The following is a 57,671-nucleotide window of genomic DNA, read 5'->3' on the forward strand; positions in this document are numbered from 1 at the left end:
GAATCCTTAATAAGTTAAGTAAGTATATGGGCTATATGGATTCATGGAGAGGATTAGCTAACAGAACAGTAAAGACTCGGATTTTAGTGGATAATGAAAATTTACAGTCTAGAAATGTTTTATCAGATGATGAATTACCAATTTTAGAATATTATGAGAACGAATTTAATTTTTTAATATTTACAACAAGTTCGATATACTATAAGCATGGATCAATTAATATTAGCTTTAAATATAATGATATAAAATTAATTGATAGTAATAATGATTTTATAAGATTAAAAGAAGCCCCTGATTTTATTGATTTTAAACTAATTTTGTCCGATAATAGTAGAATTAATTTTAAAGTAGAGACTGGAGCTCCATTTAAAGCAATGATTTTGCTTATAAGTTGGCATAAAAATTTATAATATCTTAAATTTCTTTGACTCAATTGACATACCTGTAGTACGGACTTATAATCCCAGCAATAATAAAGAGATTTAGTTTTTAATATTCATAATAGCTCGGAAATTATTTCCGAGCTATCTTTTTTCCATTAAGTATAAACTATACTTATCAACTACACAGAATTCAAAGATTCCTTCCCCGCTCCCGCTAGTTTGTAACTAGTGGCGGGTATGAGTAAGCAGAAGATACTACATCAAAACCACAACAAAAAGGTTTTATGGAGTAAATACTAATTCAAGAAGATGTACTTAGGTACATCTTTTTGTTTTTAGTGGAGATGTTATACGAGTTTTGTATAATGATGTTTGTTAATCCGTGGAATAACAAAGAGAATTAGTTTATTATCTATTTATAATAGCCCCCGCTACCGCCAGTTTGTAACTGGTGGCGAGTATGAGTAAGAAGAGTAATGATTAATTTAAAATACAACCACGTTATTTTAAAAGTAGCGTGGTTTTTTTTGTTTTTTATACCCGATACCCGATAGCGCGGATTTGTAATCCGTGCAAGAACATACTTACAATTATTTACTATTTATAATAGCTCGGAAATCATTTCCGAGCTATCTTTTTTTTAATTATGTTGTTATTTCCGAGTAATCGGTGATTTTTTTAAGGTAAGTGTTAATTAGCTTTAGCATCGAGTACGTATTTTAGTTTTGAACTGAGGGATTCCTTCGTCGTTTCACTCCTCGCAATGACGTTTGTTTTTTTGTCATTGCGAGTATAACGAAGCAATCTCTTTAAGTTTAACCTCTTTTTCATCAATAATTGAAGAGATTTTGTATCATATACATAATCATATATAGAAACGAAAGATTCCTTCATCGTTTCACTCCTCGGAATGACGTTTGTTTTAGTTCGTCATTGCGAGTCTAGCGAAGCAATCTTTCAAAATGTGCTCTGTTTTTACAAATAATTTTGAGTTCATTGAATAGGTTAATTATCAAGTACATAATCATAAATTGAAACAAAAGATTCCTTCGTCGTTTCACTTCTCGAAATGACGTTTATTTTTCCGTCATTGCGAGTATAACGGAGCAATCTCTTTATATTTAGCCTATTTTTCATCAATAATTGAAGAAATTCTGTATCATATACATAATCATATATTGAAACGAAAGATTCCTTTCCTCATTTCACTCCTCGGAATGACGTTTATTTTTTTCGTCATTGCGAACCTAATGAAGCAATCTCTTTATATTTAGCCTCTGTTTCATCAATAATTGAAGAAATTCTGTATCATATACATAATCCCCCCGCTCCCGCTAGTTTGTAACTAGTGGCGGGTATGAGTAAGCAAAACATACTACATAAAAACCACAACAAAAAGGTTTTATGGAGTAAATACTAATTCAAGAAGATGTACTTAGGTGCATCTTTTTGTTTTTAGTGTAAAAAGTACTTTAAGGCTCTTTATATTTAGTCTCTGTTTCATCAATAATTGAAGAGATTCTGTATTATATACATAATCATATATTGAAACGAAAGATTCCTTCGTCGTTTCACTCCTCGCAATGACGTTTGTTTTAGTTCGTCATTGCGAGTCTAGCGAAGCAATCTTTCAAAATGTGCTCTGTTTTTACAAATAATTTTGAGTTCATTGAATAGGTTAATTATCAAGTACATAATCATAAATTGAAACAAAAGATTCCTTCGTCGTTTCACTCCTCGGAATGACGCTTATTTTTGTTCGTCATTGCGATCCTAGCGAAGCAATCTTTTCAATAGTACCGTAATTTTCCAAGCTTTTGCATAATAGCGTTAGATGTAATATGATGAAATAGCAAAATTGTATTTTCTAACTTTTATACAAAATCACCCTTTTCGGGTGAATAAACCCGATAGCGCGGATTTTTAATCCGTGTAATAACATATCTTAAAGTTAATTACTACTTACAATAGCTCGGAAATCATTTCCGAGCTATCTTTTTTTAATTAAGTTATCATTACTGAGTAGTCGAGAATCTTATTTAAGTAAGTGTTAATTAGCTTTCGCATTAAGTATGTATCTTAGTATTGAACTGAAGGATTCCTTTGTTGTATCACTCCTCGGAATGATGTTTTTTTTAGTTCGTCATTGCGAGCTTAGCGAAGCAATCTTTTAAAATGTACCGTAATGTTTAACTTTTTTATAAAATCACCCTTTTCGGGTGAATAAGGCCATGTTTTTAGCATTTATATTTGTTGGAGTATTAATCAATTATTAAAAATTTAAATACAAAAAGAAATGGAATTTTTAAAAAACATGAACGCTAAAGCGTTATCAAAAAATCAGTTAAAAACTATTGTTGGAGGTGCTAGCTATAGCTGTAGATGTGCAAACGGAAGTAAATCTTGGACGAAAGATTACAATTCAGATTTATCAGCTGCTATTGATGCAACAAATCAATGTGGAGGAGCTGTAGCTTATTGTGATACAGTTTCTGGTTCATTAGCTGGCGGGCCTGCTCCAGGACCAGGTGGTAATATGCAGTAGTAGTCCCCTCTGTTAATTTATCATGTGTATCAACATATAATCCTCAGTAAGGATAAATAGATTGATGTTAACGGCACAAAAGCTCATCTTTTAAAAAGATGTAGCTACAATTTAAGCACTATCAATAAGATGATAGTGCTTTTTCTTTATACAAAGTAAAATTAGAATTTACTAAAATTTAATTGATAGTATTAGTCATGAAAACCACATTCAAAAGATACTTTGGTACTTTTTTGTCATTTTATGATAGTATAAAAACTAAGTAAATCCTTAATAATCAGTAAATCAATAGTTTCTTACTTTTTTTATATATTTACACCATGGGTCTATCCTATGTTTTAAGGGAAAGTAATATTTGGGGGAATGATACTGAACTTAAACTAAAAGACCAAAAAAGCCTTTCTGAAAAGAAAGGCTTTATATTTTATGGTAATAGGTGTATTTATTACTCAGTTTCGTTATCTTCTGTTTCTTTAATTTTAGAAACAAAGTTGCTTAATCTTTTTCCGTATTCAGAGTTTTTAACTCTATCGGTTAAACTGTTATTGATAGTATCTAATAAGTAAAGATTTGCATCATATAGTTCAGTTAAAGCAATATAAGGAGCCGCTTCACTATCTTTATTTGAAATAGCAAAGTTTGTTGTAAATAAAAAACGACGACGAACTAATTTTTTATAATCAGCAGCTAAACTGTCAGCTTTTATACTATCGTTTTTTGAGCGCGCTTCCAAATCCTGAGCTAAGTAATCTAATCTCTTTGATTTAAATTGTTGATCAATTTCGTTGAATTTATCCATTACTTCTTGGTTTTTAGAACCAGAAATTACAGGTTTAAAACCAAAATTTTCAACATCATCTTGTATTGTAATAGTTCCTTCTTCACCAAAGAACATAATTTTCTTAGGAGTTGTATTTCCGTCAAAAGTTAAATAATACATTACAGGAGACTCAACATTATCGGTAAGAGAAAACTTATCATCACCTAATAACTGAATAGAATCTACAGAAACAATAGCGGTATCTTTCAATTTTTGAAGATATAATGTTCCTTTTTTCAAACCTTTAATCTGACCAGTTACAACCATATTTCCCATTTTCTTTTCAGAAGAACAAGAAAAAGCAAGTAACGAAACCAATGCTAATGCGATAATATTTCTCATGTGTTTTTTAAATTTTCGATTGCAAATATGCAGAATTCTAGGCAACTTTTGAGGCGATTTCCATTAAAATTGTACACAAAATAGCACCATAGGTTCCTACAACATATCCAAATACAGCTAATAGCACTCCAACTGTAGCTAAAGAAGGATGGAAAGCTGCAGCAACAACAGGCGCACTTGCTGCACCACCAACATTAGCCTGACTTCCAACAGCCAAGAAAAAGTAAGGAGCTCTAATTAATTTTGCTACTAAAATCAATAACCCAGCATGTATTGCCATCCAAACTAAACCAATAGCTATTAAACCTGGATTTTCAATTATTTTTGATAAATCCATCTTCATACCGATAGTCGCAACTAAGATGTAAATAAATACACTTCCTAGTTTACTAGCACCAGCTCCTTCATAATTTTTTGCTTTGGTAAATGATAATAAAATTCCAATAGCAGTAGCAATGGTAATCATCCAGAAGAATTTTGAAGAGAAAGAAGATAGGGCAGAACTTTTATCGGCAATAGCGCTAACATTTTCTGTTAAAAATGATGAAATAGCTTCAGCTCCCCAATGTGCAATTCCCACTGCACCAAAAGCTAGCGCTAAAAGAATCATTAAATCTGTAAGTGTTGGATTTCTCTTTACGCTTTCGGTAAACGAGCTTACTTTTTTCTTTAATTCTTCAATTGCTGAATTATCAGCCTTTAACCAGTTGTCAATTTTCTCTGATTTTCCAATACCAATTAATAAAACAGCCATCCAGATGTTAGCAACCACTATATCTACTAAGACCATTCCTCCATATTTTTCCGGATTGTATTGATAAATTTCTAGCATAGCAGCTTGGTTTGCTCCACCACCAATCCAGCTACCTGCTAAAGTAGATAAACCTCTCCAAACAGCATCAAAACCAACACCGCCAACAGTATCAGGAGAAACTAAACTAATTAATAAAATAGCTAAAGGCCCACCAATAATAATTCCTAATGTTCCAGTAAAGAACATAATTAATGCTTTGGGTCCTAAATTAAAAATGGCTTTTAAGTCAATACTTATCGTCATTAGCACTAAAGAGGCAGGTAATAAAAATCTACTAGCAATATAGTACGTTTTAGAGGTGTCTGCAGAAATTATTCCAAGTGAGTTAAAAATTGCAGGGATTAAATAACACATTAATAATCCTGGGACAATTTTGTAAAATTTTAACCAGAATCCCTTTTTTATGCTTTCAGTATAAAAAACAAATCCAAGTGATATCATTAAAATTCCAAATACAATTGCATCGTTTGTAAAGAACGGTTGATTTTCCATTAGTAGTTAAGTTTTTGCTAAGGTATCAAAAAAATTTATTGCTGCTTCTTCGTGTGATTTGTACTTATGGCAACCCCAAGTTGAATTCTGTCTAAGTTTTGATTGTTAATATTGATATTCATATACCCTAATTGTAGTTTTACTACTTTAGATAGTTGGTATTTGAAACCAAAGCCTAGCCAGTTCTGATTGTATGCATCAGCGCCATCAAAATCTAAGAAAACTTCATCATAGATATAACTCGACCATTTTTTGGAGATTGGATATCCTAATGCTAATTGATAGCGTAAAAAATGACCTGTTTGTGAATTGAAAAATCGATGTTCTCCACGTAAACGATGAGAGAAATTTAAAACGGAAATTTTATGGTTGGCCAATAAATCTTCATAGATTCGATGTTCATTAAAAGTGCCTCCATCAATTCCAAAAGAAGTATCTGTAGTAAGAAAAGCATATCCTAATGTAGCACTTAATGTGTTGTCTATTTTATAGTTTGCTCCAAAACGTCCAATAAATTGCTGCATATCTTCACCAATTTCAAAAAAGCGAAAATGTGCCATAGATTTAATACTAAACTTATTTGATATTGTGTGCGATCCATTATACATGTACCAAATTCCTAATTCTTTTTCAGGGTTTTGTTGAGATGTTAGATGAATTGAAAATGTTAATAATGCTAAAACAAGTATTATTTTTTTCATTTTGTAAAGGTTGATTTATAAACATAAGAAATCCTTGTTCAAGTTAATTAAACAAGGATTTTCTTTGCTTTATGTGTTTTTAATTCAGACTAAAAATTTTAGTTTCTTTAAAAGGAGAAATTGTAATTTTTTCTAATGCAGCTTTATAAGCAGGCCAATCTTTATTAAAGAATGTATTGGTTTGTCCTAATGCGTCTTTTAATGAGGTTTTAAATTGATTTATTAAACGTGTTTCAGTTTCAGTTAAATTACCAAATCTACTATTCACATACCAATTTGCTGTTCCTAAACGTGAACTTACATTAGGGTCAGGACTTCTAACAATTCCTTGACGTTTATCAACTTTTCCTAAGTATACATTTAAAATAGTATCAATTTTTTTGATGATATCTTTTGAAGACTTAATTTGATCCTTGTATAGCTTTTTGTCTTTTTCAGATAATTCCTTTTCGTAATCTTCAGCTATTTTTTTGCTTTCAACCAATTGTTTTACGGCGTTAGCCATAACTTCTTGATGTTTTTCAAGTTCTTTAGCAGCATTATACTTTTGGTTGATAGCCTCATTAGATATCTTCAATCTAGGATCGAAGGCTACGATTATATTCTGCTCTGATGTTTGATCTCCAAAACTAGCTTTTATTGAATAGGTTCCTGGTTTTACCGTCACACCAGAAGGCTCAGATTTTGATTTTCTGATATTTCTAGAAGCGCGGGCAACGCCTTTTTCATCCATATTCCAAACAAAAGTATGTATACCATTTTCTTTTGGAGCTTTTCTTTTTAAGGTTCTAATCAAACGAGTTCCATCGTAAATTTCAACTTTAATAGAATCCCATTTTACGGCGTTATCTTCTTTTTCTTCTGCTTTCTTAGAAGGTTTTCCCTCTTTGTTTTTAGAATCCATTTTTGGTGCATTCAAGTAATACTTTATTAAAGCACCACCTTGTCTGTTTTCACCATTATACAAAGCGTCTGCTCCAAATCTACTTCCAGTTGGTTGCTGGTAACTTGCTTGGTATGCAGTAGGAGGAGTGAATAACTCAAAGTTTTTAGAGAGCACATTTTTATTTGAGGCAATAGCTCTTAGTGGACGAATATCATCTAGCACCCAAGCAGCTCTACCAAAAGTTCCTATAACTAAATCGTGTTCTCTTGGATGAATTACTAAGTCTTTTACAGATACTGTAGGGAAACCTTGAGTCCACTTTGTCCATTTATTACCGGCATCAAAAGAAATATATAAACCATCATCAGTACCTAAGAACAATAAATTAGCTTCAATTGGATCTTCAACAATACACAAAGCATAGCTTTTTACGTCATTTTCATCAACTATGCGCTCCCAAGTTTTTCCATAATCTTTAGTACGGTAAGCGTAAGGTGTGTAGTTAAAACGACGATAGTCATTTGCAATTAACAAGGCTTCTCCTTTATTTTTGTTAGAAGCTTTTACCTGAACAATCCAACTATTTTCTGGTAAACCTTTGATGTTTTTAGAAACATTTGTCCAATTTGCACCACCATTTTTAGTTACATGAACTTGTCCATCATCCGTTGCTGCCCAAAGCATATCTTTTTCTAAAGGAGAAGGTTCAATTACTAATACTGTACAGTGGTTTTCTGCTCCAGTAGCATCCATTGTTAAACCACCACTTTCATGTTGTTTTAATTTAGATTGATCATTGGTTGTTAAATCTGGTGAAATTATTTCCCAAGTTAAGCCTTTATCTGTTGATTTATGAACAAACTGACTTCCGAAGTAAATTGTAGCATTGTCAAAAGGATCAATGTTGATGGCAGCATTCCAGTTGAAACGAAGTTTCACTTCTGGATTAGGGTGTGTTGGTCGAACTGTGTAATTATTTCCGGTTTTATAATCGTATCTTGATACAAAACCTTGTTGACTCATAGACCATCCATAACGAGAATCGTCTTTGTCTGGCACAACATCAAAACCATCTCCGAAACTAATTTCTTGCCAATAAGAATTTCTAATTCCTTGTGCTTTCCATACATAAGCAGGACCTCTCCAAGAACCATTGTCTTGCATACCTCCATAAACGTTATATGGGTATTCATTATCTACATTGATATGATAAAACTGAGCAACAGGTAAATTTCCAATAAAGCGCCAAGTTTTACCACCATCTTTTGTAATATTCATTCCACCATCATTTCCATCAATCATAAATTTTCCGTTTTCAGGATGAATCCACCAGGCATGATGATCAGGGTGCACACCATTATTAGCTCCGTAAGCTGGCATTAACATTTTAAAACTTTTTCCTCCATCTTGAGAAACGTTTACATACGTGTAAATACTGTAAACTCTGTTTTCATTTTGCGGATCTGTATAAATTTCAGAATAATAAAAAGGACGATTTCCAATACCGTTAGTTCCAGATTTATTATTTACCATTTTCCATTTAAATCCTCCGTCATCACTTCTATACAAAGCATTCTTTTTTGCTTCAACCAATGCATAAACTAGATCTGGATTGCTTCTAGAAATGGATACACCAATTCTACCTAAATCTCCCTTAGGGAATCCATCTTCATCAGTAACTTTTCTCCAATTGTCTCCGCCATCGTAAGTAATGTATAATCCACTTCCTTTTCCTCCTGAATTAAAGTACCAAGGATCGCGTTTATGCTCCCACATTGCTGCTATTAATTTATTCGGATTTGAAGGATCCATTACTAAATCGGCAGCACCAGTTTTATTATTGTTGAATAAAATTTGTTTCCAAGTTTTACCTCCATCAGTAGTTTTATAAACACCTCTCTCTGGGTGTTCTCCCCAAGGTGATCCGATAGCCGCTACATAAACAACATCTGGATTGTCTGGATGAACTATAACACGATGAATATGTCGCGTTTTTTCTAATCCCATAGATTTCCAGCTTTTACCTCCGTCTAGCGATTTATAAATTCCGTAACCTCCATTTAAACTGTTACGTGGATTACCTTCACCAGTTCCAACCCATATTACGCTAGGATTTGATTGTTGAACTGCTATAGCACCAATGGAAGCAGTAACTTCTTTATCAAAAATAGGTTCCCATTTAATACCGCCAGAAGTAGATTTCCATAAACCTCCAGAGGCAGTTCCAACATACATTATATCTGGGTTTTTTAGTACAACATCAATAGCGGTAACTCTTCCGCTCATTCCACCTGGGCCAATATTTCTTGGTTTCATGTTTTTTACCAAGTCCATTGAAAATTCTTGACCAAATACAATTGATGATACTAATAAAAGTAGTAGTGAGAAAGATTTTTTCATGAAAAAATGAATTAGTTGATTTAAGAGATCTTAAAAATACAGCTAATTCATTGCAGGAGTTCTTAAAAAAATGTTAACGAAAAATAGATTTAGAATTTTAAGGAAGTGGTTTTGAACTTTAATACTAATGTTTAGATGACTAGTTTAACTATTTAAGAACAGATTCTGAACTGTCTGTCCTATTCATCATTGTTCTTTTTAGGTTCTCTTTTAGCATCTTTCAAAGCCTGCATAAGCATCCATTCAATCTGTCCATTGGTAGATCGAAATTCATCAGAAGCCCATTTTTCAATTGCTTTGAGCATGTCTTCGTTAATACGTAATGCAAATGCTTTTTTTTTAGCCATAATACTGTCTAAATCAATTTAAATTAATGAAATCACCCAGTAAGTGATATACATAAAACAATAGAGTAGTAGTTTAATCATTGGTTTCTTTCGTTTTGTAATAGTGGTTAATACATTGATTTACCTTATTTATTTGTTGTGTTCCAATTAAAATTTTTTTTCCTTCTTTCGTGATAATTTGTAAGCCTTCATCACCAGAAACATTGTAAGCAACGCCATTTTCTTTTTTCCAGAAAATTCCGCCTTTACAACCCCAACCACCATATTCACTTAAAGCGTCGTACTTCCTAGTATATACTTTTTCCATTTCATTCCATTTAATAAGCTTGAAAGAAAAATGCATAGGAGAGAATTTATAATGGACTCCTTTTTCATCAATTTTTGTAGTGAGTTTAAAAACAAATATGAATAAAAAACTGAGTAGAATAATTGATGAAGCAGATATGATAACCTCTTTTAGAGACATTTCATTATTGTTATAAGCTCTAATAGAAAGAACTAATGGAACAATTGAACTCATCACTAAAACAACAATAATCCATAGTTGTGTAAATCGTTGCTCTTCTTTAAATATTCTCATTTCTTAATTTCTTAGTAAAACTATTATCTGTTTTTATCTCTTTCAAAAACAATATTCGTCCAACTTTCACCAATATGCTTTAAGGTCCAGCCTTCACGTGCATATTGATTTAATAATTCTTCCAATTTATGATACCTATTTTTAAATCCTAGTTTAGGCATAATCACTTTATATTCTTTCATAGTTTATATCTGTTTAATTACAATTCTTGAATTTCCTCTTTTTAAAGCTTCGATAAAAGGTTCTACTTGATTCTCTAATGTTCTAAATACAATGGTTTTTTCCCTTTTATTTGAAGTTATAATAGTCAACTCAGTTTCATTATTATTTTGTTCAATTTCTATAGCTTCTACAGAGTTAATTTTAATAGTGTTATACCAGTTGTACCTTAACAGATAATAGAAAACTAAAGCAACAATAATAATAACGACAGTTAATCTTAAAGAAAATCTAACATAATCCATAGTAGATTCAAAATTGTTTGTAAATACACTTTGCTGTATTCTGTATATTAGTAGTATAGCTATTATAAGAATCCATCCTTTTTCTTTTATTTCTTTTAGCAATCCACCGTCTTTATAAATCTGCAACGTTTCGCTCTTTACTACTATTTTTCCATCTACTAAAATGAAACTGAATTGATGTTTGTTCATTAGTTAAAGGAGTATTAATTATTTAAAGTCCCTGTATTTAATACTGGAGATGCATCTTTATCACCACAAAGAATCACCATTAAATTACTTACCATGGCAGCTTTGCGCTCTTCATCCAACTCAACGATATCCTTTTTATTTAATTCTTCCAAAGCCATTTCTACCATGCTAACGGCTCCTTCTACTATTTTATGTCTTGCAGCTACAATAGCAGTTGCTTGTTGTCTTTTTAACATTGCGTTAGCAATCTCTTGCGCATATGCTAAATATCCAATTCTAGCTTCTAAAACCTCAATACCAGCAATAGCTAATCTTTCTTCCAATTCTTTTTCTAACGTTTCACTAACTTCATTTACACTCGAGCGTAATGTAATATCTTCTTCATGTCCTTCATCAGCAAAATTATCATAAGGATACATACTAGCTAGTTTTCTAACAGCTGCATCAGTTTGAACACGGACAAAATTTTCATAATTGTCAACATCAAAAGCCGCTTTATAAGTGTCTGTTACTCTCCATACTAAAATCGTACTTATCATAACAGGATTACCAAGTTTATCATTCACCTTTAATCGCTCACTATCAAAATTACTCGCTCTTAATGATATTTTTCTTTTTGTGTAAAATGGGTTAGCCCAATACAGTCCATTATTTTTGATGGTTCCTATATACTTTCCAAATAACAATATAACTTTTGAAGTATTTGGGTTTACTAGAATAAATCCAAAAGATAAAACGAATGCTATGAATGTTATAATTAAATAAGCCGGATTTTCAAATTTGATTGCTGCAATAATACTTCCAAAGAAAGAAAGGAAGAAAATGGTTAACATTAAATATCCGTTAGCTGGTTTGATGATTTTTTCTGATTCCATAAACTAAAATTTTAATATGATATTATTTTGATATCACAAATATATTATTTTTTTTTTGGATTTAACAAATTTTTGAAATAAATAATTCCTACTTTAGCATCGAAAATAGATACAAAATGAGAATAAAAATTGTTGCAATAATTGCAATTATACTGGTTTCACAAGCTGTTTATTCAATAACAGATACATGGGGGCCAACAGGTCATAGAGCTACCGGAAAAATTGCTGAAAAACATTTAAGTAGAAGAGCGAAAAAGAAGATTGCTAAATTATTACAAGGAGAAAGTTTAGCCTTTGTTTCTACCTATGGTGATGAAATTAAGTCTGATAGAAACTATAGAAAGTATTACAGTTGGCATTATGTAAACATGCCATTAGATGGTAATTACGAAACTTCTGAAAAAAATCCTGAAGGTGATTTAGTTACTGGGGTAAACTTTTGTATTAACGTGTTAAAAGATGATAAGGCAAGTGTTGAAGACAAAAGATTCCATTTGAAAATGTTGGTTCATTTAATTGGTGATTTACACCAGCCACTTCACATAGGAAGAAAGGAGGATAAAGGCGGAAACACAATTCAAGTTCAATGGCATGGTAGAGGTTCAAATTTACATAGAGTTTGGGATGGTGACATGATAGATCAATGGGGAATGAGTTATATTGAATTAGCAAATAATGCTAAAGATTTATCAAAACATCAAATAAAGGCTATTCAAAACGGAACATTGTTAGATTGGTTAAAAGAATCACATGAGCTTGCTAAAAAAGTTTATGTTTCGGCTGAGATAGGAGAGAAATTGAGATATCAGTATTCGTATGTACATTTCCCTATTGTTAGAGATCAACTACAAAAAGGAGGTTTACGTTTGGCTAAACTTCTCAACGAAATTTTTGACTAGAAAATAATTATACTATTTAAAAGGTCTCTTATATAACTAAGAGACCTTTTTTAGTTAAAAAAAGTTAATATTTATTCCGTAATTATTTCATTCATTAATTTTAACAATATGAAAATAAAAATAATACCCCTAATTCTTCTAACAGTTGGTTTGGTGTTTTCTTGTAAAAAAGAGACCAAAAAAGAATCAAATGTCAATTCAGAAAAAAAAGAAATTACAAAAGATAGTATAACGACTGAAAAAAAATATGGTGACTTAAAAGTGTTAAACTTTGAAGAGTTAAAACCGTATTTAACAAAAGAAGATAACAAAACTCATGTGGTGAATTTTTGGGCAACATGGTGTAAGCCTTGCGTTGAAGAATTACCTGCTTTTGAAAAAATTCATAGAGAAAACAAAGCCAATAATGTAGAGGTGTTATTGGTTAGTTTAGATTTTCCAAATGAAATAGAAAGCCACTTAATTCCTTTTATTAAAAACAACGGATTAGAGCCAGAGGTAATTATGCTGGATGACCCTGATCAGAATAAATGGATTAACGGTGTAGATAAAAGTTGGTCTGGAGCAATTCCTGCGACTATTATTTATAATAAAAATAAAAGAACTTTTTTCGAAAGATCTTTTACATATGATGAACTTACTCAAGAATTACAACAATTTATAAATTAATTAAAATATGAAAGCTTTAAAATCAATATTCGTTTTGGCTATAGTAGCCGTAACAGTTGCTTTTACAACTAAAGCAAAAGACGCTTATCAAATAGGAGATAAGGTTGATAATTTTACCTTAAAAAATATTGATGGTAAAATGGTTTCTTTAAATGATTATAAAGATCAACAAGGAGTAATAGTAGTTTTTACTTGTAACCATTGTCCATATTCTAAGATGTATGAAGATAGAATTATTGCTTTAGACAAAAAATATAAATCGAAAGGTTACCCAGTAGTTGCCATTAATCCAAATGATCCTGCAGTATCTCAAGGAGATGATTTTGATTCAATGAAAGAAAGAGCAAAATCTAAAGGATTTACATTTCCTTATCTTTTTGATGACGGACAAAAAGTATTTCCAAAGTTTGGAGCTACACGCACACCACATGTATTCATTTTAAAGAATGAAAAAAAGAACTTTGTTTTATCTTACATTGGCGCTATTGATGACAATGCAAGAGACGCTTCAAGTGCAAATGAGTTGTATGTAGAAAATGCTGTTGATGATTTATTAGCAGGAAAGTCACCTAGAAAAACAGAGACTAAAGCGATTGGTTGTTCTATTAAAGTAGCTAAATAACAAAATTGTACATAAAAAAAAAGAGCGAATTTTAAAATTCGCTCTTTTTTTATTCCGTAACTTTTAATCTCGCTTTTGCGGCTATACCAATATCAGCATAATCCTTATTTAAAAATTTCAAATACCCTGCAATGGCTATCATGGCAGCATTATCAGTTGTGTACTGAAATTTAGGAATATAGGTGTTCCATCCCCAATGTTTATCTGCTTCTTGTAAACGTTTTCTAATTTCAGAATTAGCAGAAACACCACCAGCTATAGCAATTTCTTTAATTCCCGTTTGTTTTACAGCATTCTTAATTTTTTTCATTAAAATTTCAACAATAGTATGTTGAATAGAAGCACAAATATCATAAAGGTTTTCTTCAATGAAATTCGGATTTTCTTTTGTATTTTTTTGAATGAAATATAGAATCTGAGTTTTTAGTCCACTAAAACTAAATTCTAAATCACCCACTTTTGGTTGTGTAAAAGAAAATGCTTTTGCATTTCCTTGCTGTGCATACTTATCTACTAAAGGACCACCAGGATAAGGAAGTCCCAATATTTTTGCTGATTTGTCATAAGCTTCACCAACAGCATCATCAATGGTTTCACCTAAAATTTCCATTTCAAAATGATTGGTGATTTTTACAATCTGCGTATGTCCTCCACTAATAGTTAAGCAGATAAAAGGAAAAGGAGGAATGTTACATCCTTCTTCTTTAATAAAGTGAGCCAATATGTGCGCTTGCATATGATTGACGTCTATTAGAGGAATGTTTAATCCTAATGCTAATGATTTAGCAAACGATGTTCCTACTAGTAGAGAACCCATTAAGCCTGGTCCACGAGTAAATGCAATAGCACTTAATTGTTCTTTAGTAATTCCAGCACGTTCTATAGCTTGTTGTACAACAGGTACAATATTTTGCTGATGTGCTCTAGAAGCAAGTTCAGGAACAACGCCTCCATATTTTGTGTGAACATCTTGATTTGCGATAACATTACTTAGTACTTCATTGTTTCGTAAAACAGCAGCACTAGTGTCATCACACGAACTTTCAATACCTAAAATGTATACCTCTTTTTTCTCCAATTCTATAAGATTTTGAAATGCAAAAATATCCATAATACGTTAGATATTCGTTAAAATTGCAGTTTCTTTGTACTAAGGCAAAATTTTTGTAGTTTTTTGTAGTCTAACATTCTTACTAAAAATCATTAAAAAAGCAGGTAAAATAGTGTTCCGTTTCCTTAGAGTCGTACTGATTCTAATACTACTATTGGTGCTAATTTTATCTACTCCATATGTTCAAAGTAAACTAGCAGAGGTTGTTACAGATAAGATTAATGAAGAGTTTGATACCAACATTGTTGTTAAAAAAATTGATTTATCATTACTTGGAAATGTGAACCTTAAAGGAATTGAAATTCGAGATCATCATAACGATACACTCATCTTTGTTAGTAGCTTAAGAACTTCTCTAAAAAATGTACGACAAGTTGTTAATAATGAAGTCAATTTGGGAGATATAACCCTTAGTGGTGTAAACTTTCATATGAAACAATACAAAGGTGAAAAAGACGATAATTTATCGGTTTTTATAGCTGCTTTTGATGATGATTCAGGTAAAAAGAGTGAAAATCCATTTATACTTAAAACTAAAAACATCTATGTAGATGATTTAACTTTTAAAGTATACGATTTTGAAAAAGATGATTCTTTACAATATGCTGCATATAATGCCGGTGGTAATATTCAAGACTTCTCAGTTATTGGTCCCGATGTAAATGCAAATATTAGAGGTTTGTATTTGAAAGATAATAGGGATGTTTATATAACGAATTTAACCACTAACTTTTCCTATACTAGATCTCAAATGCTATTTAAAGACTTGTCTTTGAATACCGATAATGAAACCAACATTAAGGGTGAACTAGTCTTTGATTATAAAAGAGAAGATTTCGCAAACTTTTCAGATAAAGTTCGTTTAAAAGCGGAATTTCAAAAAAGTAAGTTAGCTGTAAAAGATCTACATAAACTGTACGGAGAAATTCAAGGAAATGACATGGTTTTCTTAACAGGTAATTTCAGAGGAACCTTGAATAATTTTAGTACTCCTAATCTAAATATGTATTCTAAAAACGGATTGGTAATTCGTGGAGATATGGGGTTTGTAAATGCCTTTAATAGTAAAAGAGGTTTTATTTTTGATGCGGATATTTCCAAAGTTTCTTCAAATTACAATCAGTTAAAAAGTTTACTACCTAACGTATTAGGAAAAACATTACCAACAAGTTTTAAACGTTTAGGAAAATTTTCGGCTTCAGGTTTAATTAAATTAACACCTGAGTTAATGGAGGCAACATTATCCGTTTCATCTGAAGTCGGTACCACAGTATCAGATCTTCAATTAACCAACATTGAAAATATAGACAATGCAGCTTATATTGGGGAAATTGAGTTTATAGATTTAGATCTAGGTAAAATGACAGACGATAAAGATTTAGGAAAAATATCTTTAAAGGCTGATGTAAGAGGAACTGGTTTTAAAATAGATAACATTAATTCTATTATAATAGGTAATGTTTCTAAGGTTGATTTTAAAGGTTATACGTATAAAAACCTTATTGTTAATGGTCAGTTTCAAAAGAAAAAATTTGATGGTTATTTAAAATCTAATGATGAAAATTTTAAACTAGAGTTTAAAGGTTTAGCCGATTTTTCTGAAGAAATCAATAAGTTTGATTTTACTGCCGATATTGATAAACTTGATTTAAGAGAAACAAATCTTTTTAAAAGAGACAGTATTTCAGAGATAGCAGGAAAAGTACGACTAGATATTGTAGGAAATACACTTGACAATATAATAGGGAAAGCTGATTTTAATAACTTGACGTACAAAAATGAGTATAAAACATTTTTGTTTAAAGATTTTCAAGTCAATTCTTCGTTAAAAGATAGTATCAAAACCATTGAAATTAATTCTAAAGATATTGTTCAAGGTAAACTAGAAGGAAAGTTTGTGTTCAAAGATTTATTTCCAGTTTTTAGAAATGCTTTGGGAAGTGTTTACACTAACTATAAACCACTACCCGTTGGCTCTAATCAATTTATTAAGTTCGATTTTACAATTTATAATCAAATCGTAAGCGTTTTCTTGCCTCAAATTACTATTGATAAAGATACTCGTGTCAGAGGTAGAGTAGATTCTAATGATAATGAGGTTAAGCTTACATTTAGCTCGCCCAATGTAAAAGCTTATGATAATATTATTGACGAAATCGTGTTAAGGGTAGATAATAAAAACAAGTTATATAATACACACTTAACGGCCGATCAAATTAAAACGAAATACTACGATTTAGGTTCGTTAAATTTAATCAACAGAACAGAGAACGATACCTTGTTTTTTAAATCAACATTTAAAGGAGGAAAGAAGTTAACTGAAAATTTCAATTTAGATTTTTACTACACCATTAATAAAGACCATAAATCGGTAGTAGGAATTCAAAAGTCTACTTTTAATCATAATACCTATAATTGGGCAATAAATCCTTTGAATGATAAGAACAATAAAGTAACCTTTGATTTAAACAAAAACGATTATGTATTTAGTCCTTTTAAATTAGTTTCTGATGAACAAAAAATTGAATTTGAAGGAAGTTTATTAGGTGAGAATAAAAAGGATTTAAAAGCTAATTTCACGAATGTTGAATTGTTAGGAATTTTACCTGAAATGGAAAGTTTAACGATGTCGGGATTACTAAATGGTAACGTTTCGCTAAAAGAAGATGAAGGCCTCATAGCTCCAATTGCAGATATAACAGTTAATGATGTAATAGTAAATGATTTCTCTCAAGGTACCTTAAAGGTAAATATAGAAGGAGAGAATTCATTCAACAAATACAAAGTAGATATTTCACTAAGAGATTATAAGTTTGATAACGTTAACATAGTAGGAGGACTAGACTTTTCTAAGAAAGAAGCTGAAGTTGATTTAGATATTAAGTTTAAAGAATACGAGTTAAATGGTTTTAGTGAGTTTGGTGGAGATGTGATTTCGAATATTAGAGGAAGATTATCAGGAGATTTTACAGCAAAAGGACCTGCCGTAAATCCTGTTTTTAAAGGAGGTATTTCTTTGGCAGAGGCCGGATTGACATTTCCGTATTTAAATGTTGATTTCGATTTTATTGAGAACACAACCATACAGCTTTTCAATCAGTCATTTATTATAAATGATATGATTTTAGAGGACACGAAGTACGATACCAAAGGTTCTTTATCAGGAAGTATTACACACCAAGATTTTGAAAAATGGTATATGAAACTCGATATCGATTCACCAAATTTATTGGTGTTAGATACAAAAGAGGCAGAAGAAATTCCGTATTATGGTAAAGGATTGATTCGAGGAAATGCACAAATAAGAGGATTGACGAGTAATTTAAGCATTAATGTAAATGCAAGAACACAGCCAGGTACACTGTTTGTAATTCCTTTAAATGATGTTTCTACCGTTAACAATTATAAGTTAATACGTTTTAAAACAGATGAAAAAGAAGGAAGTTTTGAAGCGCTTAATATCGAGAAGGTAAAAGGATTAAATCTTAATTTTAATCTTGCTGTTACAAAAGATGCGGTAGCTCAAGTTGTAATAGATAAGGTTTCAGGAAGTGATTTAAAAGGTAGTGGAAATGGAAATCTAAACATAGAGATTGATACTAGAGGAAAGTTTATCATGGATGGAGGAATCACTATTGAAAATGGAGTTTATAATTTTAAATATGGAGGAATTATAAGTAAACCATTTAAGGTTCAGCGTGGTGGGACAATCTCATGGACAGGAGATCCATTAAACGCTCAGCTAGATCTTACAGCCATTTATCAAACAAAAGCGAATCCAGCGCAACTATTAGACAATATAAATTCTACTAGAAAAATATCTATTGATTTATACACTAAAATTACGGGGGGACTTTTCGATTCTAAACAAGAGTTCGATATTAAAATTCCTAATGCAAACTCAACCGTTGCTTCTGAGTTGGAGTTTAAATTGAATGAGAACGATTTAAATACTAAAATGCAACATTTTACTTTCTTAATGGCTTTTGGAACTTTTTATGATGAAGAGGCTATCGGAAGTAGTGCCTCTCAGGGTTTAACGGGAACAGCAGCGCAAGTAGCAACAAGTATACTTTCAAGTGTTATAAATAAGGAAGATGGTAAGTTTCAAGTAGGTTTAGGATATGTTCAAGGAGATAGAACTAATGTAGATCAACTTCAAAATGCAATCGACGATCAAGTTGATGTATCTGTTTCTACACAAATTTCTGATAGAGTGCTGGTAAATGGTAGAGTAGGAGTTCCTGTAGGTGGAAATACACAAACAAGTGTTGTTGGAGAGGTAAAAGTAGAAGTGTTGTTAAATGAAGAAGGTACGTTGAGAGGTACGTTCTTTAATAAACCAAATGATGTTCAGTTCGATATTGATAATGAAGGATATACACAAGGCTTAGGATTGTCGTATCAAGTTAACTTTAACAATATTTCCGAGTTAGGTGAAAAACTAGGTTTTAAAAAGAAAAAGAAGGAAAAAGAGAAAAAAGATAGTATTATTGTAAAGAAAAGAAAGCTTGTAAGCTTTAAAACCAAATCAGATACTACAAAGACTAAAAATGAATAGAAAAATTAAAGACTACCTTTTTGTCTCTTTAAAAGGAATTGCTATGGGTGCAGCAGATGTTGTTCCGGGAGTTTCAGGAGGTACTATTGCTTTTATATCGGGTATATACGAAGAACTTCTTCAGTCAATAAGTAACATAAATATAGATCTTTTTAAAACCTTGAAGAATGAAGGTTTTAAAGCTGCTTGGAAACAATTGAATGGCAATTTTTTATTGGCTTTATTTTTAGGAATTGCGGTTAGTTTTATTTCTTTAGCGAAGTTAATCTCTTGGTTGTTAGATACACACCCAATCTTATTATGGTCTTTTTTCTTTGGTCTAGTGGTTGCAAGTATTATTTATGTTGCTAAACAAATTGAAAAGTGGAATGTTTTATCAATAATATTATTAATAGGGACTACTTTTTTGGCGTATATAATAACAACATTACCTCCGTTAGTTTCTGAAGATTCTTCTTTATTATTTATATTTCTAGCTGGTGCAATTGCAATTTGTGCTATGATTCTACCTGGAATTTCTGGATCATTTATTTTAGTATTATTAGGAGCCTATAAGCCAGTATTAAGTGCTTTAACTAATAAAAATATTCCTGTAATTGTCGTTTTCATGTTAGGTGCTATACTAGGATTATTGTCTTTTTCTAGAGTGCTAAAATGGTTATTCGCACATTATAAAAATTTAACATTAGCAGCGTTAACAGGTTTTATTATTGGTTCATTAAATAAAATTTGGCCATGGAAAAAAGTACTTACTTATAGAACTAATTCTCATGGAGAGAAAGTTCCTTTTAATGAAGAATCTATTTTACCTTCTTCATTTGATGGTGATCCACAAATAGTATACGCTTTTTTACTAGCTCTTGTAGGTTTTGGATTAATATTACTCTTAGAAAAACTAGCGCAAAAAAATATATAGTCTTCATTTTTCATGTATAAAGAAAGAACATTCGGCCAAAAAGTAAGTCTTTTTTTAAAAGGCTTAGCAATGGGAGGAGCTAATAAAGTTCCTGGTGTATCTGGCGGAATGGTTGCTTTTGTAATGGGGTTTTATGAAGAACTTATTTATACTTTTAGAAGAATCAATTTAAACGCTTTTAAACTCCTTTTTAATGGAAGATTTAGAAGTTTTGCCCGATATACTAATTTTCAGTTTTTAGTATGGGTGATGTTGGGAAGTATGTTTAGTTACTTCAGTGTTTCCCTAGTGCTAGATTATTTTTTAAAAAACTATCAATTGTATGTTTGGGCTTGGTTTTTTGGAATGATAATCGGTTCTATTTATTACATTTCAAAAGATTTTGGCGATTGGCGATTAAAGAATATAGTTTGGCTGTTAGTTGGTGCTTCTATTGGAATTGCTATTAGCTTTATGTCTCCTGCAAAAGAAAATGACAACTTGTTCTTTGTTTTTATTTGCGGAATTATTGGTGTTTCAGGAATGACCTTGCCTGGTCTTTCAGGCTCGTTTATTTTAATTTTATTAGGAAATTATGTGCTTCTCTTGGTTGACAGCGTAAATGTTTTGGGAGGAGTAATTACATCAGTTTTTTCTGGAGATTTTTCGGTGTTAAGTGATCCTGTTAAGATTCGATATTTAAAAATAATAGCCACATTTACGTTGGGTTCTGCATTCGGATTAGTTTCTATTTCTCATTTTTTAGGTTTTGTTTTTAAAAAATGGAAACAGCAAGTAACAGCTGTAATTATTGGTTTTATAACGGGTTCTTTGGGAATAGTTTGGCCATGGAAAGAAACTATTTATAAATCAAATGAAGGAATTTTTCTGCTTGATTCTAAGGGAAATAAAATAATAGAAAACTACAAACGATATTTGCCAGATTTGCAAGAAAGTGAAACCTTAATTTCTATTGGTTTTATTGTACTTGGAATAGCGCTTATTCTTGCTATAGATTATTATGGACATAAAAGAAAACGATAAACTATTTGGTTTATTAGGAAGAAATATCTCTTACTCTTTTTCAAGAGGTTACTTTGCTGAAAAGTTTGATTTATTGGAGTTGGAAGATCATAAATATGTAAATTTTGATATTGAAGATATCAATCATCTTTTTCCTCTAATTGAAAAATATAAAAACCAATTAAAAGGATTTAACGTTACCATTCCTTATAAAAAAGAGGTAATTCCTTTTTTAGATAAAATGGATAAAAAAGCAGCGAAAATTGGAGCTGTCAACACAATCCGTGTAACCAAAAAAGGAAAATTAAAAGGATATAATACAGATTTTTATGGATTTAAAAAATCTTTGAAGCCCTTAGTAAATCCATCTCATAAAAAAGCATTGATTTTAGGTACAGGAGGTGCTTCAAAAGCAGTTGCTTTTGCCTTAAAAGAAATGAATATCGAGGTTAGTTTTGTGTCTAGAAAAAAAGAAAAAGAGAATTCTTTTACTTACGAAGAACTCAACGAATCTGTAATTAATACTTACCAAATAATCATAAACTGTACTCCTTTAGGAACGCATCCGAATGTTGATGTTTGTCCAAATATTCCTTATCAATATCTTGGTTCATCCCATATTTTGTATGATTTAATATACAATCCGTCAAAAACTCTTTTTCTTAAAAAGGGAGAAGATCAAGGAGCTATTATAAAAAACGGTCTAGAAATGTTAGAGCTACAAGCTGAAAAAGCATGGAGAATTTGGCAAAAAAGTTAAGTCAATTTTATCAAATTCGTAACTCTTTTAAAGTTATTCAAATAAAACGAAGAGCTAATAAATATTCATTATCTTTATCGTAATTAAACTGGAACTTTAAACATCATCGACATGTTAGAAAATAATGATAACAGCTTAGACGAAACAACTAAAGGAGAAATTCAAAATCAAATTACTAACGAAACCGAACAGGCAGATGAAGCAATTAGTGAAGTAGAAAATGTAGTTGCTGAAAATTCTGAAAAGGAGGAAAACTTCGAAATACCGATGAAAGAATATAGCGGTATGGAGTTGGAAGTGCTTGTTTCTGAATTGCAAAGTCTTTTAAAAAACAATCCTGTTCATCTTATCAAAAAAAATGCAGATGCTATTAAAAATGCATTTAATCTTAAGTTTGGTAAGTTGTTGTCTGAAAAAAAAGCTGAGTTTTTAGCTGAAGGAGGAAACTCTATTGATTTTCAGTTTTCTAGTCCAATTAAAACAGAATACAATAAATTATTAAAGGAGTATAAAGAAAAAAGAGATGGTTACTATAAACAATTAGATGATCAGCTTAAAAATAATTTAGAAAAAAGGAATGCATTAATTGAAGAACTAAAGAATTTAATTGAAAATGCAGATCCTAAAACAATGTATAACGATTTCCAACAGATTCAAGAGCAATGGAAATCGGTAGGTCCAGTTCCTAGAACACGTTATAATGATACTTGGAAAACATACCATCATCATGTAGAGCGTTTCTATGATTTATTACATTTAAATCAAGACTTCAGAGAACTTGATTTTAAACATAATTTAGAGGAAAAATTAAAGCTAATAGATAGAGCAGAAGCATTACATGAAATGGAAGATGTTAATGCTGCTTTTAAAGAGCTGCAAGAATTACATCGTTTGTGGAAAGAGGAGGTAGGACCTGTTAGTAGAGAGTTTAGAGAAGATGTTTGGAATAAATTTAGTAATGCTACAAAGAAACTTCATGATAAAAGACATGATTTTTTCCGTGATCTAAAATCAAAACATCAAGAAATTATTAATGAAAAATTAGAAATAGTTGAAAAAATTAGCAACTACGATTTTTCTAAGAATAAAACACACAAAGACTGGCAAAAGAGTATAAAAGATATTGAAGCTCTTAGAAAAAAATACTTTGATGTAGGAAAACTTCCTTTTAATAAAAGCGAAACAGTTTGGCAAAAGTTGAAAGAAGCTACAAAGAAATTCAACGCAGCTAAAAATGTTTTTTATAAGCAAGAGAAATCTTCTCAAACCGATAACTTGAGAAAGAAAATGGAATTGGTTGAATTAGCAGAAAGTCTTAAGGATAGTGAAGATTGGGATGCAACAACAAACACCATGAAACGAATTCAATCAGAATGGAAAAAAATTGGTCATGTGCCGAGAAAGTTTTCTGATGAAATATGGAACCGATTTAAAAATGCTTGTAACCATTTCTTTGATCGTTTTAATGCACATAGAGACGGCGTTTCTCAAGAACAAGAAGCTGTTGTTGTAGAAAAGAAAAAATTTATCGAGGATTTTAAAAATAACAACTCTTTAACCTTAGAGGATGTAAAAGAGGCAATTGTTAGTTGGAGAGAACTTGGTGCTCTGCCAAGAAATGCTAGGCATTTAGATGGTAAATTCAATAAAGAAGTTGATGCTAAATTATCTAGTCTTAATTTGGGTAGAGAAGAAATTGAAATGATGAAATTCAAAAACATAATCGATAATTTATTAGCTCAAGAAGATTATAGAAAATTAGATAGTGAGCAGTTTTTTGTACGAAAAAAGATAACAGAAACCGTCAGAGAAATGCAGCAGTTAGAGAATAATTTGAGCTTTATTTCTAACGCAACAGAGGACAATCCTTTGGTTAAAAATGTTAGAAATGGTATTGAGGACTTTAAAGAGCAACTTGATATTTGGCAAGCTAAATTAGAGTATCTTAAGAAATTAGATTATTAATATAATCATCAAATATGAAAAATAAAATGCCCACAATAACGTGGGCATTTTTTATGATTTATAAGGAATTTTAATTTTATATTCTTTTCCGCTTCTATTGTTAAGCTTTGTTTCTCTTAGCCAAGGATTAACCAATTTTAATTCTTTGTAAGTGATGTCATACTGCTTCGCAAAATCAGCGATATCTTCTATAGGTTTGTCTATTATTATTTCTTTTACTTTAGGATAAGTGTACAAGTCATCTTTCTCAAAAATAAATCCATACTTTTCAGGATGAGACATAATTTCCTTTAAAGCTAAAATTCTAAATAGATAACGACCAGTTTCAACATTGAGTAGTAAATCATAGTAATTGGTTACTTTTTGTTCTTTTAAACGTTGTGAAATTCTTCCATTTCCAGCATTGTAAGCAGCAGCAGCTAATGTCCAACTACCAAATAAATCCTTAGATTTTTTTAAATATTCAGCAGCAACTTTGGTAGAAAGTTCTAAATTATATCGTTCATCTACATTGTCATTAACCTCTAAACCATATTCTCTACCTGTTGAAGGTAAAAAATGCCAATATCCAGCAGCTCCTTTATAAGAAGGTACTTGAATCAAAGCACTTTCAGCGACACATAAATATTTAAAATCATCTGGAAGATTATGTTTTTTTAATAAAGGCTCAATCAAAGGAAAAAATTTATTAGCCCTTTTAATTAAAAGTAATGCATTCGATTGCCAATAAGTATTCACCAATAATTCTCTATCTAATCGTTCAAAAATATCTGATTTTTCTAGAGGAACTCTTTCTCCTGCAAATTCTAAATATTCAGGAACTTTTACTGCTTTTACCTGATAGGTGTCGCTTACACTTTTAGATACAATTAATGTATCTTTTTTTACAGTGTTTTCTTTGCTTGAAACTGTTTTTACTCTTGTTAAATTCAAAAGTAAGAATCCAACAATAAGTGTAACAGATAAAAATAGTATACGTAAAAAATTTGATCTCATAATTGTATTATTTTAAAAAAGAAATTAGCAGGCACATTGCTTTTCAAGAATTTTAGAAATTATTCTTGCTTTATTTAAAATCATAATATGTGTGCCGTTATCAATTTCAATATAGTTTTTTATATGCTTAGATGGAAAAATTTCATCTTTATTTCCATGTATATGAATAACGCCTTCTAATTCATAATCTTGTTTCCAGTTTAGAACATTGTGAATTGCCCATTCTAAATAAGTGGCATTACGAATTGATAAATACATTTTGTACAATTCGGCTCTTTTTTTTAGATAGTCACCTAAAAATAGATGTTCATAATTTTCTATGTTCTCTACAATTTTGGTCGGAAATAATTTGTAAGCCTTCGTCTTTTGAGCAATTTTTAGTCTGTTTGGTAATTCTTTATTGCTCTTAATACTTGAAATAATGATTGTTTTCTTACAATCAATAATTTTACTCATTTCCTGTACCATAACACCTCCAAAAGATACACCCACTAAAACTGGGTTCGGATGTGTAATACATTCACACATTCTAGAAGCATAACTTTCGATACTTTCCTCTGTTGAAAGCGGAATAATCCAATCTAAAAAATGAGCTTCAAATAAATTATCATCAAAGGTTAAATACTCAAATATTTTTGTGTTAGCTGCAAGTCCTGGTACAAAGTATATATGAGTCTTTTGATTCATTTTTTATTCAAATAATTTTTTCTCTAAAAGAATACCTTCAATGTATTCGTTTAATTCCATTAATTCTTCTGGTACGTCATCATTCCATAAGCGAACTTGAACTTGCTTTCCATCATGTACTAAAAAAGTACTTGGCAAATCCATTATTCTAGGATTGTCGTAAATATCTTTGTAGGAAGAGAAGTCTTTTTTATTTAACAACTCTGTTATAGTACTCAATTCTTTATCAGATAATTTAAATTCTTTAGGACCTTTTTCTAGAACAAATTCTTTTCCCTCATAAGAAACATTCCCTTTTTTGTCTATATATACATCATAAGAAGGGCAGTCTCCCATACATTTAGTTTTGCGAATTGCTACCAATGTGTTTTGCTCTCTTTCAATTAATTCTTTTGCAGTTGATGTTGAATTTACTTTAATAGTTCTAAATTCTTGTGAATTTTGTAATCGTTCAGTCCAGAAATCAAGTTTTCCATCAGGCGTTACAATAACTGCAATTTTAGAAGCTTCGTTATCCAATACCATCTTTTTCCATTTCAATCCGCTATTTGTAACCAAAGCTTTAACATTATCAATGCTTTTTGGGTTACTTAAAACAACAATAAGTTGGTTTGTTGGTTCTTCCGAAACTGTTTCTTTAGGGCTATTTTGCTCTGTTTTAGTTTCTGTGTCAGAAGACTTTTCTTTAGAAGTGCCGCAGCTTAAAGCTAACAATAAAATGGTCATGTATACTAACTTCATATAGTTTTTTTTAGAGGTGAATTAATATTGATGTTAATTTAAGCAATTACTTTCGTATCAACAAAGTTGAAACGAACCAATCCGTCTTCGTCTATTTCTGTAAGGGTTACTTTATGTAAGGTATTGACCAATTCTGGATTCCATGGAGTCTTAACTTTTACATAATTTTCTGTAAATCCATGAATATATCCTTCTTTATTTTCGCCTTCAAATAAAACAGTAAGAGTGTTTCCTAGCTGACTTACATAAAAGGCTCTTCTTTTCTTTACAGATAAACCTCTTAACATTTTGCTACGTTTAGCACGAACATTTTTAGAAACCACACCATCCATTAAAACAGCTTCAGTATTTGGTCTTTCTGAGTAGGTGAAAACATGCAAATAAGAGATGTCCAATTCAGATAAATAATTGTAGGTTTCCAAGAATAATTCATCGGTTTCACCAGGAAACCCAACAATAACATCAACACCAATACAAGCATTTGGCATCACTTCTTTGATTTTTGCCACTCTATCTGTATACACTTTTCTTAAATAACGACGTTTCATTTTTTTAAGAAGCGTATCACTACCAGATTGAAGTGGAATATGAAAATGAGGTACAAAAGTTTCTGAATTTGCAACAAAATCTATCGTTTCATCTTTCAATAAATTAGGTTCTATTGAAGAAATTCGAAGCCTATGAATACCTTCAACCGTATCTAAGTTTTGAACTAACTCTAAAAAAGTATGCTCATGTTTTTTATTTCCAAATTCACCTTTTCCGTAATCACCAATATTTACACCAGTTAATACAATTTCTTTTATTCCTTTTTCAGAAATTTCCTTAGCATTTTGTAGAACATTTTCTAATGTATCACTTCTTGAAATACCTCTTGCTAAAGGAATTGTACAATACGTACACTTGTAATCACATCCATCTTGTACTTTTAAGAAAGCTCTAGTTCTATCTCCAATAGAATATGAACCTACATAAAAATCAGCATCTTCAATTTCACAAGAATGTACTTCTCCAATATCATTTTTTGTTAAGTCGTTAATATAACTAGTGACATTAAACTTTTCTGTAGCTCCCAATACTAAGTCAACACCATCAACTGCTGCTAACTCTTCTGGTTTTAATTGAGCATAACAACCTACGGCTATAAGAAAAGCCTCTGGATTTTGTTTTAAAGCCGATTTAACAATTGACTTAAATCGTTTATCAGCATTATCAGTAACAGAGCAAGTGTTAATAACATAAACATCTGCTTTTTCTTCAAACTCAACTCTACTAAATCCTTCGTTAACAAAATTACGAGTGATAGTTGAAGTTTCCGAAAAGTTTAATTTGCATCCTAATGTGTAAAAAGCTACTTTTTTTTCCGCATTCATTCTTGTACATTTAACCGACTGCAAAAGTACGATATTGAAAATGATTTTTGAAACAGAAAGATTAGTAATTAGAAAACTGTTAACTAGTGATTTAACTTCGTTTTTTGAGTTAGAAAGTAATCCTAAAGTCTTACAATATGCTACAGGTGAGGTGAAAACATTACCAGAATGTGAAAGAGAACTGCTAGAGCTTATTGAGAAATATGATGTAAAGGACAACGATTTTTGGATTTATGCAATTGTAAGAAAGTCTGACAAACAATTTATTGGAACCTTAGCGTTGGTTAAAGATGAAGAAGGAGATGATGAAATAGGATACCGATTTATTGAACGATTTTGGGGGAACAAATATGCAAGTGAAGTATGTGAAGGATTGATTTCTTATTGTAAAAAAACAGGAATGAAAAAGCTTATCGGAAATGTAGTAAATGAAAATCTAGCATCGGAAAAAATTTTATTACGATTTGGCTTTAAAAAAGTAAAGGAATTTATAAGTGATGATATTGGCTTGCTCGAAACTAAATACCAATTAATTTTATGATTGCAAGAACACCTGCACCTCCTTATTATGCAGTAATTTTTACGAGTATTCGTACAGAAGGAGATAATGATTATACTATTACTGCAGATAAAATGGTTGAATTGGCACAATTACAAGAAGGGTATTTGGGTATTGAAAGTGCCAGAAATGACATTGGTATAACGGTTTCTTACTGGAAAGATCTAGAAGCCATTAAACAATGGAAAATGCAACTTGATCATACAGAAGCAAGAGAAAAGGGAAGGATTACATGGTATCAGCAATTTAAAGTTAGAATTAGTAAAGTAGAACGAGATTATGGTTTTGAGAAGTAGTGTTTTATTATTCATTATTTGTGTTTTAGTATCGTGTAATCAGAGGAAAAAACAGTTTGATGATAGTCAGGTTTTTAGATACAATGAACATTCGAATATTACATCATTAGATCCTGCTTTTTCAAAAGATCAACGAAATATTTGGGCTGTAAATCAGTTGTTTAATGGCTTGGTTCAGTTAGATGATTCTTTACATGTAAAGCCAGATATTGCCAAACGATGGGAAATAAGTAATGATGGAGCTGAATATACTTTTTTCTTGAGAGATGATGTGTATTTTCATAAACATGAACAGTTTGGAGAAACTAAAACAAGAAAAGTCAAAGCACAAGATTTTACGTATTCTTTTAATCGACTACTAGATGACAATGTTGCATCTCCAGGAAGATGGGTATTACAAAACGTAAAAGCATTTGAGGCTTTGAACGATTCTGTATTTCAAATACAACTAAACAAGCCTTTTCCACCTTTTTTAGGATTATTAAGTATGAAATATTGTTCTGTAGTTCCTAAAGAAATTGTGTCGTTTTATGGAAAAGAGTTTAGATCAAATCCAATTGGAACCGGTCCTTTTAAATTTAAGTTGTGGGTAGAAAACACCAAATTGGTTTTAAGAAAGAATAATAATTATTTCGAAAAAGATGCAAAAGGAAATCAGTTACCATACTTAGAAGCCGTTGCTATTACTTTTCTTCCAGATAAGCAAAGTGAGTTTCTACAATTCGTACAAGGAAATTTAGATTTTATGAAAAGTTTAGATGCATCTTATAAAGATGAAATTTTATCAACATCAGGTTCTTTAGTAGATAGTTATAAGGATAAAATCAACATGCAAAAAGCTTCTTATTTAAATACTGAATATCTTGGTTTCTTTCTGGAAGGAAAAGATGATAATCCAGTGCAATCAAAATTAATTAGACAAGCTATGAATTACGGGTTTGATCGTCGAAAAATGATGACTTTCCTAAGGAATAATATTGGAACACCAGCAAATCATGGCTTCATACCAAAAGGGTTACCTTCTTTTAATGCACAAGTTGGTTACAATTATTCACCCGAAAAAGCTAAGAGTTTGGTTAAAGAATATAAAACCAATACTGGAAAATCAGAGGTAAATATTACAATAACAACAAATAGTAGTTATTTAGATTTATGTGAATTTATTCAAAGAGAACTTCAAAATATTGGGTTAACTGTAACTGTAAATGTAATTCCACCTTCTACATTAAGACAAGGAAAGGCTAATGGTAAATTGTCTATTTTCAGAGCAAGTTGGATTGCAGATTATCCAGATGCCGAGAATTACTTATCGCTATTTTATAGCAAAAATTTTACACCCAACGGGCCTAATTACACACATTTTTCAAATTCAACGTATGATACTTTATATGAAGAATCTATTAGTGAAGTGGATAATTTGAAAAGGTATAAATTATATCAAAAAATGGATAGTATTTTGATTAGTGAGGCTCCTGTAATTCCATTATACTACGATGAAGTTGTTCGATTTTCTCAAAAAAACGTCAAAGGATTAGGGGTTAATCCTATAGATATGCTAAGTTTAAAGAGGGTTTACAAACAGTAAACTGAGTTTTTATAAAATTTTTATAATAATTTTATAAAAATTTTGATGTTTTGTTATAAAAAATAACATAGAGGTTATTTTTGTTTATTTTTTAAGTTAAATATTTTGTGATTTAATAATTTTTTAACTTTATAAAAACCTTTCAAAAATCAATCAATTATGAAAAAAACTTACCTGTTGGTAGCAGTATTCCTGCTATCTCAAACAATTTTTTCTCAAACGTCAACGCCTAAAGATATCGGCGTTATTCAACAACATTTTAATGGTTTAAAGAAGAAAAGTGAAAATTCTTCTGATGACTTTTCAGAATGGAAAGTAACGAGTACAGCTTCATCCTTAAAAAAAGGACTTACTCATTACTACATTACTCAGTATCATAATAATATTCCTATTATTAATGGTACATACAACATGTCTGTTTTAAACGGCAAAGTAAATTATAAGTTAGATCAATTTGTTCCAGAAATTAAATCTAAACTTACTTCTTCAAAAACATCTGGCATTACACCAGAGTCAGCAATTCAATCAGTAGTTACTAAACACCGTTTACGATCTTCTGCAAATCTTGTTAGAATTTCTAAAAGATCAAGTAGTGGTGATGATGTAATTCATTTCGTAAATTCTGGAATTACGGAAGATAATGAGCCAATTACAGCTCAAAAGGTATATGTTTTTCAAGACAATCAATTAAAGTTGTGTTGGAATATTAACTTATACGAAGAAGGTGGACAAAACTGGTGGAACAGTTTTGTAGATATTTCTTCTGGTAAAGTTATAGCGGAAGATAACTGGGTAATTTCTTGTAATTTCGGAGAAGTAGAGCATGCGCATTTAAAAGGAGAAGCTTATGCTAGCAAATCAGAAGTAAATTATGTAGAAAAAAATTCAGGAGTTCCGTATGCAAAAGAATCTATGATGTTTGCACCAGATTCTTATAACGTTTATGCAATGCCTTTATCTGATCCAGATGATGGAGGAAGAACAATTGCAACAAATCCTGCTAATTTAACTGCATCGCCTTTTGGTTGGCACGATACAAATGGAGCTTCAGGAGCAGAGTTTACTATTACAAGAGGAAACAATGTTTGGGCTCAAGAGGATGCTAATGGGAATAATGGAACAGGAGCTTCTCCAGATGGAGGTTCAGGTTTAGATTTTGATTTTCCTGTAAATTTAGGATTGTCTCCTGCTAATTACAGAGATGCATCTACAACAAACTTATTTTACTGGAATAATATAATGCATGATGTTTGGTATCAATATGGTTTTGATGAAGCTAGTGGTAACTTCCAAGAAAACAACTACGGAAAAGGTGGTGCTGGAAGTGATTCTGTAAATGCCGATTCTCAAGACGGAAGTGGTACAAACAATGCAAATTTCGCAACTCCAACTGATGGAGGAAACCCTCGAATGCAAATGTTTTTATGGAATCAAACGAATCCAGGAAGGGATGGTTCTTTTGATAACGTAATTATTGCACATGAATATGGACACGGAATTTCTACTCGTTTAGTTGGAGGTCCAAATAGCAATGCTCTTGGAGGTTCAGAACAAATGGGTGAAGGTTGGTCTGATTGGTTCGGATTAATGCTTACAATGAAAGCAGGTGATCAAGGTACTGATAGTAGAGGAGTTGGAAATTATGTGTTAGGTCAAGATAAAAACGGACCAGGAATTCGTCCGACGCCTTATTCTACTGACAGAGGAATTAATAATACTGATTATGCAGATATTAATGGTTTAAGAGTTCCGCATGGAGTAGGATATGCTTTTGCTACCATTCTTTGGGATATGACTTGGTTAATTATCGATCAAGAAGGTTTTGACCCTGATTTCTATAATGGAACAGGAGGAAACAATATTGCTATGGCTTTAGTAATAGAAGGATTAAAAAATACGGCAAGTAATCCAGGATTCGTTTCTGGTCGTGATGGTATTTTACAAGCAGATCAAGATTTATACGGTGGTCAATACAGATGTTTAATTTGGAAAGCATTTGCTGAAAGAGGAGTTGGAGAAGGAGCTAATGAAAATAATAATGGTGGCTCTAATTCAAATACTGATCAAACAGTATCTTTTGTAAATCCTTGTGATGGAGGTGGTCCAGATCCAGATCCAGAAGTTTGTTCAGGAGATATTACTACATTCCCTTTTAGTGAAAGTTTTGAAACTAATTTTGGAGACTGGTCTAATTCAACTGCTGATGATATTGATTTTACAAGAAATTCAGGAGGTACTGCTTCTAGTAATACAGGCCCAACTGCTGCGGCTGATGGTTCTACGTATGTATATGTAGAGGCTTCAGGAGATGGAACAGGTTTCCCAAATAAAAGAGCGGTTTTAAATTCACCATGTTTGAATTTTAGTTCATTAGCAGAACCGAATTTATCTTTCCAATATCATATGTATGGTACAGCAATAAACTCGTTAACTGTTGAAGCAAGAGTTGATAATACTGGTGATTGGACTTCTGTGTTTACAAGATCAGGAGATCAAGGAAATCAATGGAATGGAGCTAGTGTAGATTTAACCGCTTATGCAGGTCAATCTAGTGTGCAATTGCGTTTTGTTGTAGTTACAGGTTCTGGAACTAGCGGTTGGCAAAGTGATATTGCTATAGATTCAGTAGCTATTCAAAATGGAGGAACTGATCCAGGTCCAGATCCAGATGGTTGTAGTGGAGAAATTACTGCTTATCCATTTAATGAAAGCTTCGAAACAAGCTTCGGAGATTGGTCTAATGCTACTTCTGGTGATGATATCGATTTTACAAGAGATTCAGGAGGAACTCCATCAAGTAATACAGGTCCAAGTAGTGGAGCTGATGGAGCAACATATATTTATGTAGAAGCTTCTGGTGATGGCACAGGTTTCCCAAATAAATCGGCAATCATAAATTCGCCATGTTTAAACTTTAGTTCATTAACAACACCAAGTTTACAGTTCCAATATCATATGTATGGTACGGCAATTAATTCATTAACCGTAGAGGCTAGAACTAATAATACTGGAGCTTGGACATCGATATTTAGTCAAAACGGAGATAAAGGAAATCAATGGAACGCAGCTAATGTTGATTTAGCAGCATATGCAGGTGAGTCTAGTGTACAAATCCGTTTTATTGTAGTTACAGGTTCAGGAACTAGTGGATGGCAAAGTGATATTGCTTTAGATGCTATTTCAATTGGTGAAGATACAGGTGGACCAGATCCTGATCCAGGATGTGCTTCGTTAAACTTTAATGATTACACTATTACACCATTCTCTAATCAAGATTCAGCTGGAAACTTCTCTGTAGGTAGTGGAGGAGCTTCGTTAACCTTAACTAATAATACTTGGAAATATATTCCATTGAATTATACAGTTACTGCTAATACTGTAATAGAGTTTGAGTTTAGTAGTACTTCTCAAGGTGAAATTCATGGAGTTGCTTTTGAGAATGACAATACTTTAACTGCAGCGAGATGTTTCAAAGTACATGGTACTCAAAATTATGGTATAACTAATTTCGATAATTATGCTGGTGGTACACAAACGTATGTTATTCCAGTAGGAGATTCTTATACAGGTACTATGGATAGATTAGTATTTATTAATGATAATGATGCAGGTTCAGGGAACACATCAACATTTACCAACGTAAAAATTTATGAAGGTTCTTGTAGCTCGTCTTCAGTTCAAGTAGCTAGTTTTGGTACTAGAGTTGATCAAATGGGAGATGAGGATGAAGATGTATTATCATCAATTACTATTGCACCTGTTCCGGTTAAGAAAGGAAACCTTTTACGAGTTTTAAGTCAAGGTAAAAACTTATCGAATACAACGTATAGCGTAATTAATGTATTAGGACAGGTGTTAGATAAAGGAAACTTAAATGATACTAAAGCTATTAATATTGATGGGTTTAAATCAGGAGTATATATTCTTCAATTAGAGAATGAATATACAAAGGTGAGTAAACGATTCATTATTGAATAGGGAAAGATTCTTATAGAAGAATAAAGATAAAATTAAAGCCTCTTGAATATATCAAGAGGCTTTTTAATTATGTTTATAATAAATATCCTTTTAAGAATATACTGTGTTTTTTTATGGAAGGGATTTTAATCAAAGTTTATTCTGGACATAATAGGAAAATGATCCGACAATTTCTCAGAATAGGTTTTAAAACTATGTACTTTGGTTTTATTATCAGTTAAAATAAAATCAATACGAATAGGGAAAAAGTAATTAAAAGACTTTCCAAGTCCGCTTCCAGCAACTTCAAAAGCGTCTTGTTTATTTTTTGCAAGTTGTCTATATACCCAAGAGTAGGCAGTGTTATTAAAATCGCCACAAATTATTTTTTTTCCTTTCCACTGTTTTTCATGTTCCAAGAAAGCTTCTACCTGTGATGCTTGCTTTATGAATCCAGTTTTTAAACGATCAACGAGTTTTTCAGAATTAGCCTCTCCAAAGTTTTCTTTTTGAGGGTTTAGTTTTAAAGATTGTAGATGAAGATTGTACACTCTAACAGTATCTTTGTTCTTAACAATATCTATAAAAATGGCATTATTAGCACTGTTCTCAAAGTCCAAAGATCCTTTGTTGATGATTTTGTATTTTGAGAAGATTGCTGAACCAAAACTATTTCTTTTAGATTTTGGAACGAAATATTGATAAGGAAAGTTTAGTTTAACATTTTTTGCATCGTAATATTCTTGTAAAGCAATAATGTCCGGCTCTTTTTCATTGATAAAATTCATTATCTTTTTATCAATATCCTTTTCTGTAATCCAATTGTACAAATTAAACATACGTACATTGTAACTCATTACTTTTACATCAGAATTTAAAGCAGTATTTTTTTTCGAGAACTTTACAAAAGGAGGAAAGAACATCCAACCGAATAGTAAAACAACACCAGATAATATAAAGTGTTTTTTTAGTTTTATAATCCAATAAATTAGGAATACTAAGTTAACTACTATTAAAAAAGGGACAGCTAAGCTAGCAACTGAAAAGACTGGAACCGTTTTTGGCGAAACAAAAGCCAAAAAATACGATAACAATAAAATTGTTGCCACAATTGAGTTTATAAAGTATAGCAACTTTTGAAAAAAATTAAATTGTCTTTTAGAGGCCATTATTTTGGATTTCCTTGCTTGAATAAGAACTCTTTTTCTTCTTTGGAAAGTGCGTCATAACCTGATTTTCCAATTTTATCTAAAATCTGGTCAATTTTTTGTTGATTATCAGATTTATTATTCGCTTCCTTTCTTGTCGGTTTAGGATTGTTTGATTTATAAACAGTTTTTAGTGTTTTTTTATCACGTTTAAACCACTTTGAAATATTTTTAAATAGTTCAATTTCTTTATTACTAGCTTGATTTACATATAAGAAACCAAATAAAGCACCACCTAAATGAGCAAAATGTCCACCACCATTACCTCCAGATAAACTGATTAAATCCATTACAACAAAGAACGCAGCTAAATGCCAAACTTTAATGTAAACATTAATTAAAGGTATTCTTAGTTCATAATTAGGAATATAAGTGGCTGTACCAATAATAATAGCGCTAACTCCAGCTGAAGCACCAACTAAAATATGACTACTATTACTAAATGCAGGAAAATAATTCATTGCAATTAAAAAGAATATTCCTCCAAAAATAGTTCCTAATAAATAGAAGTTTAACAGCTGTTTTTGAGTGAAATACTCGGAAAATAAACGACCAAAAATATATAACCAAATACAGTTAGATAGTATATGTAAAAAGCCAGCATGTAAAAACCCGTAAGAAACAATAGACCACGGTTTAGTAATATAAGCATCTAAAGAAGATGATAATGCAAACCACTGGTCAATAAAACTTAATTGCGTTTTATACAGTCCTGAAAAAGATGAAACTAACAAGTCTAAAATAAAAACAGCAACGTTAATGTAGATGATTTTCTCTAACATTGAAGCTCTTAAAAAATGTTGTTTTAAGTTTTCCATAAGCTATTAGTTAATTCTAAATTGATTTTTCTTCCAGTACCAAGCAATTATAAATCCAATTAGAGCTCCACCAACATGGGCAAAGTGACCTACATTTATTCCAAACATCGATGGCCAGTTAAAAGCACCTGAAAGAATTTCATAACCTAGAAGAATTGGAATAAAATACTTTGCAGCAATTGGAATAGGTAAAAATATGAGAGCTAATTTTGCATTTGGAAAATTTAATCCAAAAGCAGCTAAAAGTCCCATAATAGCCCCTGAAGCTCCTAGTGAAGTTCCTCCTGCTATTTGGTTGAAATTTTTTATTCTTTCTTCACCTAGAGCAGTTATCCAACGTTTATCATACATTCTTTGGTTTATCAATTCAAATATTTCATCTTTATTGAATCCATTACTAATCAAGTCGTTTATTGTATTGTTAAATTGATAATAATCTATTATATAGGGCAAAATAACAGCTCCAATTCCGGCAGAAAAATAAAAAAATAAAAACTTGTTTTTACCCCACATTTGCTCTAATGGAGTGCCAAACATCCATAATGCTAGCATGTTAAAGAAAATATGAAATATGAAAGTTGGATGGTGCATAAACATATGTGTGAATATTTGCCAAACTCGAAAGTTTTCATTTTCAGGAAACCATAACGATAGCATATCATAGGCTTGATTCCCAACTAATGAAGATCCAACGAAGAATAAAATATTTATTATTATAAGATGTTTAACTACAGGTGTTAATTGTTGCATAATTTACTTGGTGAAAATAGTGTCAATTTCTTGTAAAGTTAAGGTTTTAAATGTTGGTTTTCCTAAAGGAGAAACACTTGGCTCTTTACATGAAAATAAATTGTTTACTAATGTTTCTTGTTCTTTTCCGGATAAAACAGTACCTGTTTTAATAGCTAATGATTTAGCAAACGATTTTGCCATCACGTCAAAATGACTAAAACTTGCGTCTGGAACTTCTAATTTAATGTCGTCTAATAGCTGCTCTAAAATCAAGGTAATCTGACTTTCAGATATCGAAATCGGTATACCTCCAATAACAACAGAGTCTTTAGTGAACTCATTAAAAACGAAACCAGCACTCTCTAAATCCGATTTAATTCCATAAATCATTTCAATGTCCGAAGATGAAAAAGAAATAGTAATCGGAAATAATAACTGTTGGCTATTGGCTTCTTTAACAGTAATGTGTTCTAAATATTCTTCGTATAAGACACGCTGATGTGCCAATGTTTGATGTATTAAAACAACTCCCGATTTTATAGAACTAAGTATATATTTTTTTTGAATTTGAAACGTCTTTCCGGTTTCAGTTTCTCTTTCACTTTCGAATAGTTGTTCTTGATTATTGTTTTGTTGAACAGATTCAACTTCTAAATTAGCATATAAAGATTCCCAACTTCCAGTATCTTTTTTAAAATTGCTTTGGTAAGTAGTTTTACTTGGACGGTAAGATGAGGTTTCTTTTTTAATAGGTTTGCTATCTAAAGAAATATCCTTAAAAGGATTAAACGTTGGGTCTACAATAATCTTTGGAGTAGAAACACGTTGCTTGTCTTTAAACTCATAGGGCGTGTCTAGCGTAGCGTCTCTATTAAAATCTAAAACAGGAGCAACATTATACTGACCTAAACTGTGTTTTACAGTAGCTCTTATAATTGCATATAAAGCTTTTTCATTATCAAACTTTACTTCTGTTTTCGTTGGGTGAATATTAATATCAATAGTGTTTGGAGGTACTTCAAAATAAATAAAATACGTTGGATGTGCACCTTGATCTAACAGTCCCTCAAAAGCACTATTAACAGCATGATTTAAATAGGAACTTTTAATAAAACGATCATTCACGAAAAAAAACTGTTCTCCACGTTTCTTTTTGGCAAATTCTGGTTTCGCTACAAAACCTTTAATTGAAATAATATCAGTTTCTTCTTCTGTTGGAACTAACTTTTCATTGGTTTTATTTCCGAAAATAGAAACTATTCGTTTTCTTAAATTGCTATTTTTTAAGTTGTAAACTTCATTATCGTTATGATAAAGTGCAAACGAAATATCAGGATGTGCTAAGGCAACACGCTGAAATTCATCAATAATATGCCTAGTTTCAACAGTGTCAGATTTTAAAAAATTTCTTCGAGCAGGGATATTATAAAACAAGTTTTTTACAGCAATACTTGTTCCTTTTGGAGTAGAGGTTACTTCTTGAGAAACAATAGAACTCCCTTCAATTTTTATACAAGTTCCTAATTCTTCATCATCTTGCTTAGTTTTTAACTCAACATGAGCAATTGCTGCAATAGAAGCCAATGCTTCACCTCTAAAACCTTTGGTGTGTAGATTAAATAAATCTTCTGCGTTTTTTATTTTAGAGGTAGCATGTCTCTCAAAACATAAACGAGCATCAGTAGTGCTCATTCCTTTTCCATTGTCAATTACTTGTACTAAGGTTTTTCCAGCATCTTTTAATAATAAAGTAATGTTAGTTGCACTAGCATCAATAGCATTTTCTAATAATTCTTTAACCACCGATGCAGGGCGTTGAACAACTTCTCCAGCTGCAATTTGATTAGCAACATGATCTGGAAGTAATTGAATAATATCTGACATTAAAATTTTTCTATGATAGTCTAAGGATATAGGCTGCAATACCAAAAAGAATCGCTACTATAATGGCAATTCTAATTGTAGAATTGTAATCTCCAGAAGTCTTAGTTTTCTTCCACGTATTCCTTAACTGTCCTTTTTTTATAGTTACGTAATCGTTGTTTTCTTCAGAAACGTTTTTGGTAGTAGTATCTGAATTTTCGTATTTCTTCTTGATCTTTTCCAAACGTTCTTTACGCTCATCATAATAACGAGGTTTGTAATCAAACGTGTAATAAGATCTTCCTTTTAAAACTTTACTCCATCCAAACATAATATTAAATATTTAAGTTAGGTTTATCATAGCTCAAAAACCACACCAAAACGGTACATCAAAATTACGGAATTAAAGACAAGCTATCAAGTAAGTTTAGGAAATTAAAAAAGCCAAGATAATTACATCTTGACTTCTTTAAAATATATTTATTATTCTAAGAATAAAAATTAGAAACCAACACTGTTGGTGTTTCTTCCAATATTTTTAATGGCTGCCATTTTAACAGCAGCAACGGCACACTCTACACCTTTATTTCCTAGCTTTCCACCTGAGCGATCTAATGATTGTTGTTTTGTGTTATCTGTTAAAACACAAAAAACAACAGGTACATCATATTGAAGGTTTAAATCCTTAATTCCTTGAGTAACCCCATCACAAACAAAATCAAAATGCTTTGTTTCTCCTTGAATTACATTACCAATAGCAATTACAGCATCTAACTTTTCAGTTTCAATCATTTTCTTACATCCATAGATAAGTTCAAAACTTCCAGGTACGTCCCAAGAAATAATATTTTCTTTTTCAGCACCACAATCTAGTAAGGTGTCAATTGCACCTTGATGTAAGTTTTTAGTGATTTCAGGATTCCATTCAGAAACAACAATCCCAAATCGAAAAGCCTTCGCATTTGGGATGGTGTTTTTATCGTAATATGATAAATTCGTTGTAGCCATTTAATTTAGTATTCAGTTTTACGTATTCAGATTGCAGTTTTTATTTACTGATAACTGTTAACTGCCAACTATATACTGTAAGCTTATTTTTTATTGAGCGTATTTAGCACTATTGATATACTTATCGATATTTCTACCAACTTGAGTAGTTGCGTATTTTTCTTTGATAGTTGTAAATAAACTTTCAGCTTTGCTGTATTTCTTTAACTGCATTGCAGTTTGTCCAGCTTTAAATAAAAACATAGGAGCAGTAAACTCATTGTCTTTTTTATTTCCAGCTTTTTCGTAGAACTCTAAAGCTTCTTCTGGTTGATTGATATCTGCAAAAGCATCTCCAATAGCACCTAAAGCAGTAGGTCCTAATAATTCATCATCTGAATTAAATTGCTCTAAATATTCAATAGCTTCAGTATATTTCTTCATTTTTAAATAAGAAATACCTGCGTAATAATTAGCTAAGTTTCCAGCTTTAGTGCTTCCGTAAGTTTTAGCAATATCTAAAAAACCATATTTACCATCTCCACCTTCTAAACCTAATGTGTATAAGCTATCAGCTTCAACTCCAGCTGCAGTTTCAGCTTGATCGAAAAAAGATCTAGGATATGCTAATTCATTTGAAGCTTCTAATTCTGTAGGTTCAGAAATAAATTTTGTGTACCCTAAATACAAAAGTATTAAAGCAGCTACACCAATTAAACCATAAAATAAAGGTTTACTATTTTTTTCAATCCACTCTTCAGATTTATTTGCAGCTTGGTCTAAACCTTCAAAGGCTTTAGCTACCTCACTTTGAGACTCATCAAATGTTTCTTCAACAGTATTATCTACAACCTTTTCTTTACTAGGTTTATATCCTCTCTTTTTATATGTTGCCATAATTCTTATAAAATTAGTGGCGCAAAAATAGTTTTTTTAATTGGATTTTAAAAGCCGATTTTTCGTTATTTTGCACTTCCTGTCTAGAAACAACATTGCACGTGTATTTACAGAAAATATCTTTGGTTAATTTTAAAAATATTGAGAGCCAAACATTTAGTTTTGAAAAAAAGATTAATTGTTTTGTAGGTAATAATGGAGTGGGAAAAACCAATGTTCTTGATGCAATCTATTATTTATCTTTTGCTAAAAGCTATTTTAATCCAGTAGCGGTTCAAAATATTAAACATCAACAAGATTTTTTTGTAGTAGAAGGGGAATACTTAGTAAACAATCGTTCAGAGAAAATTATTTGTTCTTTAAAAAAAGGACAAAAAAAAGTGCTTAAAAGAAACGGTAAAATTTATGAACGTTTTTCAGATCATATTGGTCAGTTTCCACTTGTAATTATATCACCAGCAGATAGAGATTTAATTATTGAAGGCAGTGAAACTCGAAGAAAATTTATAGATGGCGTTATTTCTCAACAGGACAAACAATATTTAAAAACATTAATTTCTTACAACAAGGTTTTAGGACAACGAAATGCTTTATTGAAATTTTTTGCAGCGAATAGAACTTTTGATGAATTGAATTTAAGTGTGTATAATGAGCAGTTAATGCTATATGGAAGAGAGATTCATGAGAAAAGAAAGGTGTTTTTAAAAGAATTTGTTCCGATTTTTAATGAGAAATATCAGATTATATCAAATGATAAAGAGCATGTGTCATTACACTATAAAAGTCAGCTAGAAGATTTGTCATTTGAAGAATTATTAAAAAGAAATTTAGAAAAAGACAAAATTTTACAGTATACTTCTGTTGGTGTGCATAAAGATGATTTGAGTTTTGAAATTGGAACCTATCCTGTAAAAAAGTTTGGTTCGCAAGGACAGCAAAAATCGTATTTAATAGCATTAAAACTGGCGCAGTTTGAGTTTATTAAAAGACAATCGAACATTACTCCAATTTTATTATTAGATGATATTTTTGATAAATTGGATGAGCATAGAGTAGCTCAAATTATAGAGTTAGTTAACAAAGATGAATTTGGACAAATATTTATAACAGATACGCACTTTGAGCGAACAGAAACTGTAGTAAAACAAAGTAATAAGCCTTACGAGATTTTTAACTTAAGCAATTTAGAAGATTAAAAAATGACAAAGAGAGAAAGTGATAGTTTTTCAATAAAAGATTTAATGGGAGCCTTTATTAAAGAAAATAAATTAGAAAAAGGATTTCAAAAAATTCATATAGAAGAGGCTTGGATTAAATTAATGGGGCCTGGAATTGCTACTTATACTAATGAGGTTAAGTTACAAAACGGTACGTTAATTATTCGTTTAAACTCTTCTGTATTGAGAGAAGAATTAAGTTATGGAAAAGAGAAAATCATTACGATGATTAATGAAGAAATGGGCGAAGAAGTAGTTAAAAAAATTATGTTGGTTTAATTAGTTCTTATAAAAATCTTTATCACTGTATATTTTCCCATTACTATCCTTTACTTCAGCATGTAATCTTTTAGAGATTAAATACATTTTAAAAATGGTTTCCTTTGATGGTGAATTAGCTGAAATTATTCCGTTATTAAATTCAAATGGAATTTCTTGCTTACCATCATTAAAATGAATTAACTCGTTGTTATTTTTAGAGCCTTCTTTTTTATTACTGTGATTTATAGTTTTTAGAGTAGCATCCATTTTTGTGTAATCAAGCCATTCTTTTAATAATATTGGTTTCTCATTTTCAACTCTGCTAATACTTACCGAAAAGTTATTTGTTTTGCTTTCCTGAGCAAAAAGTGTACTTAGACTTAAAATGATTGTTGCAAAAGCTATAAATAAATGTCTCATAAATTGAAAAAGGAAATTAATAGTTAGGCGAAGTTAAATAAAAAACTCGTTACAAAAATGTAACGAGTTTAATGTAGTATTATTTTTTCTCAGTGGAGATTAAAACATTTCTCTACCAGAGAAGTGGAAACTTCCTTCGATTGCTGCATTCTCATCAGAGTCAGAACCATGAACTGCATTTTCTCCGATTGAAGTAGCAAATAATTTTCTGATTGTTCCTTCAGCAGCTTCAGCTGGGTTAGTAGCACCAATTAAAGTTCTGAAATCTTCAACTGCATTTTCTTTCTCTAAAATTGCAGCAACAATAGGTCCGCGAGTCATAAACTCAACTAACTCACCAAAAAACGGACGCTCATTGTGAATAGCATAAAAAGTCTCAGCATCACGCTTAGTCATGTGCGTTTTTTTCATTGCTACAATTCTAAAACCAGCAGCATTAATTTTTTCTAAAATAGCACCAGTATGTCCATTTTCTACAGCATCTGGTTTAATCATTGTAAAAGTTCTATTTGTTGCCATTTGTATTTTAATCTGATTATAATTTCGCGCAAAAATACATTTTTTAATGTTACTAACAAGTTAAGTGTATAATAGAACATTTTTTTCATCATAAATTTGACTTATTATATGAGGGAGTTGAAGGAGTTTAAATGTATGATTTCTTATTGGTTAGTGATGATTTTAATAAGCTAATTGTTAATAATTAACATTTTTGATAATATTTAGTCAAAAGAATATTAAATTGTATATTCGCCCTTTATGATTTTAAAGAACTTTGAAGCACTTAAAGCGTATTTAGAAACGCCACGAAACATTGTAATTATTGGCCACAAAAATCCTGATGGTGACGCTGTTGGATCTACACTTGGATTAAAGCATTATCTTGATTTTAAAGGTCATAAAGCACAGGTGTTGATGCCTAATGAATTTCCTGATTTTTTGCATTGGATTCCTGGGGTTGAATCTGTATATCGTTTCGATAGGCAAAATAATCAATCTGTAAAAGCGTTAAAGAAATCTGATATTGTTTTTTTATTAGATTTTAATGCATTGCACAGAGTAGGAGATGATATGCAAAACACATTAGAGAAGTATGAAAATCATTTTGCATTGATAGACCATCATCAGCAACCTGATGATTTTGAATACATGTATTCAGACACAGAAATCTGTTCAACTTGTCAAATGGTATATACTTTTATTGAAATGATGGGAGACTTGAATTTGATTGAAAGAAACATCGCTACTTGTTTATATACTGGTATTATGACAGATACAGGTTCTTTTAGATTTAGATCGACCACAAGTACTACTCATAGAATCATTGCAGATTTAATTGATCGAGGTGCTGAAAATGATAAAATTCACAGTAAAGTATATGATGCAAACTCGTTTAGTAGATTACAGTTACTAGGTCAAGCCTTAAGTAATTTACAAGTTTTACCAGAGTATAAAACAGCTTTTATAACACTTTCTCAAGAAGAGAAAAATAAATACAATTATGAAAAAGGAGATACAGAAGGTGTTGTAAATTATGCCTTATCTTTAAAAAACATTGTATTTGCAGCTATTTTTATTGAAGATTTAGAACAAGGTATAATTAAAATATCCTTTAGGTCTAAAGGAAGTTTTTCTGTAAATAAATTTGCACGATCATATTTTAATGGAGGAGGACATGACAATGCAGCAGGAGGAAGGTCTACATATACTATGGAAGAAACAGTAGATGAATTCAGATCATTATTACCAAATTATAAAGAAGATTTACTGGTTTCTTATGAAGAATAGAGTATACATTTATATCATTGTAGTAATAGGTGTTTTTGGTTGCAAAGAATTAGAAGCTAGAAGACCTAAACAACAATCAACTAAAAATTTCTATAAGGAAGTAGTTGAGCAAAATAAAAAGATGAATGCATTGGAAACTCAAAAAATTCTGTCGCATTTAAGTAAAGATACTATAACTGAGTATAAATCTTCTGCCAATGGTTTTTGGTATGCTTATCAAAAACAAGATACTGTATTGAGTTCTACTCCTGTAAAAGGGGATGAGGTTACTTTAAATTATAATATTACTTCCCTAAATAATGAAGTGATTTATGATTTTCAAACTAGAAAGTACACCATTGATAAAGAAGATTTTGTTCCAGGATTACGAGATGGAATAAAGTTGATGAAAAAGGGAGAAACTATTACATTTGTGATTCCTTCTTACAGGGCTTATGGAGTAACTGGAGATGGGAATAGAATTGGAATGAATCAAACATTAAAGAGTATAGTAACATTAATAGAAATTAAAAAACCGAATAATGAAATTAAATAAGTTTTTGGTAATTACTGCTTTAGGACTAGCAGTTGTATCTTGTAATAAACAATTTGAAGCTAAAAAAAGTTTAGATACTGAGTTAGATTCTGTAAGTTATGCTTTAGGTTTAAATACTGGAATTAGAATGCGTGCAGATCAAAATGCAAAGGAGCTTGATCCAGATTTATATGTACAAGGATTTTATAACGGTGCAGACTCTACTAATATTTTAATTAATATAGAAGAAGCTACTCAAATCATCAGAACATATTTCCAAAAGAAACAAATGGAAGATATGGAAAGAAGACAAAAAGAGATGCAAAAGAAAGCAGAGGAAGAGCATGCAGATTATAAAAAAGCAAATGAAGATTTCTTAGCAGAAAATAAAAATAATGAAGGAGTTGTAACTACTGAAAGCGGATTACAATATATTGTTTTAAAAGAAGGTAACGGACCATCTCCTAAGATAGCTGATTATGTAAAAGTGCATTACCATGGGACTTTAATCGATGGTAAAGTTTTTGATAGTTCGGTAGAAAGAGATACACCGTCTGAATTCGGAGTAACTCAAGTAATCAAAGGATGGACAGAAGGTTTACAGTTAATGAAAGAAGGAGCTAAGTTTAAGTTTTTCATTCCTCAAGATTTAGCGTATGGTTTCCAAGGTAGAATGCCACAAATAAAGCCTTTTTCTACATTAGTTTTTGAAGTAGAATTATTAGAAGTTAAATCAACTGCAAAGCCATCTGCAGATGGACATACAGATCATAGTGGAGAAGACCACAAAGATCATTAATAAAAAATAATGTAACTTAAAAGCATCAACTTATGTTGGTGCTTTTTGTTTCGTTTTAAATACAATTTATGAAAATAGTTAAATTAATTGTCGCTATTTCAGTTTTAATAGTGTCTTGTAAAACTGTAAAATACCCAGATTTAGCAGAGGGATTGTACGCAGATATTCAAACTAATAAAGGGGATATACTAATTAAGTTGCATGCTGATATTGTTCCAATGACAGTTGCGAATTTTGTTTCTCTTGCAGAGGGGAATAATCCCAATTTGTTAGATTCTTTGAAAGGAAAGCCTTTTTATGAGGGAGTGAAATTTCACAGAGTGATTAAAGATTTTATGATTCAAGCTGGACAACCAAAAGGAGGAGGTCGTCTTGGATATAGTTTTGATGATGAATTTCCATTAAATGAACAAGGACAATTAATTTATAAACACGATTCTGAAGGAGTGTTATCAATGGCAAATGCAGGACCAGCGACAAACTCTTCTCAATTTTTTATTACACACAAGGCTACACCTTGGTTGGATGGAAAGCATTCAGTTTTTGGAAAAGTAACTTACGGTCAGAATGTAGTGGATACAATTTTGCAAAATGATGTAATCAACAAAGTAGATATTATCAGAGTTGGGCAATCGGCGAAAGAGTTCAATGCACCTAATGTTTTTTTACAAGAATTAGAAAATGCAGAAGAGCGTAAAAAAGAACGTAAAAGAAAAATAGCTGTTGCTAAAGAGAAAGTTCGTAAAGAAATGGATTATTATAGCTCTCAAGTAACAAGCTCTGGATTACACTTTTTACAACTTCAAAAAGGAACTGGAGAAAAAGTAAATCCAGATGTACCTACTACTGTACATTATACTTTGTATGATGATTTAGGTAATAAAATTGCTTCTAGTTTAGATCAAAATAAAGCATTTACTTTTACAATTAATGATCCTAATTATCCATTAATAGCAGGATGGAAAGAAGGTGCTTCTATGATGTATGAAGGAGAAAAAGCACGTTTGTTTATTCCGAGTTATTTAGGGTATGGTGAAGTAGGTCGTTTACCTGTTATTAAACCGAATACAGATTTAATTTTTGAAATAGAAATATTAAAAGTTGGAAAATAGTTTTTTAGACACAATCAGATCAAATGATGCTGATTTATTAATTTTCTTAAATAATTTAGGTAATGAAAAGTGGGATTCTTTTTGGTTAACTATCACTAATCAGTTCAATTGGATTCCTCTTTTCGTTATTATTTTAATTTTAATTTATCTTAGATTCGGACTTAAAAAGACGCTATTTTCATTGTTTTTTATAGCAGTTATGGTTGCTTTTTCTGATCAGTTTACAAACTTGATAAAAAACACCACCGAAAGAATTCGTCCTTGTAATACAGCTTATTTACAAGAATATTTAAGACAATTCAGTTATAAACCTAGAGGATATAGTTTTTGGTCAGGACATGCATCTTTGTCAACAACATTTTCTGTCTTTATAATTTTGTTATTGAGAAGTAAGTTTAAATTTATTTACTCCCTATTATTGTTCCCAATGGTTTTTGGGTATAGTAGAGTTTACTTAGGTGTACATTATCCTGGCGATATCTCTGTTGGTTATCTTTCAGGTATGTTATTTGGATTTTTATTTTATAAGCTATATAGTTTTCTCTATCAAAGAGTATTTAAAGAAAGCTTAGTTTAGTTGTATTAGATATTTTTTTCCTAAGGTCTTTTCTCGAGAGTTTTTATTGATAAATTTTCCTTTGAGCTTTGTAATTCTATAGTAATCAAATTCTTTTAGTATTTCGAAGCTAGTATTCTTTTTTGTTAGTAATTCAAGATCTTTTTCGTTTGCATATAAAACGCTATTTTTAGAATTGCTTAACTCTTCAATAGTTATTCTATTTATTGGTTTGTTACAGTAAAACTCAAATCCAAAATTATGACTATTATTAGTAAGCATGCTAATTGATTTAAAATCATGATTGTTAATATATCTAGCTGCATGAACACCACCTTGATATTTAAATAGTGTTGGGTAAAAGTGAGTTAGCATAAACCCATATAAAAAGCAAAAAGAAATAGCAGAAAAATATAAAATACGTTTTGTCTTTTCTTGTTGATTCTTCACTACTAAATATAGGGCTATAATACAAAGAATAAAGATTGGTAAAATCCAGAAATTAAATTCAGGTTTCATAACAATGCTAAGAGCAATTACGGCTACTATCGATATGCCTATTAAAATATATTGCGTAATTGAATAGGTTTTAAGTAGGTTTTGATACTTGCTTTTTAAGGAAACAATAAAATCAGCAGTTAAGACAGCCATAAATGGAAACACAATATTTGTATAATGTGCTAATTGAAATTTACTTAATGAGAATACTAAAATAGTAGCTAAAGTTCCGAAGAGTGTATAGAACTCTTCATTTGTATTTACTTTTTTACTGTTTCGTTTGATTTTTAAAAAGGAAGCGATATAAAATAAAATCGACCATGGTAAAAATGCCCACAAAATAGTATGGATAAAAAAGAAAACATCACCATGACCTTTTATTGGTCCCGTATTAAAAAAACGACCAAATTGACTATCCCATAAAAAGAATTTAATACCGGAAACATTAGTTTCTCCAAAGACAATTTTTTCTGGATGTGCATCAAATTGAACATATAAAGTATAAAGTTCAGGAACTATAAACAGCGTTATAAAACCCAAAGCGACTAACCACATTGGATTAAACAACTCTTTCCAGCTTTTTGTGATTATAAAATGTCCTCCTAAAGCAGCAACTAAAGGTATAATTGCAAATATTCCTTTAGTCATTACAGCAAAAGCGCAGAATAAACTCGCTAGTAGTAAATCACTTATTTTTTTTTGCTGAATATATTTGTAAAACCAATATAAACTAGCCATAATAAAACCTGTTAAGTAAGGTTCTGCTCTGACATCAAAATTAGAAATTACACTATGTAAAGATGTTGCTAAAATTATAGCAGCAATCACCGCTGTTTCTTTATTGTAATTTTCTTTTGTAAACTTATAGGTAGCCCAAACTCCAAGAAAAAAAACTAATACACCTGGTAATTTATACGCAAAATTACTAACCCCAAAAATTTTGAAGGATAAAGCTGTTAACCAAAAAGGTAAATGAGGTTTGTCTAACCAATCAGTTCCTAACGAATACAAATTAATAAAATCGTTATTCAAGTGCATTGTTTTAGCTATTGATGCATACAAAGCAGCGTCAGGAGGCATCATATCTAACGGTAAACCTAGAATGGTTATACAAATAATTAATATACTTAGGATTAGTAATGATTTGTTTTTGGTCATTTGGTTGTAAAGTTTTTAACAGGGCTTAAACGAATAAAGTCAACTTCTAAATTAGAAGTCCCTATTATTTGAATTTTGTTAGGGTTAAATGTATTGTCGAATGCTGGTAATACAAACTCAACATTTTGGTTTATTAATTTTGCAGGAAAAACTTTTTTGTGTTTTCCGTCCCTTAAAGCAACAGCAATTTGAAGTGATTCTATTGTGCTTTTTTGAGGTTTTAGAATTTCAACAGAAATAATATTCTTAGTATTCTTTTCTAAGTAGAGGTTGTCAGCAAAGTCTAAAGTAAGTTGACTGTTTTTATAATAGCTACCATTAATATTTTTATAATAAATTTTTCCTTTGTTCTTTTTTGGTAAAGAATCATTAGTAAAGCTTCTTTTGTTACCTCCAATTAATACTGGGTTAGAAATGTTGTATTCTTTATTGAAATCGTATAAATCATACTGGTTTTTTCTACTACTCCAAGAGTTAAGTTGGTAAGGTCTCTCTCCTGTGTAAAACCAATATAAAGAGGTGTTCTGATAAGAATTATAAAATAATGGAGTCTTATTGTTAAGTTTTTTGTGTAGAGCTTGAGTCCACTTTTTGTTTCCGTGCATTTCAAATTGTTTTGGCAATAAACCATCAATAGCCATTGCAAATCGTAAAAAAGTGGTAACAACTAAAGTTATAATTGCGAGTGTTTTAAATAACTTTAAATCCTTCTTATTTTTAATTAGATAATTAAAAGGAATTATAATTAAAGGAATAGAAATTGGAACTATCCATTGAGCTTGAGCATGTGTTTTGAATGTGCTGATAAAGAAAAATCCTATAAATCCTATAACAATAAAATTTAGAGCTTTTTGAAATAAGTCGTTGTTTTTTAGGTTTTTTAAAAAAGCCTTATACACAATTGGAAAAGTAAAACCAATGATAACAATGATGTTAATAATATGCATATAAGTATCTCTAAATCTATAAACGGTATTTTCTTTTCTTTCAAATAAGTGGTATTTAAAAGAGGGAAAATCATTTTCAAATTGCCATATCAGGTGAGGAGAAAATAGAGCAATTGTAAGTAAGGCGGTGAGCCAAATCTTACCATCTTTTAAAGCTTTTAAATTCGATAATAGAACAAAACCAATTACCAATACAGACTGGTATTTGCTATACATCATACAAGCCATAGATACAGCCAATACTAGATAGCTAACTGTAGTTTTTTCTTTTATGTATTTTTGATAACCAAATAAAAATAAAGCTATAAAAAACATTAAAGGAGTGTCTGGTACTGTTATAAAACCGTAAACATTAAATAAAGAAGTGGTTAGTACCAATAAAATGAAAAGCCATTTATAATCTTTTTTTACTGGATTATTTATTAATAACCATACTATATAGAATGTTAAGGGTAATGTTATGGAAGAAAAAAACCGAACGCTTAATTCTCCTGATGAAAAGAATAATTTTGAAATTGCAATCCAAATAGCTACCATTGGAGGGTGATCAAAATATCCCCAACTTAACTCATTACTATAAGTCCAGTAATAAGCTTCATCCGAAATTAACTCAGTAGTAAAGCCTTGAATAATGTTTACGAAAAAAAGAGCTATTCCAAAGAATAAAAAAAAGTAGCGCGAGTTAAATATTGATTTCATTAGAGCAAAGCTATGAAATAACATGAAATATTAATGCTACTTTTTTTAGTTAAGAATAGAATTGTTAAAGTCCAGTTGTAATTAGGTATAAAAAAACCGAGTTGTTAAACTCGGTTTTTAAAATAATTATTCTTCGTCGTATTCTGTTCGTGTCTCGGCAGGCTTCTGACCTTTTTCAATTTTTATGGTTAGCTTCTTGCTTTCGTCGTCTAAATCCATAAATATTGAATCGCCTTCATCAAGCTTTGCATTCACTATTTCCTGGGCTAAGGCATCCTCAATATATTTTTGAATAGCTCTTTTTAGAGGTCTAGCACCATATTGTTTGTCAAAACCTTTATCAGCAATATAATCTTTTGCTTTGTCAGATAAATTTAAGTTGTAACCTAAATCAGAAATTCTATCTAGTAGCTTTTTAAGCTCAATATCAATAATTCTGTGGATATCTTCTCTTTCTAAAGAATTAAAGATAATAACATCATCTATTCGGTTTAAAAACTCAGGTGCAAACGATTTTTTTAAAGCACTTTCAATAATTCCTCTTGCATGTGCGTCTTCTTGCTCTTTTTTTGCCTGAGTACCAAAACCAACTCCGCCTCCAAAATCTTTAAGCTTACGAACACCAATATTGGAAGTCATGATAATAATAGTGTTTCTAAAGTCTATTTTTCTTCCTAAACTATCTGTAATATGACCATCATCTAAAATTTGTAAAAGCATATTAAACACATCAGGATGCGCTTTTTCAATTTCATCTAACAGCACAACAGAGTAAGGCTTACGTCTAACTTTTTCTGTTAATTGTCCTCCTTCCTCATAACCAACATATCCAGGAGGTGCTCCAATTAAACGAGAGATGGCGAATTTTTCCATGTATTCACTCATATCAATTCTGATTAAAGATTCATCAGAATCAAAAAGTTCTCTAGCTAAAACTTTAGCAAGTTGAGTTTTACCAACCCCTGTTGAACCTAAGAAAATAAATGATCCAATAGGTTTGTTAGGGTCTTTTAATCCAACTCTATTACGTTGAATTGCTTTAACAACTTTGGTTACCGCTTCACTTTGTCCAATTACTTTACCTTGAATTGAAGTAGGTAGTTCAGCTAATCTATGGCTTTCAGCTTCAGCAACTCTGTTAACAGGAATACCAGTCATCATAGAAACTACTTCAGCAACATTATCTTCAGTTACTGTTTCTCTGTGTAGTTTAGAATCCTCTTCCCATTGATTTTGAGCTGAATCTAAAGCTGCTTCTAGGTTTTTTTCATCGTCACGCAGCTTCGCAGCTTCTTCATATTTTTGTCCGCTAACAGCTTTTGTTTTGCGTTCTCTTATTTCTTCAAGTTTAGATTCTAATTCTAAAATTTGTTGAGGAACAACAATGTTTGTTATATGAATTCTAGATCCTGCTTCATCAAGAGCATCAATAGCTTTGTCTGGAAGAAAACGATCTGTCATATATCTATTGGTAAGTTTTACACAAGCTTCAATAGCTTCATCTGTAAACTCAACATTATGGTGTGCTTCATATTTACCTTTAATGTTGTGCAGAATTTGAATGGTTTCTTCAACAGTAGTAGGATCTACCATTACTTTTTGAAAACGACGCTCTAAGGCACCATCTTTCTCAATATTGGTTCTATATTCATCTAAAGTTGTTGCACCAATACATTGAATTTCCCCACGAGCTAACGCAGGTTTTAACATGTTTGAAGCGTCTAAAGAACCAGTTGCGCCTCCTGCACCAACGATTGTATGAATCTCATCAATAAAAAGAATAATATCGTCATTCTTTTCCAGTTCATTCATAAGTGCTTTCATTCGCTCTTCAAACTGACCTCTATATTTAGTTCCTGCAACTAAACTTGCTAAATCAAGTGAAATGATTCGTTTATCAAAAAGAATTCTAGAAACCTTTCTGTTTACAATTCGTAAAGCCAAACCTTCAGCAATTGCGGATTTACCAACTCCTGGTTCCCCAATTAACATTGGGTTGTTTTTCTTTCTACGGCTTAATATTTGAGAAACTCTTTCAATTTCTTTTAATCGACCAACAACAGGGTCTAGCTTACCGTTTTCTGCTAAATCAGTTAAATCTCTACCAAAATTATCAAGAACAGGTGTTTTTGATTTTTTGTTTGTTTTTCCTCTCTGAGATGGTTGTTGTTGCCCGTAAGGTCCTTTTTCTTCAGAGAATTCATCGTCGGTATTCTCTGCTATTGGATTGATAGGTAAACTACCATCGTCTATATTTAATTCTTTGTATAAAGCTTTAGCTTGATCGTAGTCTACATCATACTTTTGTAAAAGTTTTGTAGTAGGGTCATTTTCATTTCTCAAAATACAAAGAAGTAAATGTGCAGTATCTATTGCGTCACTTTGATATAATTTAGCTTCTAAAAATGTAGTTTTAATAGCTTTTTCAGCCTGACGGGTTAAATGCAAATTTTTCTTTTGATTCGCTTCAATTAGAGATGAAGTAGGATTTAATTTTTCTAATTTATTTCTAACTAAATCTAAATCTATATCAAAAGTGGTTAAAATTTCTATTGCTTTTCCGTCTCCTTTTCTAATTAAACCAAGCAGAAGATGTTCAGTTCCAATAAAGTCGTGCCCTAATCTTAAGGCTTCTTCTTTGCTGAAAGTAATTACATCTCTAACTCCTGGTGAAAAATTTTCGTCCATAAATAATTTCTTTGTTGTAAAGTTACTAAGAATTTTAAAAAAAAATACAAAAACGATGCCAGTAAAACAACACGACAAAAAGACAGTTTAGGTACTAAGTAGAAAGATGTTGAAAAACCTTACGCTATTGTTGATAAATTAAGTGAAATTGAAACTCGAAAACTTGGGTGTTTGTGCTTAAAATGATATCTTGCACTGTTTGTAACAGTAAATACAAACTTGTATTTAGAGGAAGTGAATTTTAGTGCTAAAATTCACTTTTTTAACGAAATGAGTATTAATGATTTAAATAGAGATATATGGCAGACGGGGAAAAGTTAATTCCAATTAATATCGAAGAGCAAATGAAATCTGCTTACATTGATTATTCAATGTCGGTAATTGTTTCTAGAGCTTTACCTGATGTAAGAGATGGTTTAAAACCAGTTCACAGAAGGGTTTTATTTGGTATGCATGAGTTGGGAATAAAATCTACAGGAGCATATAAAAAATCGGCAAGAGTAGTAGGAGAGGTATTAGGTAAATATCACCCGCATGGTGATACTTCTGTATACGATTCTATGGTGCGTATGGCTCAAGATTGGAGCATGCGTTATATGATGATTGACGGTCAAGGAAACTTTGGTTCTGTTGATGGAGATAGTCCCGCAGCTATGCGTTATACAGAGGTTAGAATGCAAAAGATATCAGAAGAAATGCTTTCTGATATTGAGAAAGAAACTGTAGATCATAAGTTAAATTTTGATGATACTTTACATGAGCCAACAGTATTACCAACTAGAATACCAAACTTATTAGTAAACGGAGCTTCTGGTATTGCGGTAGGTATGGCTACAAACATGGCGCCACATAATTTAACAGAAGTTATTAACGGTACCGTAGCTTACATTGATAATAGAGAAATAGAGATTGATGAGTTAATGCAACACATCAAGGCTCCTGATTTTCCAACAGGAGGTATTATATATGGATATGATGGTGTAAGAGATGCATTTCATACAGGACGCGGACGAATAGTTATGCGTGCCAAAGCGACTATTGAAGAAGTAAAAGGTCGTGAATGTATTATTGTAACTGAAATTCCATATCAAGTTAACAAGGCAGAGATGATTAAAAAAACTGCTGATTTAGTTAACGAAAAAAAGTTAGAAGGAATAGCAAGTATACGAGACGAGTCTGATAGAAAAGGAATGCGTATAGTATATGTTTTAAAGCGAGATGCGATTCCTAATATTGTACTTAACAAGTTGTTTAAGTATACTCAATTACAAACTTCTTTTAGTGTAAATAATATTGCTTTAGTAAATGGGCGTCCACAACAGCTTAATTTAAAGCAGTTAATACACTATTTTGTTGAGCATAGACATGAGGTTATTGTAAGAAGAACTGAATATGAACTTAAAAAAGCAGAAGCTAGAGCTCACATCTTAGAAGGTTTGATTATTGCTTCAGATAATATTGATGAAGTAATTGCTATCATCAGAGCATCTGCTAATGCTGATGAAGCGCGTGAGAGCTTAATTAAACGTTTCGAATTAACAGAAATTCAAGCTAAGGCAATTGTTGAAATGCGTTTACGTCAGTTAACTGGTCTGGAACAAGATAAGTTAAGAGTTGAGTATGATGAGATTATAAAAACAATAGCTGATTTAAAAGATATACTTGCAAATGAACCAAGACGTTATCAGATTATCAAAGATGAATTGATAGAAGTTCGTGATAAATATGGAGATGAGCGCCGTTCGGTAATAGAGTATGCAGGTGGAGACATGCGTATCGAAGACATGATACCTAACTCTAAAGTAGTGGTTACTATTTCTCATGCTGGGTATATTAAGAGAACAAACCTAGATGAGTATAAAGTTCAGAATAGAGGAGGAAGAGGTCAAAAAGGAGTAACAACTCGTAATGAAGATTTCTTAGAGCATTTATTCGTTGGCACGAATCACCAACACATGTTATTCTTTACGCAAAAAGGTAAAGTTTTTTGGATGAGAGTTTTTGAAATTCCTGAAGGAGGTAAAAACACCAAAGGAAGGGCGATTCAAAACCTTATGAACATTGAGCAAGATGATAAAGTAAAAGCATTTTTAGTTACAGATGATTTAAATGATGAAGAATATATCAACAATCATTATGTAATCATGGCTACTAAAAAAGGTAAAGTAAAGAAGACACCTTTAGAGCAATATTCTAGACCAAGAGCTAATGGTATTAATGCAATTACTATTAAGGAAGATGATGAGTTACTAGAGGCTAAATTAACTACTGGAGATAGTCAAGTAATGTTAGCATTGCGTTCTGGTAAGGCTATTCGATTCGAGGAAGAAAAAACAAGACCTATGGGTAGAACAGCTTCTGGGGTTCGAGGTATTACACTACAAAATGACGATGATGAAGTAATTGGAATGGTATCTGTAAACGATATGGAAAGCAATATTTTAGTAGTTTCTGAAAAAGGATACGGTAAGCGTTCAAAGTTAGAAGATTACAGAATTACCAATCGTGGAGGAAAAGGTGTGAAAACATTGAATATTTCAGAAAAAACAGGTAATTTGGTAGCGATAAAAAATGTAGACGATTCTAATGATTTAATGATTATCAATAAATCTGGAATTACTATAAGAATGGCAGTTGAAGACCTTAGAGTTATGGGTAGAGCAACACAAGGAGTGAAGCTTATCAATATAAAAGGTAATGATAGCATAGCTGCTGTTGCAAAAGTAATGCATGAAGAGGAAGATGAAGAAAATGGCACGGAAATTGAAAACGAAACTAGTGTAAATTAAGAATACATTATTAAATAACTAATATTAACTAAGATGAAAAAACAAGTTTTAGCAATTTCTTTAGGTTTATTAACATTAGGTTCTTTTGCTCAAAAGAAAGAGCTTAAATCTATTGAAAAAGCACTTAGCAATAATGATTTTACAGGAGCTTTAACTATTGTAAATTCTTTAGATAGCTCTATAGAGAGCGCAGATGAGAAGTATAAGTCTAAATTCTACTACTTAAAAGGTCAAGCATATGCTGGTAAGAAAGAATACCAAAAAGCGGCAGATGCTTTTAATCAATTATTCGATTACGAAAAGAAAATAGGTAAAGAGCGTTATACAGCTGAAGCAAAACCTCAATTAGATAAGTTAATTCAATCAGTTTCAGAAAAAGCAATTAGCCTTTATAATAATGACAATAATTATAAAGAAGCTTCTAAGTACTTTTATTTAACTTATAAATTAAGTCCAAGAGATACTGCCTTTGCATACAACGCAGCTGTAAGTGCTACTCAAGCTAAAGATTACGATACAGCTATTGACTATTACAAAGAGTTAATTCAAATCGGTTATACAGGTAAAGAGGTTCAGTACTTTGCTGTGAATAAATCTACTGGTAAAGAAGAAAACCTTGGGAGTAAAACACAGAGAGATTTAATGGTTAAATCTGGGAAGTATTCAAATCCAACTCAAAAAACTACAGAAGGTAGATCAGCATCAATTATGAAGAATTTTGCTTTAATTTTAAAAGAGCAAGGTAAAACTGATGAGGCTATTAAGGCTATTTCTGAAGCAAGAAAAGCTAATAAAAACGATTTAAATTTAATTTTAAACGAAGCGCAATTATATATTGAGTTAGGTAAGATGGATAAGTTTGGTGAATTAATGGCAGAAGCAGTTGCTTTAGACCCTAATAACCCAACTTTATACTATAATTTAGGAGTTGTAAACTTCAACCAAGGAAGAACTGAAGAAGCTGCTAAGTATTACAGAAAAGCAATTGAACTTAAGCCAGATTACTCTGATGCGTATATGAACTTATCAGTAGTTATATTAGCTAAGGAAAAAGAAATTGTAGAAGAGATGAACAAAAACTTATCTAACTTTAAAAAGTATGATGAGTTAGCACTTAAGCAAAAAGAAGTATATAAAGAAGCTTTACCATATCTTGAAAAAGCAGATAGTCTTAATAGAAGCA

General features: G+C 31.1%; 49 protein-coding genes (1 of these 49 only partly in view). 23 read left to right on the top strand and 26 right to left on the bottom strand.

The annotated features are described in order from the left end of the window. Positions 1–35: 35 nt before the first annotated feature. Entirely contained in the window at positions 36–410 is a 375-nt protein-coding gene (locus tag EV195_RS10555; RefSeq protein ID WP_165915716.1) for a hypothetical protein, read from the top strand. Between the two features lie 2,269 nt (positions 411–2,679). After that, positions 2,680–2,928, top strand: coding sequence for a hypothetical protein (locus EV195_RS10560; protein ID WP_132794924.1), 249 nt, complete (start codon positions 2,680–2,682; stop codon positions 2,926–2,928). A 445-nt stretch (positions 2,929–3,373) separates the two neighbouring features. Here the strand turns inward: EV195_RS10560 and EV195_RS10565 are convergent, their stop codons facing one another. From EV195_RS10565 to EV195_RS10605, 9 genes are all read right to left on the bottom strand, one after another. Beyond that, entirely contained in the window at positions 3,374–4,090 is a 717-nt protein-coding gene (locus tag EV195_RS10565) for a DUF4369 domain-containing protein (protein ID WP_132794925.1), read from the bottom strand. Positions 4,091–4,127: 37 nt separating this feature from the next. Next, positions 4,128–5,396, bottom strand: a complete 1,269-nt coding sequence (locus tag EV195_RS10570; RefSeq protein WP_132794926.1) for a DUF819 family protein — start codon at positions 5,394–5,396, stop codon at positions 4,128–4,130. A gap of 35 nt (positions 5,397–5,431) precedes the next feature. After that, entirely contained in the window at positions 5,432–6,097 is a 666-nt protein-coding gene (locus EV195_RS10575; protein WP_132794927.1) for a DUF2490 domain-containing protein, read from the bottom strand. 79 nt (positions 6,098–6,176) lie between these two features. Beyond that, positions 6,177–9,383 carry a VPS10 domain-containing protein gene (locus EV195_RS10580; protein ID WP_132794928.1) on the bottom strand — a complete coding sequence of 1,069 codons (3,207 nt, stop codon included), beginning with the start codon at positions 9,381–9,383 and terminating at the stop codon, positions 6,177–6,179. A gap of 179 nt (positions 9,384–9,562) precedes the next feature. Further along, positions 9,563–9,730: an Arc family DNA-binding protein gene (locus EV195_RS10585; RefSeq protein WP_132794929.1), complete on the bottom strand. Its 168-nt coding sequence runs from the start codon at positions 9,728–9,730 to the stop codon at positions 9,563–9,565. Positions 9,731–9,803: 73 nt separating this feature from the next. Next, positions 9,804–10,310 (bottom strand): hypothetical protein, encoded by a 507-nt coding sequence (locus EV195_RS10590; protein WP_132794930.1) that lies wholly within the window; start codon positions 10,308–10,310, stop codon positions 9,804–9,806. Positions 10,311–10,333: 23 nt separating this feature from the next. Continuing rightward, positions 10,334–10,492: a DUF4177 domain-containing protein gene (locus EV195_RS10595; RefSeq protein WP_132794931.1), complete on the bottom strand. Its 159-nt coding sequence runs from the start codon at positions 10,490–10,492 to the stop codon at positions 10,334–10,336. A gap of 3 nt (positions 10,493–10,495) precedes the next feature. Further along, complete coding sequence (locus tag EV195_RS10600) at positions 10,496–10,963, bottom strand: hypothetical protein (RefSeq protein WP_132794932.1); 468 nt, start codon at positions 10,961–10,963, stop codon at positions 10,496–10,498. A 14-nt stretch (positions 10,964–10,977) separates the two neighbouring features. Continuing rightward, positions 10,978–11,838, bottom strand: a complete 861-nt coding sequence (locus EV195_RS10605) for an SPFH domain-containing protein (RefSeq protein ID WP_132794933.1) — start codon at positions 11,836–11,838, stop codon at positions 10,978–10,980. 116 nt (positions 11,839–11,954) lie between these two features. Between EV195_RS10605 and EV195_RS10610 the strand changes: the two genes are divergently transcribed. From EV195_RS10610 to EV195_RS10620, 3 genes are all read left to right on the top strand, one after another. After that, entirely contained in the window at positions 11,955–12,737 is a 783-nt protein-coding gene (locus EV195_RS10610) for a S1/P1 nuclease (RefSeq protein WP_132794934.1), read from the top strand. A 108-nt stretch (positions 12,738–12,845) separates the two neighbouring features. Then, positions 12,846–13,406 carry a TlpA disulfide reductase family protein gene (locus EV195_RS10615; protein ID WP_132794935.1) on the top strand — a complete coding sequence of 187 codons (561 nt, stop codon included), beginning with the start codon at positions 12,846–12,848 and terminating at the stop codon, positions 13,404–13,406. Positions 13,407–13,413: 7 nt separating this feature from the next. After that, entirely contained in the window at positions 13,414–14,028 is a 615-nt protein-coding gene (locus tag EV195_RS10620; protein ID WP_132794936.1) for a thioredoxin family protein, read from the top strand. Between the two features lie 49 nt (positions 14,029–14,077). Here EV195_RS10620 and tsaD read toward each other — a convergent pair whose 3' ends face one another. Next, on the bottom strand, positions 14,078–15,139 hold the full coding sequence (tsaD, locus tag EV195_RS10625) for a tRNA (adenosine(37)-N6)-threonylcarbamoyltransferase complex transferase subunit TsaD (protein ID WP_132794937.1): 1,062 nt from the start codon (positions 15,137–15,139) through the stop codon (positions 14,078–14,080). Between the two features lie 157 nt (positions 15,140–15,296). Between tsaD and EV195_RS10630 the strand changes: the two genes are divergently transcribed. From EV195_RS10630 to EV195_RS10650, 5 genes are all read left to right on the top strand, one after another. Then, positions 15,297–19,700 (top strand): translocation/assembly module TamB domain-containing protein, encoded by a 4,404-nt coding sequence (locus EV195_RS10630; protein ID WP_243693107.1) that lies wholly within the window; start codon positions 15,297–15,299, stop codon positions 19,698–19,700. Further along, positions 19,693–20,616 (top strand): DUF368 domain-containing protein, encoded by a 924-nt coding sequence (locus EV195_RS10635; RefSeq protein ID WP_132794938.1) that lies wholly within the window; start codon positions 19,693–19,695, stop codon positions 20,614–20,616. The genes EV195_RS10630 and EV195_RS10635 overlap by 8 nt, the downstream gene beginning before the upstream one ends. Before the next feature lie 12 nt (positions 20,617–20,628). Next, positions 20,629–21,639 (top strand): DUF368 domain-containing protein, encoded by a 1,011-nt coding sequence (locus tag EV195_RS10640; RefSeq protein WP_132794939.1) that lies wholly within the window; start codon positions 20,629–20,631, stop codon positions 21,637–21,639. Next, positions 21,617–22,378 (top strand): shikimate dehydrogenase family protein, encoded by a 762-nt coding sequence (locus EV195_RS10645; protein ID WP_132794940.1) that lies wholly within the window; start codon positions 21,617–21,619, stop codon positions 22,376–22,378. The genes EV195_RS10640 and EV195_RS10645 overlap by 23 nt, the downstream gene beginning before the upstream one ends. Positions 22,379–22,489: 111 nt before the next feature. Continuing rightward, the gene (locus EV195_RS10650; protein ID WP_132794941.1) at positions 22,490–24,343 is read left to right on the top strand and encodes a DUF349 domain-containing protein; all 1,854 of its coding nucleotides are present in this window, start codon (positions 22,490–22,492) and stop codon (positions 24,341–24,343) included. A 51-nt stretch (positions 24,344–24,394) separates the two neighbouring features. Here EV195_RS10650 and EV195_RS10655 read toward each other — a convergent pair whose 3' ends face one another. From EV195_RS10655 to mtaB, 4 genes are read right to left on the bottom strand one after another with little or no spacing between them, the layout of a single operon-like run. After that, positions 24,395–25,339, bottom strand: coding sequence for a lytic transglycosylase domain-containing protein (locus EV195_RS10655; protein WP_132794942.1), 945 nt, complete (start codon positions 25,337–25,339; stop codon positions 24,395–24,397). 24 nt (positions 25,340–25,363) lie between these two features. Beyond that, the gene (locus tag EV195_RS10660; protein WP_132794943.1) at positions 25,364–26,026 is read right to left on the bottom strand and encodes an alpha/beta hydrolase; all 663 of its coding nucleotides are present in this window, start codon (positions 26,024–26,026) and stop codon (positions 25,364–25,366) included. A gap of 3 nt (positions 26,027–26,029) precedes the next feature. Then, on the bottom strand, positions 26,030–26,767 hold the full coding sequence (locus EV195_RS10665; RefSeq protein ID WP_132794944.1) for a DUF6438 domain-containing protein: 738 nt from the start codon (positions 26,765–26,767) through the stop codon (positions 26,030–26,032). A 38-nt stretch (positions 26,768–26,805) separates the two neighbouring features. Further along, positions 26,806–28,140 (bottom strand): tRNA (N(6)-L-threonylcarbamoyladenosine(37)-C(2))-methylthiotransferase MtaB, encoded by a 1,335-nt coding sequence (mtaB, locus tag EV195_RS10670; protein WP_132794945.1) that lies wholly within the window; start codon positions 28,138–28,140, stop codon positions 26,806–26,808. A 40-nt stretch (positions 28,141–28,180) separates the two neighbouring features. On the opposite strand from mtaB, the gene EV195_RS10675 reads away from it, so the two are divergent. From EV195_RS10675 to EV195_RS10690, 4 genes are all read left to right on the top strand, one after another. After that, positions 28,181–28,681 (top strand): GNAT family N-acetyltransferase, encoded by a 501-nt coding sequence (locus tag EV195_RS10675; protein WP_165915717.1) that lies wholly within the window; start codon positions 28,181–28,183, stop codon positions 28,679–28,681. Further along, the gene (locus tag EV195_RS10680; RefSeq protein WP_132794947.1) at positions 28,678–28,995 is read left to right on the top strand and encodes an antibiotic biosynthesis monooxygenase family protein; all 318 of its coding nucleotides are present in this window, start codon (positions 28,678–28,680) and stop codon (positions 28,993–28,995) included. The genes EV195_RS10675 and EV195_RS10680 overlap by 4 nt, the downstream gene beginning before the upstream one ends. Further along, positions 28,979–30,580 (top strand): ABC transporter substrate-binding protein, encoded by a 1,602-nt coding sequence (locus EV195_RS10685; protein WP_132794948.1) that lies wholly within the window; start codon positions 28,979–28,981, stop codon positions 30,578–30,580. The genes EV195_RS10680 and EV195_RS10685 overlap by 17 nt, the downstream gene beginning before the upstream one ends. Before the next feature lie 159 nt (positions 30,581–30,739). Beyond that, positions 30,740–34,558, top strand: coding sequence for a M36 family metallopeptidase (locus tag EV195_RS10690; protein ID WP_132794949.1), 3,819 nt, complete (start codon positions 30,740–30,742; stop codon positions 34,556–34,558). A 125-nt stretch (positions 34,559–34,683) separates the two neighbouring features. Here the strand turns inward: EV195_RS10690 and EV195_RS10695 are convergent, their stop codons facing one another. From EV195_RS10695 to EV195_RS10725, 7 genes are all read right to left on the bottom strand, one after another. After that, positions 34,684–35,646 carry an endonuclease/exonuclease/phosphatase family protein gene (locus EV195_RS10695; RefSeq protein WP_243693103.1) on the bottom strand — a complete coding sequence of 321 codons (963 nt, stop codon included), beginning with the start codon at positions 35,644–35,646 and terminating at the stop codon, positions 34,684–34,686. A 59-nt stretch (positions 35,647–35,705) separates the two neighbouring features. After that, positions 35,706–36,563 carry a rhomboid family protein gene (locus EV195_RS10700; protein ID WP_132794951.1) on the bottom strand — a complete coding sequence of 286 codons (858 nt, stop codon included), beginning with the start codon at positions 36,561–36,563 and terminating at the stop codon, positions 35,706–35,708. Between the two features lie 6 nt (positions 36,564–36,569). Further along, positions 36,570–37,313, bottom strand: a complete 744-nt coding sequence (locus tag EV195_RS10705; RefSeq protein ID WP_132794952.1) for a rhomboid family intramembrane serine protease — start codon at positions 37,311–37,313, stop codon at positions 36,570–36,572. Between the two features lie 3 nt (positions 37,314–37,316). Further along, positions 37,317–39,179 (bottom strand): DNA mismatch repair endonuclease MutL, encoded by a 1,863-nt coding sequence (gene mutL, locus EV195_RS10710; RefSeq protein WP_132794953.1) that lies wholly within the window; start codon positions 39,177–39,179, stop codon positions 37,317–37,319. 10 nt (positions 39,180–39,189) lie between these two features. Further along, positions 39,190–39,489, bottom strand: a complete 300-nt coding sequence (locus tag EV195_RS10715; protein WP_132794954.1) for a hypothetical protein — start codon at positions 39,487–39,489, stop codon at positions 39,190–39,192. Between the two features lie 170 nt (positions 39,490–39,659). Beyond that, positions 39,660–40,166: a 6,7-dimethyl-8-ribityllumazine synthase gene (gene ribH / locus EV195_RS10720; RefSeq protein ID WP_132794955.1), complete on the bottom strand. Its 507-nt coding sequence runs from the start codon at positions 40,164–40,166 to the stop codon at positions 39,660–39,662. A 90-nt stretch (positions 40,167–40,256) separates the two neighbouring features. Continuing rightward, complete coding sequence (locus EV195_RS10725; protein ID WP_132794956.1) at positions 40,257–41,042, bottom strand: tetratricopeptide repeat protein; 786 nt, start codon at positions 41,040–41,042, stop codon at positions 40,257–40,259. 101 nt (positions 41,043–41,143) lie between these two features. On the opposite strand from EV195_RS10725, the gene recF reads away from it, so the two are divergent. Together recF and EV195_RS10735 are read left to right on the top strand one after the other, a co-directional pair. Beyond that, positions 41,144–42,238: a DNA replication/repair protein RecF gene (recF, locus tag EV195_RS10730; protein WP_132794957.1), complete on the top strand. Its 1,095-nt coding sequence runs from the start codon at positions 41,144–41,146 to the stop codon at positions 42,236–42,238. Positions 42,239–42,241: 3 nt separating this feature from the next. After that, complete coding sequence (locus tag EV195_RS10735; RefSeq protein ID WP_132794958.1) at positions 42,242–42,538, top strand: DUF721 domain-containing protein; 297 nt, start codon at positions 42,242–42,244, stop codon at positions 42,536–42,538. On the opposite strand, the gene EV195_RS10740 is transcribed toward EV195_RS10735, so the two are convergent. Beyond that, entirely contained in the window at positions 42,539–42,940 is a 402-nt protein-coding gene (locus EV195_RS10740; RefSeq protein WP_132794959.1) for a hypothetical protein, read from the bottom strand. It abuts the gene before it with no gap. Between the two features lie 99 nt (positions 42,941–43,039). Then, positions 43,040–43,459 carry a nucleoside-diphosphate kinase gene (locus EV195_RS10745; RefSeq protein WP_132794960.1) on the bottom strand — a complete coding sequence of 140 codons (420 nt, stop codon included), beginning with the start codon at positions 43,457–43,459 and terminating at the stop codon, positions 43,040–43,042. Between the two features lie 240 nt (positions 43,460–43,699). Here EV195_RS10745 and EV195_RS10750 point away from each other — a divergent pair, with 240 nt between their 5' ends. The 5 genes from EV195_RS10750 (at position 43,700) to EV195_RS10770 (ending at position 47,730) form a co-directional block, all read left to right on the top strand. Continuing rightward, complete coding sequence (locus EV195_RS10750) at positions 43,700–44,728, top strand: DHH family phosphoesterase (RefSeq protein WP_132794961.1); 1,029 nt, start codon at positions 43,700–43,702, stop codon at positions 44,726–44,728. After that, positions 44,718–45,263 carry a gliding motility-associated peptidyl-prolyl isomerase GldI gene (gene gldI, locus EV195_RS10755; protein WP_165915718.1) on the top strand — a complete coding sequence of 182 codons (546 nt, stop codon included), beginning with the start codon at positions 44,718–44,720 and terminating at the stop codon, positions 45,261–45,263. Before EV195_RS10750 ends, gldI begins: the two co-directional genes overlap by 11 nt. Next, entirely contained in the window at positions 45,250–46,041 is a 792-nt protein-coding gene (locus EV195_RS10760) for an FKBP-type peptidyl-prolyl cis-trans isomerase (protein WP_132794963.1), read from the top strand. Before gldI ends, EV195_RS10760 begins: the two co-directional genes overlap by 14 nt. 68 nt (positions 46,042–46,109) lie before the next feature. Continuing rightward, entirely contained in the window at positions 46,110–47,153 is a 1,044-nt protein-coding gene (locus EV195_RS10765) for a peptidylprolyl isomerase (protein WP_132794964.1), read from the top strand. Then, positions 47,143–47,730: a phosphatase PAP2 family protein gene (locus EV195_RS10770; RefSeq protein WP_132794965.1), complete on the top strand. Its 588-nt coding sequence runs from the start codon at positions 47,143–47,145 to the stop codon at positions 47,728–47,730. The genes EV195_RS10765 and EV195_RS10770 overlap by 11 nt, the downstream gene beginning before the upstream one ends. On the opposite strand, the gene EV195_RS10775 is transcribed toward EV195_RS10770, so the two are convergent. From EV195_RS10775 to EV195_RS10785, 3 genes are all read right to left on the bottom strand, one after another. Further along, positions 47,722–49,365 carry an ArnT family glycosyltransferase gene (locus tag EV195_RS10775; RefSeq protein ID WP_132794966.1) on the bottom strand — a complete coding sequence of 548 codons (1,644 nt, stop codon included), beginning with the start codon at positions 49,363–49,365 and terminating at the stop codon, positions 47,722–47,724. The two genes, EV195_RS10770 and EV195_RS10775, sit on opposite strands and share 9 nt — an antisense overlap. Next, complete coding sequence (locus EV195_RS10780) at positions 49,362–51,011, bottom strand: ArnT family glycosyltransferase (RefSeq protein WP_165915719.1); 1,650 nt, start codon at positions 51,009–51,011, stop codon at positions 49,362–49,364. The genes EV195_RS10775 and EV195_RS10780 overlap by 4 nt, the downstream gene beginning before the upstream one ends. 126 nt (positions 51,012–51,137) lie before the next feature. Then, positions 51,138–53,699, bottom strand: a complete 2,562-nt coding sequence (locus EV195_RS10785) for an ATP-dependent Clp protease ATP-binding subunit (RefSeq protein WP_132794968.1) — start codon at positions 53,697–53,699, stop codon at positions 51,138–51,140. 299 nt (positions 53,700–53,998) lie between these two features. On the opposite strand from EV195_RS10785, the gene gyrA reads away from it, so the two are divergent. Both gyrA and EV195_RS10795 read left to right on the top strand, forming a co-directional pair. Further along, positions 53,999–56,488 (top strand): DNA gyrase subunit A, encoded by a 2,490-nt coding sequence (gene gyrA / locus EV195_RS10790; RefSeq protein WP_132794969.1) that lies wholly within the window; start codon positions 53,999–54,001, stop codon positions 56,486–56,488. A gap of 33 nt (positions 56,489–56,521) precedes the next feature. Further along, a protein-coding gene (locus EV195_RS10795; protein WP_132794970.1) for a tetratricopeptide repeat protein crosses the window boundary here: on the top strand, positions 56,522–57,671 show its 5' portion. 95 nt of this gene lie beyond the right edge of the window; 1,150 of the gene's 1,245 nt are visible here — the first part of the coding sequence; it begins with the start codon at positions 56,522–56,524; its stop codon lies beyond the right edge, outside the window.

The organism is Tenacibaculum skagerrakense (assembly GCF_004345825.1).
Classification (GTDB): Bacteria; Bacteroidota; Bacteroidia; order Flavobacteriales; family Flavobacteriaceae; genus Polaribacter; species Polaribacter skagerrakensis.

Excerpts from the sequence above, each read along its gene's own strand:
- EV195_RS10635 (WP_132794938.1), top strand. The coding sequence starts at position 19,693 with ATGAATAGAAAAATTAAAGACTACCTTTTTGTCTCTTTAAAAGGAATT.
- EV195_RS10680 (WP_132794947.1), top strand. The coding sequence starts at position 28,678 with ATGATTGCAAGAACACCTGCACCTCCTTATTATGCAGTAATTTTTACG.
- EV195_RS10765 (WP_132794964.1), top strand. The coding sequence starts at position 46,110 with ATGAAAATAGTTAAATTAATTGTCGCTATTTCAGTTTTAATAGTGTCT.
- EV195_RS10775 (WP_132794966.1), bottom strand. The coding sequence starts at position 49,365 with ATGACCAAAAACAAATCATTACTAATCCTAAGTATATTAATTATTTGT.
- EV195_RS10690 (WP_132794949.1), top strand. The coding sequence starts at position 30,740 with ATGAAAAAAACTTACCTGTTGGTAGCAGTATTCCTGCTATCTCAAACA.
- EV195_RS10675 (WP_165915717.1), top strand. The coding sequence starts at position 28,181 with ATGATTTTTGAAACAGAAAGATTAGTAATTAGAAAACTGTTAACTAGT.
- mutL (WP_132794953.1), bottom strand. The coding sequence starts at position 39,179 with ATGTCAGATATTATTCAATTACTTCCAGATCATGTTGCTAATCAAATT.
- EV195_RS10600 (WP_132794932.1), bottom strand. The coding sequence starts at position 10,963 with ATGAACAAACATCAATTCAGTTTCATTTTAGTAGATGGAAAAATAGTA.
- EV195_RS10650 (WP_132794941.1), top strand. The coding sequence starts at position 22,490 with ATGTTAGAAAATAATGATAACAGCTTAGACGAAACAACTAAAGGAGAA.
- EV195_RS10560 (WP_132794924.1), top strand. The coding sequence starts at position 2,680 with ATGGAATTTTTAAAAAACATGAACGCTAAAGCGTTATCAAAAAATCAG.
- gyrA (WP_132794969.1), top strand. The coding sequence starts at position 53,999 with ATGGCAGACGGGGAAAAGTTAATTCCAATTAATATCGAAGAGCAAATG.
- EV195_RS10780 (WP_165915719.1), bottom strand. The coding sequence starts at position 51,011 with ATGAAATCAATATTTAACTCGCGCTACTTTTTTTTATTCTTTGGAATA.
- EV195_RS10595 (WP_132794931.1), bottom strand. The coding sequence starts at position 10,492 with ATGAAAGAATATAAAGTGATTATGCCTAAACTAGGATTTAAAAATAGG.
- EV195_RS10575 (WP_132794927.1), bottom strand. The coding sequence starts at position 6,097 with ATGAAAAAAATAATACTTGTTTTAGCATTATTAACATTTTCAATTCAT.
- EV195_RS10745 (WP_132794960.1), bottom strand. The coding sequence starts at position 43,459 with ATGGCAACAAATAGAACTTTTACAATGATTAAACCAGATGCTGTAGAA.
- EV195_RS10735 (WP_132794958.1), top strand. The coding sequence starts at position 42,242 with ATGACAAAGAGAGAAAGTGATAGTTTTTCAATAAAAGATTTAATGGGA.
- tsaD (WP_132794937.1), bottom strand. The coding sequence starts at position 15,139 with ATGGATATTTTTGCATTTCAAAATCTTATAGAATTGGAGAAAAAAGAG.
- EV195_RS10640 (WP_132794939.1), top strand. The coding sequence starts at position 20,629 with ATGTATAAAGAAAGAACATTCGGCCAAAAAGTAAGTCTTTTTTTAAAA.
- EV195_RS10660 (WP_132794943.1), bottom strand. The coding sequence starts at position 26,026 with ATGAATCAAAAGACTCATATATACTTTGTACCAGGACTTGCAGCTAAC.
- EV195_RS10555 (WP_165915716.1), top strand. The coding sequence starts at position 36 with ATGGATTCATGGAGAGGATTAGCTAACAGAACAGTAAAGACTCGGATT.
- EV195_RS10705 (WP_132794952.1), bottom strand. The coding sequence starts at position 37,313 with ATGCAACAATTAACACCTGTAGTTAAACATCTTATAATAATAAATATT.
- EV195_RS10665 (WP_132794944.1), bottom strand. The coding sequence starts at position 26,767 with ATGAAGTTAGTATACATGACCATTTTATTGTTAGCTTTAAGCTGCGGC.
- ribH (WP_132794955.1), bottom strand. The coding sequence starts at position 40,166 with ATGGCTACAACGAATTTATCATATTACGATAAAAACACCATCCCAAAT.
- mtaB (WP_132794945.1), bottom strand. The coding sequence starts at position 28,140 with ATGAATGCGGAAAAAAAAGTAGCTTTTTACACATTAGGATGCAAATTA.
- EV195_RS10645 (WP_132794940.1), top strand. The coding sequence starts at position 21,617 with ATGGACATAAAAGAAAACGATAAACTATTTGGTTTATTAGGAAGAAAT.
- EV195_RS10715 (WP_132794954.1), bottom strand. The coding sequence starts at position 39,489 with ATGTTTGGATGGAGTAAAGTTTTAAAAGGAAGATCTTATTACACGTTT.
- EV195_RS10760 (WP_132794963.1), top strand. The coding sequence starts at position 45,250 with ATGAAATTAAATAAGTTTTTGGTAATTACTGCTTTAGGACTAGCAGTT.
- EV195_RS10785 (WP_132794968.1), bottom strand. The coding sequence starts at position 53,699 with ATGGACGAAAATTTTTCACCAGGAGTTAGAGATGTAATTACTTTCAGC.
- EV195_RS10605 (WP_132794933.1), bottom strand. The coding sequence starts at position 11,838 with ATGGAATCAGAAAAAATCATCAAACCAGCTAACGGATATTTAATGTTA.
- EV195_RS10615 (WP_132794935.1), top strand. The coding sequence starts at position 12,846 with ATGAAAATAAAAATAATACCCCTAATTCTTCTAACAGTTGGTTTGGTG.
- gldI (WP_165915718.1), top strand. The coding sequence starts at position 44,718 with ATGAAGAATAGAGTATACATTTATATCATTGTAGTAATAGGTGTTTTT.
- EV195_RS10685 (WP_132794948.1), top strand. The coding sequence starts at position 28,979 with ATGGTTTTGAGAAGTAGTGTTTTATTATTCATTATTTGTGTTTTAGTA.
- EV195_RS10590 (WP_132794930.1), bottom strand. The coding sequence starts at position 10,310 with ATGAGAATATTTAAAGAAGAGCAACGATTTACACAACTATGGATTATT.
- EV195_RS10725 (WP_132794956.1), bottom strand. The coding sequence starts at position 41,042 with ATGGCAACATATAAAAAGAGAGGATATAAACCTAGTAAAGAAAAGGTT.
- EV195_RS10570 (WP_132794926.1), bottom strand. The coding sequence starts at position 5,396 with ATGGAAAATCAACCGTTCTTTACAAACGATGCAATTGTATTTGGAATT.
- EV195_RS10700 (WP_132794951.1), bottom strand. The coding sequence starts at position 36,563 with ATGGAAAACTTAAAACAACATTTTTTAAGAGCTTCAATGTTAGAGAAA.
- EV195_RS10610 (WP_132794934.1), top strand. The coding sequence starts at position 11,955 with ATGAGAATAAAAATTGTTGCAATAATTGCAATTATACTGGTTTCACAA.
- EV195_RS10580 (WP_132794928.1), bottom strand. The coding sequence starts at position 9,383 with ATGAAAAAATCTTTCTCACTACTACTTTTATTAGTATCATCAATTGTA.
- EV195_RS10740 (WP_132794959.1), bottom strand. The coding sequence starts at position 42,940 with ATGAGACATTTATTTATAGCTTTTGCAACAATCATTTTAAGTCTAAGT.
- EV195_RS10750 (WP_132794961.1), top strand. The coding sequence starts at position 43,700 with ATGATTTTAAAGAACTTTGAAGCACTTAAAGCGTATTTAGAAACGCCA.
- EV195_RS10585 (WP_132794929.1), bottom strand. The coding sequence starts at position 9,730 with ATGGCTAAAAAAAAAGCATTTGCATTACGTATTAACGAAGACATGCTC.
- EV195_RS10620 (WP_132794936.1), top strand. The coding sequence starts at position 13,414 with ATGAAAGCTTTAAAATCAATATTCGTTTTGGCTATAGTAGCCGTAACA.
- EV195_RS10655 (WP_132794942.1), bottom strand. The coding sequence starts at position 25,339 with ATGAGATCAAATTTTTTACGTATACTATTTTTATCTGTTACACTTATT.
- EV195_RS10565 (WP_132794925.1), bottom strand. The coding sequence starts at position 4,090 with ATGAGAAATATTATCGCATTAGCATTGGTTTCGTTACTTGCTTTTTCT.